Source organism: Streptomyces sp. NPDC020490 (genome assembly GCF_044335305.1).
Taxonomy (GTDB): Bacteria; Actinomycetota; Actinomycetes; order Streptomycetales; family Streptomycetaceae; genus Streptomyces.
This window is the reverse complement of the sequence record NZ_JBIRUY010000011.1, coordinates 1-57,671: the sequence shown is the minus strand read 5'-3', so window position 1 is coordinate 57,671 and position 57,671 is coordinate 1. Positions and strand designations below refer to the sequence as shown.

General features: G+C 73.0%; 41 protein-coding genes and 3 pseudogenes (1 of these 44 running past the window's edge). 21 read left to right on the top strand and 23 right to left on the bottom strand.

Translation table 11 applies throughout. The features are described 5' to 3' along the window. From narH to ACH4ZX_RS14015, 8 genes and pseudogenes are all read right to left on the bottom strand, one after another. Window positions 1-984 carry the 5' portion of a nitrate reductase subunit beta gene (gene narH / locus ACH4ZX_RS14050; RefSeq protein WP_398271926.1) on the bottom strand. 732 nt of this gene lie to the left of the window's left edge, so the window shows 984 of its 1,716 coding nt (coding positions 1-984); it begins with the start codon at window positions 982-984; the stop codon falls past the left edge of the window. Continuing rightward, a complete protein-coding gene (locus ACH4ZX_RS14045) occupies window positions 984-4,664 on the bottom strand; it encodes a nitrate reductase subunit alpha (RefSeq protein ID WP_398272133.1) in 3,681 nt (1,226 codons plus the stop codon). The genes narH and ACH4ZX_RS14045 overlap by 1 nt, the downstream gene beginning before the upstream one ends. A gap of 369 nt (window positions 4,665-5,033) precedes the next feature. Continuing rightward, window positions 5,034-5,510, bottom strand: coding sequence for a hemerythrin domain-containing protein (locus tag ACH4ZX_RS14040; protein WP_398271925.1), 477 nt, complete (start codon window positions 5,508-5,510; stop codon window positions 5,034-5,036). Window positions 5,511-5,532: 22 nt separating this feature from the next. Further along, complete coding sequence (locus tag ACH4ZX_RS14035; RefSeq protein ID WP_398271923.1) at window positions 5,533-6,795, bottom strand: MFS transporter; 1,263 nt, start codon at window positions 6,793-6,795, stop codon at window positions 5,533-5,535. A gap of 527 nt (window positions 6,796-7,322) precedes the next feature. Continuing rightward, a complete protein-coding gene (locus ACH4ZX_RS14030; RefSeq protein WP_398271921.1) occupies window positions 7,323-7,568 on the bottom strand; it encodes a hypothetical protein in 246 nt (81 codons plus the stop codon). Beyond that, window positions 7,565-8,200, bottom strand: a complete 636-nt coding sequence (locus ACH4ZX_RS14025; RefSeq protein WP_398271920.1) for a D-glycero-alpha-D-manno-heptose-1,7-bisphosphate 7-phosphatase — start codon at window positions 8,198-8,200, stop codon at window positions 7,565-7,567. The genes ACH4ZX_RS14030 and ACH4ZX_RS14025 overlap by 4 nt, the downstream gene beginning before the upstream one ends. Next, the gene (locus tag ACH4ZX_RS14020) at window positions 8,197-9,201 is read right to left on the bottom strand and encodes a glycosyltransferase family 2 protein (protein WP_398271918.1); all 1,005 of its coding nucleotides are present in this window, start codon (window positions 9,199-9,201) and stop codon (window positions 8,197-8,199) included. Before ACH4ZX_RS14020 ends, ACH4ZX_RS14025 begins: the two co-directional genes overlap by 4 nt. A gap of 203 nt (window positions 9,202-9,404) precedes the next feature. Beyond that, window positions 9,405-9,725: pseudogene (locus ACH4ZX_RS14015) on the bottom strand (carbamoyltransferase N-terminal domain-containing protein); the annotation flags it as partial. Between the two features lie 274 nt (window positions 9,726-9,999). On the opposite strand from ACH4ZX_RS14015, the gene ACH4ZX_RS14010 reads away from it, so the two are divergent. Next, window positions 10,000-10,440: an SRPBCC family protein gene (locus ACH4ZX_RS14010; RefSeq protein ID WP_398271916.1), complete on the top strand. Its 441-nt coding sequence runs from the start codon at window positions 10,000-10,002 to the stop codon at window positions 10,438-10,440. On the opposite strand, the gene ACH4ZX_RS14005 is transcribed toward ACH4ZX_RS14010, so the two are convergent. From ACH4ZX_RS14005 to ACH4ZX_RS13990, 4 genes are all read right to left on the bottom strand, one after another. Further along, entirely contained in the window at window positions 10,426-11,595 is a 1,170-nt protein-coding gene (locus ACH4ZX_RS14005) for an XdhC family protein (RefSeq protein WP_398271915.1), read from the bottom strand. The genes ACH4ZX_RS14010 and ACH4ZX_RS14005 overlap by 15 nt on opposite strands. A 19-nt stretch (window positions 11,596-11,614) precedes the next feature. Further along, complete coding sequence (pucD, locus tag ACH4ZX_RS14000; RefSeq protein WP_398272132.1) at window positions 11,615-13,942, bottom strand: xanthine dehydrogenase subunit D; 2,328 nt, start codon at window positions 13,940-13,942, stop codon at window positions 11,615-11,617. A 132-nt stretch (window positions 13,943-14,074) separates the two neighbouring features. Next, on the bottom strand, window positions 14,075-14,662 hold the full coding sequence (locus tag ACH4ZX_RS13995) for a (2Fe-2S)-binding protein (protein WP_398271913.1): 588 nt from the start codon (window positions 14,660-14,662) through the stop codon (window positions 14,075-14,077). Further along, on the bottom strand, window positions 14,662-15,552 hold the full coding sequence (locus ACH4ZX_RS13990; RefSeq protein WP_398271911.1) for an FAD binding domain-containing protein: 891 nt from the start codon (window positions 15,550-15,552) through the stop codon (window positions 14,662-14,664). The genes ACH4ZX_RS13995 and ACH4ZX_RS13990 overlap by 1 nt, the downstream gene beginning before the upstream one ends. Here ACH4ZX_RS13990 and ACH4ZX_RS13985 point away from each other — a divergent pair. From ACH4ZX_RS13985 to ACH4ZX_RS13955, 7 genes are all read left to right on the top strand, one after another. Beyond that, complete coding sequence (locus tag ACH4ZX_RS13985; protein WP_398271909.1) at window positions 15,458-17,656, top strand: PucR family transcriptional regulator; 2,199 nt, start codon at window positions 15,458-15,460, stop codon at window positions 17,654-17,656. The genes ACH4ZX_RS13990 and ACH4ZX_RS13985 overlap by 95 nt on opposite strands. Window positions 17,657-17,809: 153 nt before the next feature. After that, window positions 17,810-18,583, top strand: coding sequence for a hypothetical protein (locus tag ACH4ZX_RS13980; RefSeq protein WP_360742693.1), 774 nt, complete (start codon window positions 17,810-17,812; stop codon window positions 18,581-18,583). Window positions 18,584-18,677: 94 nt separating this feature from the next. Next, window positions 18,678-19,181: a DUF2231 domain-containing protein gene (locus ACH4ZX_RS13975; protein ID WP_398271907.1), complete on the top strand. Its 504-nt coding sequence runs from the start codon at window positions 18,678-18,680 to the stop codon at window positions 19,179-19,181. Window positions 19,182-19,392: 211 nt separating this feature from the next. Further along, window positions 19,393-19,803: a VOC family protein gene (locus ACH4ZX_RS13970; protein WP_398271905.1), complete on the top strand. Its 411-nt coding sequence runs from the start codon at window positions 19,393-19,395 to the stop codon at window positions 19,801-19,803. A 77-nt stretch (window positions 19,804-19,880) separates the two neighbouring features. Beyond that, window positions 19,881-20,402: a helix-turn-helix transcriptional regulator gene (locus tag ACH4ZX_RS13965; RefSeq protein ID WP_398271903.1), complete on the top strand. Its 522-nt coding sequence runs from the start codon at window positions 19,881-19,883 to the stop codon at window positions 20,400-20,402. Beyond that, window positions 20,402-21,070, top strand: coding sequence for a glyoxalase (locus ACH4ZX_RS13960; RefSeq protein ID WP_398271901.1), 669 nt, complete (start codon window positions 20,402-20,404; stop codon window positions 21,068-21,070). The genes ACH4ZX_RS13965 and ACH4ZX_RS13960 overlap by 1 nt, the downstream gene beginning before the upstream one ends. 52 nt (window positions 21,071-21,122) lie before the next feature. Continuing rightward, window positions 21,123-21,608, top strand: a complete 486-nt coding sequence (locus tag ACH4ZX_RS13955) for an iron chaperone (RefSeq protein ID WP_398271899.1) — start codon at window positions 21,123-21,125, stop codon at window positions 21,606-21,608. Window positions 21,609-21,858: 250 nt separating this feature from the next. On the opposite strand, the gene ACH4ZX_RS13950 is transcribed toward ACH4ZX_RS13955, so the two are convergent. Continuing rightward, the gene (locus tag ACH4ZX_RS13950) at window positions 21,859-22,770 is read right to left on the bottom strand and encodes a GntR family transcriptional regulator (RefSeq protein ID WP_398271897.1); all 912 of its coding nucleotides are present in this window, start codon (window positions 22,768-22,770) and stop codon (window positions 21,859-21,861) included. A gap of 157 nt (window positions 22,771-22,927) precedes the next feature. On the opposite strand from ACH4ZX_RS13950, the gene ACH4ZX_RS13945 reads away from it, so the two are divergent. Together ACH4ZX_RS13945 and ACH4ZX_RS13940 are read left to right on the top strand one after the other, a co-directional pair. Further along, complete coding sequence (locus ACH4ZX_RS13945; protein WP_398271895.1) at window positions 22,928-23,773, top strand: (2Fe-2S)-binding protein; 846 nt, start codon at window positions 22,928-22,930, stop codon at window positions 23,771-23,773. 301 nt (window positions 23,774-24,074) lie between these two features. Then, on the top strand, window positions 24,075-25,103 hold the full coding sequence (locus tag ACH4ZX_RS13940) for a DUF2637 domain-containing protein (protein WP_360742672.1): 1,029 nt from the start codon (window positions 24,075-24,077) through the stop codon (window positions 25,101-25,103). A gap of 142 nt (window positions 25,104-25,245) precedes the next feature. Here ACH4ZX_RS13940 and ACH4ZX_RS13935 read toward each other — a convergent pair whose 3' ends face one another. The 4 genes and pseudogenes from ACH4ZX_RS13935 to ACH4ZX_RS13920 all read right to left on the bottom strand — a co-directional run bounded on the left by ACH4ZX_RS13935 (window position 25,246) and on the right by ACH4ZX_RS13920 (window position 31,024). Next, on the bottom strand, window positions 25,246-25,728 hold the full coding sequence (locus ACH4ZX_RS13935; protein ID WP_398272130.1) for an ATP-binding protein: 483 nt from the start codon (window positions 25,726-25,728) through the stop codon (window positions 25,246-25,248). Window positions 25,729-26,078: 350 nt separating this feature from the next. Then, window positions 26,079-27,820 (bottom strand): annotated as a pseudogene (locus ACH4ZX_RS13930) (pyruvate dehydrogenase). 63 nt (window positions 27,821-27,883) lie between these two features. Next, entirely contained in the window at window positions 27,884-29,524 is a 1,641-nt protein-coding gene (locus ACH4ZX_RS13925; protein ID WP_398271893.1) for a protein phosphatase 2C domain-containing protein, read from the bottom strand. 102 nt (window positions 29,525-29,626) lie between these two features. Beyond that, on the bottom strand, window positions 29,627-31,024 hold the full coding sequence (locus ACH4ZX_RS13920) for an AlkA N-terminal domain-containing protein (protein WP_398272129.1): 1,398 nt from the start codon (window positions 31,022-31,024) through the stop codon (window positions 29,627-29,629). 174 nt (window positions 31,025-31,198) lie between these two features. On the opposite strand from ACH4ZX_RS13920, the pseudogene ACH4ZX_RS13915 reads away from it, so the two are divergent. Then, window positions 31,199-31,436, top strand: a pseudogene (locus tag ACH4ZX_RS13915) (hypothetical protein); the annotation flags it as partial. A gap of 47 nt (window positions 31,437-31,483) precedes the next feature. Here the strand turns inward: ACH4ZX_RS13915 and rsgA are convergent. Further along, window positions 31,484-32,584, bottom strand: a complete 1,101-nt coding sequence (rsgA, locus tag ACH4ZX_RS13910; protein WP_398271891.1) for a ribosome small subunit-dependent GTPase A — start codon at window positions 32,582-32,584, stop codon at window positions 31,484-31,486. Window positions 32,585-33,240: 656 nt separating this feature from the next. Between rsgA and ACH4ZX_RS13905 the strand changes: the two genes are divergently transcribed. Together ACH4ZX_RS13905 and ACH4ZX_RS13900 are read left to right on the top strand one after the other, a co-directional pair. Continuing rightward, the gene (locus ACH4ZX_RS13905) at window positions 33,241-38,994 is read left to right on the top strand and encodes a hypothetical protein (RefSeq protein WP_398271889.1); all 5,754 of its coding nucleotides are present in this window, start codon (window positions 33,241-33,243) and stop codon (window positions 38,992-38,994) included. A gap of 242 nt (window positions 38,995-39,236) precedes the next feature. Next, complete coding sequence (locus ACH4ZX_RS13900) at window positions 39,237-40,607, top strand: hypothetical protein (protein WP_398271888.1); 1,371 nt, start codon at window positions 39,237-39,239, stop codon at window positions 40,605-40,607. Window positions 40,608-40,676: 69 nt separating this feature from the next. Here ACH4ZX_RS13900 and ACH4ZX_RS13895 read toward each other — a convergent pair whose 3' ends face one another. From ACH4ZX_RS13895 to ACH4ZX_RS13880, 4 genes are all read right to left on the bottom strand, one after another. Further along, window positions 40,677-42,161, bottom strand: coding sequence for a cellulose binding domain-containing protein (locus ACH4ZX_RS13895; protein WP_398271886.1), 1,485 nt, complete (start codon window positions 42,159-42,161; stop codon window positions 40,677-40,679). 180 nt (window positions 42,162-42,341) lie between these two features. After that, a complete protein-coding gene (locus ACH4ZX_RS13890) occupies window positions 42,342-43,688 on the bottom strand; it encodes a radical SAM protein (protein WP_398271884.1) in 1,347 nt (448 codons plus the stop codon). A 57-nt stretch (window positions 43,689-43,745) separates the two neighbouring features. Continuing rightward, window positions 43,746-44,420 (bottom strand): pyridoxamine 5'-phosphate oxidase family protein, encoded by a 675-nt coding sequence (locus tag ACH4ZX_RS13885; RefSeq protein WP_398271882.1) that lies wholly within the window; start codon window positions 44,418-44,420, stop codon window positions 43,746-43,748. Between the two features lie 154 nt (window positions 44,421-44,574). Further along, a complete protein-coding gene (locus ACH4ZX_RS13880; RefSeq protein ID WP_398271880.1) occupies window positions 44,575-45,582 on the bottom strand; it encodes a hydroxyacid dehydrogenase in 1,008 nt (335 codons plus the stop codon). A 97-nt stretch (window positions 45,583-45,679) separates the two neighbouring features. Between ACH4ZX_RS13880 and ACH4ZX_RS13875 the strand changes: the two genes are divergently transcribed. The 6 genes from ACH4ZX_RS13875 (at window position 45,680) to ACH4ZX_RS13850 (ending at window position 54,741) form a co-directional block, all read left to right on the top strand. Beyond that, a complete protein-coding gene (locus ACH4ZX_RS13875) occupies window positions 45,680-46,924 on the top strand; it encodes an FAD-binding protein (protein WP_398271878.1) in 1,245 nt (414 codons plus the stop codon). A gap of 165 nt (window positions 46,925-47,089) precedes the next feature. Beyond that, complete coding sequence (locus ACH4ZX_RS13870; RefSeq protein ID WP_398271876.1) at window positions 47,090-48,337, top strand: ROK family transcriptional regulator; 1,248 nt, start codon at window positions 47,090-47,092, stop codon at window positions 48,335-48,337. A 348-nt stretch (window positions 48,338-48,685) separates the two neighbouring features. Further along, window positions 48,686-49,951 carry an ABC transporter substrate-binding protein gene (locus tag ACH4ZX_RS13865; RefSeq protein WP_398271874.1) on the top strand — a complete coding sequence of 422 codons (1,266 nt, stop codon included), beginning with the start codon at window positions 48,686-48,688 and terminating at the stop codon, window positions 49,949-49,951. Window positions 49,952-49,971: 20 nt separating this feature from the next. Then, on the top strand, window positions 49,972-50,937 hold the full coding sequence (locus ACH4ZX_RS13860; RefSeq protein WP_360742630.1) for a sugar ABC transporter permease: 966 nt from the start codon (window positions 49,972-49,974) through the stop codon (window positions 50,935-50,937). Continuing rightward, window positions 50,934-51,842, top strand: a complete 909-nt coding sequence (locus tag ACH4ZX_RS13855; RefSeq protein ID WP_398271872.1) for a carbohydrate ABC transporter permease — start codon at window positions 50,934-50,936, stop codon at window positions 51,840-51,842. Before ACH4ZX_RS13860 ends, ACH4ZX_RS13855 begins: the two co-directional genes overlap by 4 nt. A gap of 34 nt (window positions 51,843-51,876) precedes the next feature. Next, window positions 51,877-54,741: a glycoside hydrolase family 2 TIM barrel-domain containing protein gene (locus ACH4ZX_RS13850; protein WP_398271870.1), complete on the top strand. Its 2,865-nt coding sequence runs from the start codon at window positions 51,877-51,879 to the stop codon at window positions 54,739-54,741. Between the two features lie 225 nt (window positions 54,742-54,966). On the opposite strand, the gene ACH4ZX_RS13845 is transcribed toward ACH4ZX_RS13850, so the two are convergent. After that, complete coding sequence (locus tag ACH4ZX_RS13845; RefSeq protein WP_398271868.1) at window positions 54,967-55,953, bottom strand: alpha/beta fold hydrolase; 987 nt, start codon at window positions 55,951-55,953, stop codon at window positions 54,967-54,969. 235 nt (window positions 55,954-56,188) lie between these two features. Between ACH4ZX_RS13845 and ACH4ZX_RS13840 the strand changes: the two genes are divergently transcribed. Beyond that, window positions 56,189-56,773 (top strand): TetR/AcrR family transcriptional regulator, encoded by a 585-nt coding sequence (locus ACH4ZX_RS13840; protein WP_398271866.1) that lies wholly within the window; start codon window positions 56,189-56,191, stop codon window positions 56,771-56,773. Next, window positions 56,766-57,581 (top strand): alpha/beta fold hydrolase, encoded by an 816-nt coding sequence (locus ACH4ZX_RS13835; protein ID WP_398271864.1) that lies wholly within the window; start codon window positions 56,766-56,768, stop codon window positions 57,579-57,581. The genes ACH4ZX_RS13840 and ACH4ZX_RS13835 overlap by 8 nt, the downstream gene beginning before the upstream one ends. Window positions 57,582-57,671: the final 90 nt, after the last annotated feature.

The window sequence follows — 57,671 nt, the reverse complement described above, 5'->3', positions numbered from 1 at the left end:
GATCCAGTCCCGCGGGATGCCCGACCGCTCCGCCGCGGCGACCACCCGCGGGTCGTCCGGGTCGAGGAAGACCTGCCGCTGGGCCTCGTACAGGTCCGTCTCGTCGGGGGTGGAGGCGGCCTCGAGGACGCGGTCGGCGTCGTAGAGGACGAGGCCGATGTAGCGCAGCCGGCCCACGCAGGTCTCGGAGCACACGGTGGGCAGGCCGACCTCGACGCGGGGGAAGCAGAAGGTGCACTTCTCCGCCTTGCCGGTGCGGTGGTTGAAGTAGACCTTCTTGTACGGGCAGCCCGTGACGCACATCCGCCAGCCGCGGCAGCGGTCCTGGTCGACGAGGACGATGCCGTCCTCGGTGCGCTTGTAGATCGCGCCGGAGGGGCAGGAGGCGGCGCAGGACGGGTTGAGGCAGTGCTCGCAGATGCGCGGCAGGTAGAACATGAAGGTCTGCTCGAACTCGAGCTTGATCTTCTCCGACACCTGGCCCAGCAGCACGTCCTTCTCGCCGTGCTCGGCGCTGCCGCCCAGGTCGTCGTCCCAGTTGGCGGACCAGGAGATCTTGTGGTCCTTGCCGGTGATCAGGGATTTGGGGCGGGCGACCGGGGTGTGCTCCTGGAGCGGGGCGTTGGTGAGGGTCTCGTAGTCGTACGTCCACGGCTCGTAGTAGTCGTCGAGCGTGGGCAGTTTGGGGTTGGAGAAGATCTGGATCAGCTTCTTGAACCGGCCGCCCGCCTTCAGCGCCAGCCGGCCGCGCTTGTTGAGCTCCCAGCCGCCCTTCCAGGTGTCCTGGTCCTCGTAGCGGCGGGGGTAGCCCTGGCCGGGCCGGGTCTCGACGTTGTTGAACCAGACGTACTCGACGCCGGTGCGGTTGGTCCACGCCTGTTTGCAGGTGACCGAGCAGGTGTGGCAGCCGATGCACTTGTCGAGGTTCATGACCATCGCCATCTGGGCCATGACGCGTCCGATGGGGGCTTCGCCGCGGGACATCAGTACTCGACCTCCTGATCGGTGCGGCGGCGGATGACCGTCACCTCGTCGCGCTGGTTGCCGGTCGGGCCGAGGTAGTTGAAGGCGTACGTGAGCTGGGCGTAGCCGCCGATGAGATGGCTCGGCTTGATCAGCAGGCGGGTCAGCGAGTTGTGGATGCCGCCGCGCCGGCCGGTGGTCTCGGTGCGGGGCACGTCGATCAGCCGGTCCTGGGCGTGGTGCATGTAGACGGTGCCCTCCGGCATGCGGTGCGAGACGACCGCGCGGGCGGCGACGACGCCGTTGCGGTTGACGGCCTCCACCCAGTCGTTGTCCCGCACGCCGACCTTGGCCGCGTCCTGGGTGCTCATCCAGATGGTCGGGCCGCCGCGCGACAGCGACAGCATGAACAGGTTGTCCTGGTACTCGGAGTGGATGGACCACTTGTTGTGCGGGGTCAGGTAGCGCACGGTCACCCCGAGCTCGCCGGTGTCGCCGAGGCGCGGCTCACCGAACAGCGCGTGCATGTTCAACGGCGGGCGGTAGACCGGGAGTTGCTCGCCGAGGGCGGCCATCCAGTCGTGGTCGAGGTAGAAGTGCTGGCGGCCGGTGAGGGTGTGCCAGGGCTTGAGGCGTTCGACGTTGACGGTGAACGGGGAGTAGCGGCGCCCGCCCGTCTCCGAGCCGGACCACTCCGGTGAGGTGATCACCGGCACGGGCGCGGCCTGGGTGTCGGCGAAGGTGATCCGCTTGCCCTCGTGCTCGGCGGCCAGGTCGGCGAGCCGGGTGCCGGTGCGGGCCTCCAGGGCGTGGAAGCCCTGGGTGGCGAGGTGGCCGTTGGTGGTGCCGGACAGGGCGAGGATCGCCTCGCAGGCGTGGGTGTCGCGGGCGATCGAGGGCCTGCCGTCGGCGGCGCCGCCGCGCACCACGCCGTTCTTGTGCCGCAGGTACTGCATTTCCTTGTCGAGGTGGAAGGTGACGCCCTTGGTGGTGGCGCCGAGGCTGTCGAGCAGCGGGCCGAGGGCGCCCATCTTGTCGGCGACGGCGCCGTAGTCGCGTTCGACGGTGACCAGTTTCGGCAGGGTGCGGCCGGGGACCGGTTCGCACTCGCCGGTCTTCCAGTCGCGGACCCGGCCGTGCGGGGTGGCCAGCTCGTCGGGGGTGTCGTGCAGCAGCGGCGCGGCGACCACGTCGGTGCGCACGCCGAGATGCTCGCGGGCCTGGCGGCTGAACTCGCGGGCGAGGGTGTGGAAGGCGTCCCAGTCGGTGCGGGTCTGCCAGGGCGGGGCGATGGCCGGGTTGAAGGCGTGCACGAAGGGGTGCATGTCCGTGCTGGACAGGTCGTGCTTCTCGTACCAGGTGGCGGCGGGCAGCACCACGTCGGAGAAGACGGTGGTGCTGGTCATCCGGAAGTCGAGGGTGAGCAGCAGGTCGAGCTTGCCCTCCGGGGCCTTCTCCCGCCACACGACGTCCTTCGGGCGGGCGTCCGGCGGGGCCTCGGCGGCACGTACGGAGGAGTCGGTGCCGAGCAGGTGCTTGAGGAAGTACTCGTTGCCCTTGGCGGAGGAGCCCAGCAGGTTGGCCCGCCAGACGGTCAGCACGCGCGGGAAGTTCTCGGGCGCGTCCGGGTCCTCGCCGGCGAACCGCAGCCGCCCGGCCTTCAGTTCCTCCACCACGTGCTCGGCGACCGGGCGGCCCGCGCCGCCGGCCTCGTCGGCCAGGTCGAGCGGGTTGCGGTCGAAGGTGGGGTACGACGGCATCCAGCCGAGCCGCGCCGACTGCGCGATGACGTCCGCGGTGGCCTTCCCGGCGAACGGGCCGGCGCCCGTGCCGTCCGCCGCGAGCGCGTCGGCGGAGAAGGGGTCGTAGCGGAACTGGTCGCCGTGCAGGTACCAGTACGCGGTCTGGATCATCTGGCGGGCCGGGCGGTTCCAGTCCGCGGCGGTCGCGAGCGCCGAGTAGCCGGTGATCGGGCGGACCTTCTCCTGGCCGACGTAGTGCGCCCAGCCGCCGCCGTTGACGCCCTGGCAGCCGGTGAGCGTGGTCAGGGTCAGGAAGGCACGGTAGATGGTGTCGGAGTGGAACCAGTGGTTGGTGCCCGCCCCCATGATGATCATCGAACGGCCGCCGGACTCCTCGGCGTTGGCCGCGAACTCGCGCGCGATGCGGGCCGCCCGCCCGGCGTCCACGCCGGTGATCGCCGCCTGCCAGGCCGGGGTGCAGGGCTCCTCGGGGTCCTCGTAGGAGGCCGGCCAGCGGCCGGGCAGCCCGTCGCGGGCCACCCCGTACTGGGCGAGCAGCAGGTCGTACACGGTGGTGACCAGGCGGCCGCCGACCCGTCGTACGGGTACGCCGCGCAGCAGCTTTCCCGCGCTGCCGTCAGGCGCGTCGAACCGCGGCAGCTCCACCTCCACGGGCGTCTCGTCGCCGCCCTCGGCCGACAGCAGCGGGTCGATGTCGCCGAGGTCCAGGTTCCACTTGCCGGCGCCGGATTCGCCGTACCGGTCGCCGAGGGTGCCGGGCGGCACCGCCGGCGCCCCGGTCGCGGCGTCCAGCAGCACGGTGCGGAACTCGGCGTGCTCGGCCTCGGCGTGCTCGCCGCCCAGGTCGGCGGCGGTCAGGAACTTGCCGGGCGCGTAGCTGCCCGGCGCCCGTTCGTCGAGCGTCACCAGGAACGGCAGGTCGGTGAAGCGCTTGACGTAGCCGTCGAAGTACGGCGTGCGCCGCTCGACGAAGAACTCCCTGAGGACGACGTGCCCCATGGCCATCGCCAGGGCGCCGTCGGTGCCGGGCCGGGCGGGCAGCCACTCGTCGGCGAACTTCACGTTGTCCGCGTAGTCCGGGGAGACCGCCACCACCTTCTGGCCGCGGTAGCGGGCCTCGGCCATCCAGTGCGCGTCCGGCGTCCGCGTCACCGGCAGGTTAGACCCCCACATGATCAGGTAGCCGGCGTCCCACCAGTCCCCCGACTCCGGTACGTCGGTCTGGTCGCCGAACACCTGCGGCGAGGCGACCGGCAGGTCGGCGTACCAGTCGTAGAAGGACAGCATCACCCCGCCGAGCAGGGAGTAGAAGCGGGCGCCCACGGCGTGCGAGACCATCGACATCGCCGGGATGGGCGAGAAGCCGGCCAGCCGGTCCGGGCCGTGCGCCTTGATCGTGTGCACGTGCGCGGCGGCCACCATCTCCACCGCCTCGTCCCAGCTCGCCCGCACCAGGCCGCCCTTGCCGCGGGCGGACTTGTAGCGCCGGGCCCGCTCCGGGTCGGAGACGATGTCGGCCCAGGCCGCGACCGGGTCGCCCAGGCGCGCCTTCGCCTCGCGGTACATCTGCAGCAGCACGCCCCGCACGTACGGGTAGCGGACCCTGGTCGGCGAGTAGGTGTACCAGGAGAACGCGGCCCCGCGCGGGCAGCCGCGCGGCTCGTACTCGGGCCGGTCCGGGCCGACCGAGGGGTAGTCTGTCTGCTGGGCCTCCCAGGTGATGATGCCGTCCTTGACGTACACCTTCCACGAGCAGGAGCCGGTGCAGTTCACGCCGTGGGTGGAGCGCACCACCTTGTCGTGCGACCAGCGGTCCCGGTAGAACGCGTCCGCCTGCCGGCCGCCGGCCTTGTGCAGGGTGCGCAGGTCCGGGGAGACCTCCGCCCGGCTGAAGAAGCGGCGGCTGCGGACGAGCGCCTCGGCGAGGCCGCTGTCCATGCCCGCCGGTGTCCGCTGCGGACCGGTCTCCGTGCTCACCCTGCACCCCGCATCCCGGGCACCGGGCCCGTGCGTGTCGCGAATCGAACGGCCGGGCTCGACCTTACGGCCGTGGTACCCCCGAAGGTCAACAGGCGCACCGCGAACAATGCGCGTCCCCCACGTGGGGCGTTCCTCGCGAGCAGGCGGCTACCCGCGCCCGGCCGGGGCATGCGCGCCGGGACGAAAACCGGCCACCTCGTGGTCGTACGAGGTGGCCGGGGCGGGGTCGTGCGTCAGGCGGTCCGTTGGTCTGGTGGTCTGGCGGGTCGTGCCAGGCGGTCCGGCGGGGCGGGTCGTGCTCAGGCGGTCCGGCGGGGCAGGTCGTGCTCAGGCGGTCTGGCGGGGCAGGGCGCCGCCCGCCTTCGCGCGGGCGGCGTCGACGGCTTCCCATTCCTCGGTGCCGAGGTTGGCCAGCGCGGCCGGGAAGACGCCGTCCTGCTCCTTGAGGATGTGGTCGCGCAGCACCGCCATCGCGTCCATCAGCCGGTCCGGCCAGGTCGGGTCGGCGGGTGTCACGCCGTCGGCGGCCTCGGCGAGCACCGCCTCGACCTGGCGGTGCTCCGCCTCCAGGGCGCCGATCTGCTCGGGGAAGTCGTCGGCCAGGGCGGGGAACAGGCCGTGCTCCTCCACCTCGGTGTGCGGGCCGAGCACGGCGGCGACGTCCCGGGCGACGGCCGCCAGGGTGGCCGTGTCGCCGCTTCGGTGAGCGGTCCGCAGGTGGCTGATCAGGCGCACCACCTCGTCGTGCTCGCGGGTCAGTTCGTCGATGGCGGCCAGGGACTGGCAGCCGCAGTACTCGCACATCGCGGGCTCCTGACGGGTGTGGTCAGTGGGAGGTGGCGGGCGAGGCCGGCGCGCGGCGGGTACGGCCGCTGACCGCGTGGCGGACGCCGGTGCCGGTGAAGGCCAGCGCCGCGGCGGCGACCAGGCCCAGCAGCACCAGGCCGACGGCGTAGGAGCCGTAGGCGCCGTAGAGCGAGCCCATCACCAGCGGTGGCACGAAGCCGCCCAGGCCGCCCGCGGCGCCCACGACGCCGGTGACCGAGCCGACCATGTTCGCCGGGGCCAGCAGTGCCACCAGGGCGAAGACGGCGCCGCTGCCGGCGCCCAGCGCGGCGGCCATGGACAGGAAGGCGATGGTGCCGACCGGCGCGAGCGAGGGCGTCAGCGACTGCACGAACGCCGCGGTGAGCACCACGGCCATGCTGCCGGCGAGGACCCGGACGGGGCCGAGGCGGTCCGAGAGCCAGCCGCCGACCGGCCGCATCGCCACCGCCAGCAGCACGAAGCCGGCCATCCGGTTGGCGGCGTCGGCCTGGGAGAGCCCGTAGCCGGTCTTGAGGTAGGTGGGCAGGTAGACGGAGAAGGCGACGTAGCCGCCGAAGGCGACCGCGTACAGGGCGGACGCCTGCCAGGTGATGCCGAGGCGCAGGGTGGCGGCCAGGCGGCGGGTCAGCGGCTCGGTGGGCACGGTGCGCGCCGGGGCGTCCCGCATCACCAGGGCGGCCAGCACCGCGTAGGCCGCGAGCACGATCGCGGTGATCACGAAGGGGGCGGCCATACCGGGCCCGTCCACCAGCTTGACCGTGGTCAGCGCGCTGATCGCGGTGCCGCCCATGCCCATCCCGAAGACGCCGATGGCCAGGCCGCGCCGCTCGGGCGGGAACCAGGCGCTGACGAAGGGCACGCCGACGGCGAAGGCGGTGCCGCCGATGCCGAGGAAGAACCCGCCGATCAGGAGGGCGGCGAGCGAGGAGTGCCCGGCCAGGCCCAGGTACAGCACCGGGACGACGGTGGCGGCCGACACCAGCGGGAACATCACCCGTCCGCCGAACCGGTCGGTCAGCGCGCCCACCGGGATGCGGCCCAGCGAGCCGACCACGACCGGCACCGCCACCAGCAGCGACTGCTCGAACGACGACAGGTCGAGGCTGTCCTTGAAGCGGGGTCCGAGCGGGCTGAGCAGCGCCCACGCCCAGAAGTTCACGGCGAATCCGACAGTGGCCAGGGCCAGCATCAGCCACGCCCGGCCGGGCACCGGCGCGCCCGGGGCCGGGCTGCCGCTCTCCATCGTCGACGACTGGGCCATCGTGTCCGTCCTTGTTCTCGCGGTTCTCGCGGTTCTCGCGGTTCTCGCGGTTCTCGCGGTTCTCGCGGTTGTCACGGTTTCGCGGTCGTACCGGCGTCACCCGGCGGGGCCGGGCCACGGCGTGCGGTCCGTTCCCCTGCAACTGTCCGGGCAGGGCTGTGCGGCGGGGCAGGGGCCTATGGTCCCTGCCCCCGGGCGGACGGTCCCGGGACGCGGACCCGGTCGTCCCGTCCGGGGCGCCGGGGTGACCGGGTGGCCGGGGTGACCGGGTGGCCGGGGTGACCGGGGCACCAGGGCGACCGGGGCACCAGGGTGACCGGGGCAGGGGGCGGACCGCACGGTCGGGGCGGTCCGCACGGGGCGCCAGAGCGGTCCGCCGGCGGTCGGCTCCCCCGGACGCGCGGATCATTCCCGGTCCGGTCTCACGCGTCACGGAGTCCGTCGCGGGCGCTCGCGCGGCGTGCGGTACTGAACAGGTCCGGCGCCGGGCAGACCGGCGAACTCGGCGATCCGGGCCACCGGTTCGTCTAGCCCGGCCCCCCGGTGACGACGCCCCGGTGACCTGCCGTGCGCACCGTGCGCACCGTGCGCGCGACGGCCGCGCACCGCTCGACGGGCCGGCCGTGCGACGGCGCCCCCGCGCCCGGGTGTACGACGACGGCGCCCGGCACGGGGGACGGGGCGTGCGGGCGGGGCGGCAGCAGGCCGCCGGGGACGGCTCCGGCGAGCGGGACGTCGCCGAAGCTGTCGACTCGGGCGACCCGTGCCTTCATCGCGTCCTCCGGCTCGTGTCGAAGGCGTTCGCGATCGGGCGTTCGTCGGCGATCACGCGCCCCCGCTGCGGCCCGGCCAGCACCGCCCGCACGGCCGTGGTCAGGTCCGGCGCCACGTGGTCGGCGCGGGCCGTCTCCTCGGGGCGGGTGCGCGCGTTCGGCACGAGGATCCCGTGGGCTCCCGCCCGGCGGGCGGCCTGCACGTCGGCCTCGATGTCGCCGACGACGACGCAGCGCTCGGGCGGGGTGCACAGCCGACCGCACGCCCACAGCACCATGCCGGGCTCCGGTCTGCGGCAGTGGCAGCCGTCGTCGGGGCCGTGCGGGCACACCGCGAACACGTCGAAGGGGCCGAGGAGGTCGTCGACGCGCCGGTTGACGCGGCGGACGTCGGCGGCGGTGAGCAGGCCGCGCGCGACGCCGGACTGGTTGGTGACGACGCCGGTGCGGATGCCGTGGGCGCGCAGCAGGCGGAGCGCCTCACGGGCGCCGGCGACGGGGCGCACCCGGTCCGGGTCGGCGTTGCAGGGGACGTCCTCGACGAGGGTGCCGTCGCGGTCGAACAGGACGGTCCGCACGGCGGGCGGCCCGTCGCGGGTGACGGCGGGGCCGGGAATGGTCTCCTGGGTCACGACGCCACCTCCGGCCAGGCCGGGGCGGAGCGGTGCCGCCACAGCCCGCCGAGCCAGTACCAGGTGGCCGCGGGCGGGATGAGCGCGCTGGTCGCGAGCATGGCGACGACCTCCTCACGGGTGCGCGGCCCGGGGGTGATGCGCGCCCACGCGAACTCGCCGGTGCCGGCGGCCCAGCCGGCCGCGCAGGCCGCGGCCGGCCGCCGGTACCCGGCGGCGGCGAGGAGGCACGCGGCGGCGCCGACGGCGGTGACGGCGAGGTGGGAGCGCAGCCGGCCGCGCGGGGCGTACGCCCTCTCCCACCAGTCGGGGCCGTGCAGGTGGCGCATGAGCGCGTCGTCGGCGTTGCCGCGCTGGGCGTGCAGGGAGACCCAGCGGGAGGCGGGTCGGACCGGGTGGCGCGTCGTGCGGCGGCCCTGCCGGATGCGCCAGCCGGCGTCGAGGACGCGCAGCGCGAGGTCGGCGTCCTCGCGGAGGGCGTGCCGGAAGCGCTCGTCGAAGCCGCCGACGTACTTCAGCGCGTCGGTGCGGTAGGCCATGTCGGCGGTGGTCCACCGGGCCTGCGCGAGTGCCGCGGTGCCCCGTTCCCACTCGGTGGGGCGGCGCTCGCCGGGCAGTGGTACGGCGATGACGCCCTGCACCCCGGCGGTGTCCGGGGACGCCTCGGCGAGGTCCTCGGTGAGCTGGGCGCACCAGTGCGGGCCGGCCTGGACGTCGTCGTCGAGGAAGGCGACCCAGGGCGCGGTGACCCCGCGCAGGCCGGTGTTGCGGGCGGCGGCCGGGCCGCGGCCGCCGCTGTGCAGCACGACGGTGCGCTCCCGCAGGTCGCCCAGGACGCTGAGGGGGTGCGCCAGCGCGGCCGGGTCGGGCGCGGGTCCGGGCCGGTCGTCGACGACGAGGATCTGCTCGGGCCGGGGCCCGGTCGCGGCGGCGAGGGCCGCGAGGCAGTCGGCGAGGGTGTCCCGCACCAGGGTGGGGATCACGACGGCGTAGTCGGTCATCCGAACGCCCTCCCCCGGCGCGCCGCGTACGGTCCGACGGCGAGCAGGTCCACGGGCGCCGGGCCGAAGCACTCCGGGGCGTCACGCGGGTCGCCGGCCATGGGCCGGCCGGCGGTGTCGAGGCCGGTGCCGGCCATCGCCGGCGGTCCGGTGCGCCGCTCGAAGGCGGCGGGCATCCGCGCCGACGGCGGTTCGTCGCGCTCGTCGGGGGCGCGGCGGGCGTACTCGGGGCGCAGCGGGTCCCGGGGGTTGTCCGGGCCCACGTCGCGGGCCGGGCGGGCCGCCCCGGAGCCGAGGGGGGAGGCGACGGCGTCGAGTTCCTCCGCCCGCAGGCCCGCTCGGCGCGGGCACCAGCGCGCGGACGGCTCGGGCAGCTCCCAGGCGGAGGCGGAGAAGGGCAGGGGGCGCTTGCCGTGCTCGCGGCGGCTGAACCGCTCCTCCTCGGTGGCGGCGACGGCGCGGCCGTCCACCACCCCAGCGGCGGCCGGGTCGTGGAACAGGTCGTTGATCCCAAGCAGGTGCATGGCACGGGCTCCGTCACGGGCGGCGTGTGCGGGCTGGAGTGCGCCGGGTGCCAGGGAGAAGGCGCCTCAAACACGTGGAGACCACTCGCCATAAAGGCCGCACCAATGATGTTCACTCCGGGTGACTTCCGGGCCACCGGACCCGCGCGGGGCGATCAAAAGGCGCGGGAAGGGGCCGTCCGGGGGCGCTCGGCGGGCCCGCGCGCCCCCGGACAACCCGGTGGCCTGCCGGCGGGAACCCGGTCGAGCAGCCCGGATTCCCTACGATCGTGCCGTGGCCACCTTCCTCCTCGAACGCACGGCGCCGCTCCCTCCCCACGAGGCCTGGCGGCGCCTGACGGAATGGCCTCGCCACGGCGAGGTGGTTCCGCTGACCCGTGTCACCGTGACGACTCCGCCGCCGACCCGCGTGGGCACGGTCTTCGTGGCCCGTTCGGGCATCGGCCCGCTCGCCTTCGACGACCCCATGGAAGTCACGGTGTGGCGGCCGCCGACGCCGGACACGCCGGGCCTGTGCCGGCTGGAGAAGCGGGGCCGGGTCGTGACGGGGTGGGCCGAACTGGAGGTCGGCCCGGGACCGGGCGGCCGCAGCCGCGTGCGCTGGCACGAGGAACTGGACGTCCGTCCGCTCCCCGGCCTCCTCGACCCGGTGGTCGCCCGCACGTCGCACTACGTCTTCGGCCGCGCGGCCGACCGCCTGCTACGACGCCCGTGACCCCCGCCGCGACAACGCGACACGCCTCGCGGCCGCCGGGGACTGGTCGTGGTGGATCGGGGTGGGTGTTCCGGTGAGGGGCAGGCCGGTGCCGCCGCGCCGGGTGGCGACGATCTCCGCCGCGATCGACAGGGCCGTCTCCTCCGGGGTGCGGGCGCCCAGGTCGAGGCCGATCGGCGAGCGCAGGCGGCGCAGTTCCGCGTCGGTGAGGCCGGCTTCCCGCAGCCGCGCGTCGCGGTCCAGGTGGGTGCGGCGGGAGCCCATCGCGCCGACGTAGGCGACCGGGAGGCGCAGCGCCAGCCGGAGCAGGGGTACGTCGAACTTGGCGTCGTGGGTCAGCACGCACAGCACCGTGCGGGCGTCCACGGACGTCCGCTCCAGGTACCGGTGCGGCCAGTCGACGACGATCTCGTCGGCCTCCGGGAAGCGGGCCCGGGTCGCGAAGACCGGCCGAGCGTCGCACACGGTGACGTGGTGGCCGAGGAACTTGCCGACGCGGACCAGGGCCGACGCGAAGTCGATCGCGCCGAAGACGATCATGCGGGGCGGGGGTACGCGGGACTCGACCAGGACCGTGAGCGGCGTACCGCAGCGCGAGCCCCGCGCGCCGAGTTCCACGGTGCCGGTGCGGCCGGCGTCGAGGAACGCCGACGCCTCGGCGGCGACCGTGCGGTCCAGGTCCGGATGCCCGCCGAAGCCGCCCTGGTGCGTGCCGTCGGCGCGGACCAGCAGGGCGCGGCCGGTGAGGTCCGCCGGGCCGGACACGACCCGTGCCAGCGCCGCCGCCCGGCCGTGCGCGGCGTCGGCGAGCGCGGACGCGAGCACCGGGCGGGCCGGGTCGGCGGCCCGGACCGGCGTGACGAGGACGTCGATGACGCCGCCGCAGGTCAGGCCGACGGCGAAGGCGTCCTGGTCGCTGTAGCCGAAACGCTCGAGGACGCTCTCGCCGTCCCGCAGGGCCTGCCGGCACAGCTCGTACACCGCGCCCTCCACGCAGCCGCCGGAGACCGAGCCGACCGCCGTGCCGTCGGCGTCCACCGCGAGGGCGGCGCCCGGCATGCGCGGGGCGCTGCCGCCGACCGCCACCACGGTGGCCACGGCGAAGTCGCGTCCCTGGCCGGCCCACCGGTTCAGCTCCTCGGCGATGTCCAGCATCCGGTGGCCTCCTCGGCTCTCACGCGGTACCGGTGAGGTGCTCCGGCCGTACCGGCGTCCGGTTCAGCTCCAGTCCGGTCGCGGCCCGGATCGCCGCGAGGACGGCCGGGGTGGACGACAGGGTGGGCGCCTCGCCGACGCCACGCAGCCCGTACGGGGCGTGGTGGTCGGCGAGTTCCAGCATGTCGACGGGGATGGCCGGGGTGTCGAGGATGGTGGGGATCAGGTAGTCCGTGAAGGAGGGGTTGCGCACCTTCGCCGTCCTCGGGTCGACGACGATCTCCTCCATGACGGCGATGCCCAGCCCCTGCGCCGTGCCGCCCTGGATCTGGCCGACGACGGACAGCGGGTTGAGCGCCTTGCCGACGTCCTGGGCGCAGGCCAGCTCGATCACCTTCACCAGCCCGAGTTCGGTGTCGACCTCGACGACGGCGCGGTGCGCGGCGAAGGAGTACTGGACGTGGCCGTTGCCCTGGCCGGTGCGCCGGTCGAAGGGTTCGGTCGGCCGGTGCCGCCACTCCTCCACCACCTCCACGGCCTCCTCCTCGAGGACGTCCGCCAGGCCGGCGAGGACCTCGCCGCCGTCGGTGACGACCTTGCCGCCCTGAAGCAGCAGTTCGGCCGTCGCCCAGGCCGGGTGGTGGGAGCCGAACTTGCGCCGCCCGATCTCCAGCACCTTCTCGCGCACCAGCTCGCAGGCGTGCTTCACGGCGCCGCCGGTGACGTACGTCTGCCGCGACGCGGACGTGGACCCGGCGCTGCCCACGCCGGTGTCGGCCGGGCGGATGGTGACCTGGGCGACGCCGAGCTCGGTGCGGGCGATCTGCGCGTGGACGGTGACGCCGCCCTGGCCGACCTCCGCCATGGCCGTGTGGACGGTGGCGACGGGCTCGCCGGCGACGACCTCCATGCGGACGCGGGCGGTGGAGTAGTCGTCGAAGCCCTCGGAGAAGCCGACGTTCTTGATGCCGACGGCGTAGCCGACGCCCCGGACGACGCCTTCGCCGTGCGTGGTGTTGGACAGGCCGCCGGGCAGCTGCCGTACGTCGACGCCCTCGCTGGACTCCCACGCCCGTTCCGGCGGCATCGGCATCGCCTTGACGCGGCGCAGGAGTTCGGCGACCGGGGCCGGGGAGTCGACCGGCTGCCCGGTCGGCAGGAGGGTGCCCTGCTCCATGGCGTTCAGCCGGCGCAGCTCCACCGGGTCCATGCCGAGCCGTGCGGCCAGCTTGTCCATCTGGGCCTCGTAGGCGAAGCAGGCCTGGACCGCGCCGAAGCCGCGCATGGCGCCGCAGGGCGGGTTGTTGGTGTAGAGGGCGAGGGCCTCGATGTCGACGTCGTCGACCCGGTAGGGGCCGACGCCCAGGGAGGCGGCGTTGCCGACGACGGCCGGGGAGGCGGAGGCGTACGCGCCGCCGTCGAGCACGATCCGGCACTTCACGTGCGTCAGCCTGCCGTCCGCGGTGGCGCCGTGCTCGTAGTGCAGGCGGGCCGGGTGGCGGTGGACGTGGCCGAAGAAGGACTCGAAGCGGTTGTAGACGATCTTGACGGGCCTGCCGGTGCGCAGGGCCAGCAGGCAGGCGTGGATCTGCATCGACAGGTCCTCCCGGCCGCCGAAGGCGCCGCCGACGCCGGCCAGCGTCATGCGCACCTTCTCCTCGGGCAGGCCGAGCACCGGGGCGATCTGGCGCCGGTCGGAGTGCAGCCACTGGGTGGCGATGTAGAGGTGGACGCCGCCGTCCTCCTCGGGCACGGCGAGGCCGGACTCCGGTCCGAGGAAAGCCTGGTCCTGCATGCCGAAGTGGTAGTCGCCGGTGACGATCACATCGGCCTTCCGCGCGGCCCCGGCGGCGTCGCCGCGGACGATGGGCTGGCGGTGGAGGATGTTCGGGTGCGGGACGTGCCGGGCGTGGTCGTCGGTGCGGTGGTCGTGGACGAGGGGCGCGCCGGGGGCGGTCGCGGAGGCCTCGTCGGTGACGACGGGCAGCTCGCGGTACTCGACCTTGATCTTCGCGGCGGCGCGGCGGGCGGTCTCCGGGTGGTCGGCGGCGACGATCGCGACGGGCTCGCCGTGGTGGCGCACCTTGCCGTGGGCGAGGACGGGGGTGTCCCGGACCTCCAGGCCGTAGTGGGTCACGTCGGCCGGCAGGTCGTCGTACGTCATGACGGCGTGCACGCCGGGGGTCGCCAGGGCCTCGCTCGTGTCGATGGAGACGATCTCGGCGTGCGCGACGGTGGAGCGCAGGATCTGGCCCCACAGCATGTCCTCGTGCCACAGGTCGGACGAGTACGCGAACTCGCCGGTGACCTTCAGGGTGCCGTCGGGCCGGAGCGTGGACTCGCCGATGCCGCCCTCGGTGCGGGACTGCTGGGTGAGTCCGGTGGGGGCGCCGGCGGGGGTGCTGTCGCGGGCGCCGGTGGGGGCGCCGGCGGTGGTGTCTCCCGTTCGGGCGGTGCCGGACGTGGGGGTGGGCACGGTTCAGGCCCCCTCACTCTGCCGGGCGGCCGCGAGGCGGACCGCGTCCATGATCTTCTCGTAGCCGGTGCACCGGCACAGGTTGCCCGAGAGGGCCTCGCGGATGTCCGCGTCGGTGGGGTCCGGGTTGCGCTCCAGCATCTCGTCGGCGGCGACCAGCAGACCGGGCGTGCAGAAGCCGCACTGGACGGCGCCCGCGTCGAGGAACGCCTGCTGCACGGGCGCGAGACCGGTGCCGCCTCCGGGCTGGGCGACGGTGTCCTCTCCGGCCCTGGACACGCTGTCCCCCGGCTCCCCGGGGCCGGGGGAGGTGCCGTCCGCGCCCGTCTCCCGGGCACGCCGCGCGGCGTACTCCGCCAGGCCCTCCACGGTGACGACCTCGCGGCCCTCGGCCTGGCCGGCGGCGACCAGGCAGGCGCACACCGGCACGCCGTCCAGGCGGATGGTGCACGAGCCGCACTCGCCCTGCTCGCAGGCGTTCTTCGAGCCGGGCAGGCCGAGCCGCTCACGCAGCACGTACAGCAGGGACTCGCCCTCCCACACGTCGTCGGCCTCCTGCGGGCGTCCGTTGACGGTGAAGGTGACGCGCATCAGGCTGCTCCCTCCGTGCCGGCGGCGGTGCAGCGGTACGACTCCCAGGCCCAGGTCAGGGTGCGGCGGGCCATGACGCCGACCGCGTGCCGCCGGTAGTCCGCGGTGCCCCGGACGTCGTCGATCGGGTTGCAGGCGGCGGCGCACAGGTCGGCGAACCGCTTGGCGACCGACGGGGTGATGATCCGGCCGTTGTCCCAGAAGCCGCCCTCCTCCAGGGCGGCGGCCAGGAACTCCTCGGCGGCCTTCGCCCGGACGGGGGTCGGGGCGGCCGAGCCGATGCCGGTGCGGACGGTCCGGGTGCGCGGGTGCAGCGCGAGGCCGAAGGCGCACACGGCGATGACCATCGCGTTGCGGGTGCCGACCTTGGAGTACTGCTGCGGGCCGTCGGCCTTCTTCACGCGCACGCTTCTGATCAGCTCGTCGGGGGCGAGCGCGTTGCGTTTGACCCCGGTGTAGAACTCGTCGACGGGGATCAGCCGGGTGCCGCGCACCGACTCCGCCTCGATCTCCGCGCCGGCCGCCAGCAGGGCGGGGTGGGCGTCGCCGGCCGGGGAGGCCGTGCCCAGGTTGCCGCCGACGCCGCCGCGGTTGCGGATCTGCGGGGAGGCGACCGTGTGCGCGGCGAGGGCGAGTCCCGGCAGCTCGGCGCGCAGATTCTCGATGATCTTGGTGTAGGGGACGGAGGCGCCGAGCCGGACCGTCTCCTCGCCGGTCTCCCACTCGTAGAGGTCGCCGACGCGGCTGAGGTCGAGGAGGTGGTCGGGCCGGCGGTGGTCGAAGTTGATCTCGACCATGACGTCGGTGCCGCCCGCGATCGGCACGGCGGTGGGGTGCTCCGCCTTCGCGGCGAGCGCCTCCTCCCAGCTGGCGGGGCGAAGGAAGTCCATGACGGCCTCTTGTTCGTCTCGGGGGCGTGCGGATCGAGCCGGATCCGGTGCGGCGGGCTGGGCTCGTCATGTGCTGTTGACGCGGAGTGCGGTCAGTACACAGCGCCGTACTCCACCGGGGTCAGTCACGGAAGACATGAAGGAGTTGGCTGGCCACGGGGGTCATCTTGTAGATTCATATGAACAGAGGACCTCAGTAACCTCATCGTCTTCCCACGGAAACGCGGGAAACAACCCGGCCATCGGCCACGCGGCTCGCGCACCGGCTCGCGCCGCGCCCTCCCTGTCCCCTCACGGACCCTCGCAGGTTTCGAGACGAAGATCGGCGGCGACGAGAATGCGGCTGCGCGCACTGCTGGACACCGACGCGCTGGGCCTCAGGCTGCTCGGCGGCGAGGACGAGCTGGACCGCACCGTGCGCGGCGTGATGACCACCGACCTGCGTGACCCCAGCCGCTACCTCTCGGGCGGGGAGCTGGTGCTCACCGGCCTGGCGTGGCGCCGGGACGCGGCCGACTCCGAGCCGTTCGTGCGGATCCTGGTGCAGGCCGGGGTGGCCGCGCTGGCGGCCGGCGAGGCCGAACTGGGGAACGTGCCCGAGGACCTCGTCGTGGCGTGCGCACGGCACCGGCTGCCGCTGTTCGCCGTGCACGAGTCGGTGGCGTTCGCGACGATCACCGAGCACGTCGTGCGGCAGGTGTCCGGCGAGCGTGCCGGGGACCTCGCGGCCGTGGTCGACCGCCACCGCCGGATGATGACCTCGGGACCGGCGGGCGGCGGCCCGGACGTGGTGCTCGACCTGCTCGGCTCCGACCTGGACCTGCGGGCCTGGGTGCTGTCCCCCACCGGCCGGATCGTCGCGGGTCCGAAGACGGCGGCCCCCGCGCTGCCCGCGGACGTCTGCGCCCGGCTGGCGGCCGAGCACCTCGCCGCGTCCCGCACCGGCCGGCGCGGGCCGCACCGGGTGACGCTCGGCCCGGCGACGTACTCGCTGTTCCCCGTGCGCAGCGGCGGCCGCGCCTCGCGCGACGTGCGCGAGACGGTGCTGTCGGACTGGCTGCTGGCCGTCGAGGCGGACGCCGCGGACTGGCCCCCGGAGCGGCTGGACCTGCTCCAGGGCGTCACCCAGCTGATCGCGGTCGAGCGCGACCGGCGGGACGCGGCGCGCACGGTACGGCGCCGACTCGCGCAGGAGGTGCTGGAACTGGTGCAGACGGGCGCGGTGCCCACCGAGATCGCCGCCCGTCTGCGGGTGGCGGCGCCGGTGCTGCTGCCCGGCCTCGGCGCCGCCCCGCACTGGCAGGTCGTGGTGGCGCGGGTGGAGTGGGAGCGGCAGGGCGCCGGGGCTGGAACCGAGCCGGAAGGGGCGGCGGGTTCGGGTTCGGCCTCCTCGGCCTCGGCCGAGGGCGGTGGCGGTGGCGGTGGGCGGCCGGCCGGCGAGATCGAGACCGGTCCGGTCGCCCAGGCGCTGCTGGAGGAGATCCTCGTCGACCCGCTGTCCACGGGCATCGAGCCGTCCGACCGCATCGCCGTGGCCCACGCGGGCGACGAGGCGGTCGCCCTCGTTCCGCTGCCCGCCGTCTCCGCCGAGCACGACGGCTCCGAGACCGGGATCCTCGCCGAGGCGCTCCTGGAGTCCGTACGCGAGCCGCTGTCGGCCGGTCTGGACGACGACGGGCGGGTCACGCTCGGCGTCAGCGCGGCCGTGCACTCGGCGGAGGGCCTGCGCGGCGCGCTGGAGGAGGCGCGGCACGCCCGCCGGGTGGCGGCGGCCCGGCCGGGCCGGGTGTGCGCGGCCGGGCACCAGGAGCTGGCCTCCCACGTCCTGCTGCTCCCCTTCGTCCCCGACGACGTCCGCCGCGCCTTCACCGCCCGCCTGCTGGAACCGCTGCGCGAGTACGACCGCCGCCACCGCGCGGAGCTGATCCCCACCCTGGAGGCGTTCCTCGACTGCGACGGCTCCTGGACGCGTTGCGCGACCCGGCTCCACCTGCACGTCAACACGCTGCGCTACCGGGTGGGGCGGATCGAGCAGTTGACGGGCCGCGACCTGTCGCGACTGGAGGACAAACTCGACTTCTTCCTGGCGCTGCGGATGAGCTGAGGCCGGCGCGGGAAGGAACGTGGTGGCACCAAGTGCCGTCCGCGTCCCACGACTTTGTGAAATCCTTCACCCAGCCCCTTGGCCCGACGTGGTGATTGGTGCTGGAATGCGGCCACCACTCAACAGCTCGATGGCGTGCTCGGGGAGGGCAATGTGGCGTATACCGCCATGTCTGGTAACGGAACGACCGCTGGTGACGATCCCCTCCAGACCGCGGTATGGCGGTTGCGCTCACGCGCCTGCTGGGCCGACGCGGCGGCACTGCTGAGACCGGACACCCCGGCGACCGCGCTGCAGCGGGCGGCACTCATGGTGGAGAAGTGCCTGTACACCGAGCAGGGGTGGGAGGAGGCCGAGGACGCGCTGCGCACGGCCGAGGCGCTCGCGCAGGGCGACGAGGAGCGGGGCGCCGCCGCTTGTGAACGCGGGCAACTTGCGTACGCGGCGACGCTGCACGGAGTGCGCGACCGGGCCGACGAGGCGCGGGCCGCGCTCGGGCGGGCGGCGGCGCTGATCCCGCCGGGGGCGGCGGGGCGGGCGGTGCTGGACTTCCGGCGCGGGCTGCTCGCCGAGAACCTCGCCCGCTCACCGCAGGCCGCCCGTGCGGCGTACCGGCGGGCGCACGCGGGGGCCACCGCGCACGCCGACCCGCTGCTGCTGTCGTTCACCTGGCGGCACCTCGCCGGACTCGCGCTGCGCGACGGGGAGCTGGCGGAGGCGCGGCACGGTTTCGCCGAGTCGCTGCGCATCCGGGAGGAACTGGGCTACCTGGTCGGGACGGCTCCGGCGCTGGCGTCCCTGGCCGACGCGGAGGTGGAACCGGAGGCCTCGCGGCTGCGCGAGGAGGCGCGGCGGCTGTACCGGCTGCTGGGCGGTGTACCGACGTGGCTGGCCCGGCAGCTGGCGCCGCCGGCGGCGACGGCATGACGCACATGCCGGGGCGAAGATGGGACTGAGAGGAACCTGAGAGGTTTCTGTGCCAGTCTGGCGCCGCCCCGAACCCCCCTTGGAGGAACGCCTGATGAGCACCATCAACGGCCTGCCCGCACATGTTCTCCTGGTCCATCTCGTCGTCGTGCTCGTGCCGCTGACGGCCTTGGCGCTCGTGGTGGGCGCCATATGGCCGCAGGCCGCTCGCCGCATGGGCCTGGTGCTGCCGTTGCTGGCCCTGGTGACGCTGGGGAGCGTGCCGCTGGCCACGGAGGCCGGCGAGTGGCTGGAGGAGCGCGTGACCAGCAGCGCCCTCATCCGGCGCCACACCGAGCTGGGCGACGGGCTGCTGCCGTGGGTGGTGGGCCTGTTCGTGCTGGCGGCGGTGATCTGGTGGACGACCCGCCGGACGCCCGCCGAGGGGACCGCGCCCCGCTCCGCGACGATCGTGCGCGTCGCGGCCCTGGTGCTGTCGGTCGTGGTGGCGGCGGGCGCCGTCGTCGACGTCTACCGCATCGGCGACTCCGGCGCGAAGGCCGCCTGGACGGGCGGCTTCTCGAAGTCCGCGACCGATTCGGGCGACGGCGACGACTGACCGCCCCCTCTCCGACGCCGGTCCGCACCTCCCGGTCGGACCGGCGTCGGCATGCCCGCTCCCCCGCACCACCCGGACCCACAGGCCGGGCGAGACCGGGCCCACCCCGGACAGAACCGCGCCCGGCCGGCCGTGCCCGTGAACGTCCGGCGTGTCGGACCGATCAGGAATCGAGAAGCCCGGTTCTCGAAGTCGCTCTAGCCTGATCGCCATGGACATCACCATCCACACCACCTTTCTTCCGCACGACGACCCGGACGCGTCGCTCGCCTTCTACCGCGACGTCCTCGGCTTCGAGGTCCGCAGCGATGTCGGGCAGGGCAGGATGCGCTGGATCACGGTCGGCCCGGCCGGTCAGCCGGGCACGTCGATCCTTCTGGCACCGCCCGCGGCCGATCCCGGCATCACCGAGGACGAGCGCCGCACGATCACCGAGATGATGGCCAAGGGCACCTACGGCTGGATCCTGCTGGCCACCCCGGACCTCGACGCCACGTTCGAGAAGGTGCAGGCCGGTGACACCGAGGTCGTCCAGGAGCCGACCGAGCAGCCGTACGGCGTCCGCGACTGCGCGTTCCGCGACCCCGCGGGCAACCTGGTCCGCATCCAGGAGCTGCGCTGAGCCGTGCGGGCGCCGATACGGCCGTGCGGGCCGGCACCGGGACCGGGACCGGACGGCAGACGAAGGGGAGGGTTCTCATGTGTCGGCCCGAGTGGCGGCATGCACGCGTCCAGGCGCAGCGCCTGGCTGATCTCGCGCGGCTGCGCCGCGTCCGCGACCGGATCGACCGGGAATACGCGCAGCCGCTGAACGTGGAGGAGCTCGCCCGTGATGTGAACATGTCCGCCGGGCACCTGAGCCGGCAGTTCCGGGCCGCCTACGGCGAGTCGCCGTATTCGTACCTGATGACACGTCGCATCGAGCGGGCGACGGCGCTGCTGCGGCGGGGCGACCTCAGCGTGACCGAGGTCTGCTTCGCGGTCGGCTGCGCGTCGCTGGGCACGTTCACCACCCGCTTCACCGAGCTGGTCGGCATGCCGCCCGGGGCCTTCCGGCGCCAGGCGGCGGATGCGGCGGCCGACCATGCCGATGCCGCGGGCACGGCCCGCGACGCGGGACCGGCGATCACGGTGGAGGGGATGCCGGCGTGCGTGGCGAAGCAGGTCTCGAGACCGGTCAGGAATCGAGAAGCCCCGGCGGCCGCGCGGCCCCTAGCGTGATGGTCATGGCAACCACCACTTCCACCGCCGCCGGCACGTTGTCCCTCGCGTCCGTCACCCTCGAGGTGGCCGACCCCGAGGCGGCCCGCCGCTTCTACCGCGCGTTCGGCGTGGACACGTACGTACGCCTGCGGGCGTCCGAGGCGCACTCCACCGGATTCCGCGGCTTCACCCTGGCGCTCACGGTGTCCCGGCCGGCCACCGTCGACAGCTTCGTCGGCGCCGCCGTGGACGCCGGCGCCACGGTGCTGAGGCCCGCCGCGAAGTCGCTGTGGGGCTACGGCGGCCTCGTCCAGGCCCCGGACGGGACGATCTGGAAGATCGCGACCTCGGCGAAGAAGGACACCGGCCCCGCCGCCCGCGAGATCGACGAGGTCGTCCTGCTGCTCGGCGTCGAGGACGTGAAAGCCACCAAGCAGTTCTACGTCGGCCGGGGCCTGACCGTGGCCAAGAGCTTCGGCGGCAAGTACGCCGAGTTCGCCCCCGGCCGGTACAGCCCCGTCAAGCTGGCGCTGTACAAGCGCCGCGGCCTGGCCAAGGACCTCGGCGTCCCCGCCGACGGCACCGGCTCGCACCGCATCGTCCTCGGCAGCACCGACGGCGCCTTCACCGACCCGGACGGATTCGTCTGGGAGGCCGCCGCGCCGCTCACCCCCACGCCGTCCTGACCCCCGGCCCCGCACTCCCGCCCCGCCCGGCCCCGTACGAGAGGAACGCGCCATGCCGTCCACGAAGTCGTCCGCCGAGGACTCCGGCACGCCCACCGAGAAGTACAGCGGATTCACCGCCGAGGAGCGGGCCGCGATGAAGGAGCACGCACGCGAGGAGAGGAAGGCCGCGGCGCGGCGCGGTTCGTCCCGGGCGGAGAAGGAGGCGGCGGCGGAGCGGGACGTGCTCGCGAAGATCGCCGAGATGCCGGAGGCGGACCGCGTCCTCGCCGAGCGGATCCACGAGATCGTCAGGACCGCCGCTCCGGACCTCGCGCCCAAGCTCTGGTACGGGATGCCCGCGTACGCCAGGGACGGCAAGGTCGTCTGCCACTTCCAGAGCGCGGAGAAGTTCAAGTCGAGGTACGCCACGCTCGGCTTCAGCGACCAGGCGGCACTCGACGACGGCTCCATGTGGCCGACCGCCTACGCCGTGCGGGAGCTGACCGCGGCCGACGAAGAGCGCATCAGCGCGCTTGTCAGGAGGGCGGTGGCCTGAGGCCGGCCGGGGCAGGACGCCGGAGCGGGACTGCCGCCCGGGCAGCGCGGGCGCGGGACTGCCGCCCGGGCAGCGCGGGCGCGGGACTGCCGCCCGGGCAGCGCGGGCGCGGGTCCTGCTCGGCGTCGCGGCGGACGGTGCCCCGGTCCGGCGGACGGTGCCCCGGTCCGGCGGACGGTGCCCCGGTCCGGCGGACGGGGGGAAGGTCCGCCCCCGGGCACGCCCGGTGGCGGGCGTGGGCGCGACGCGTTCAGGGGTGGCGTGGCCGGGTGGGTGACGGGGCGGCGAAGTGGTCGCTCACCACGGTTGCCACCACGTCCGGATCGCCGGCGATCAACGCGTCGAGCAGCGCCGTGTGCTGCGCCGCGTCGGCGAGCAGTTCGGCGCGGACGCGGGGCGTCGGAGGGCCGCCGAGCGGCCACTGGACGCGGCGGTGCAGGTCGTCGGCGATCCGGAGGAGCTGCTCGTTGCCGGACAGGGCCAGCACCGCCCGGTGGAACGCCCGGTCCGACTCGGCGTACGCGGCACGGCAGCCGGAGGAGGCCGCGCGGACGGTCGCCTCGGCGAGCGGCCGCAGCTCGGCCCACCGCTCGACGAGCACCGTACGGGCCAGCCGCGTTATCACCGGCACCTCGATCAGCGCCCGTATCTCGGCCAGTTCGGCCAGTTCCCTGGCCCCCCGCTCGACCACCCGGAAGCCGCGGTTGGGCACCACCTCGACGGCGCCCTCGGTCGCGAGCTGCTGCATGGCCTCCCGCACGGGCGTCGCGGAGACCCCGAACCGTTCGCCGAGCGCGGGTGCCGAGTACACCTCGCCGGGCGTCAGCTCGCCCGTGACCAGCGCGGTGCGCAGCGCGTCGAGGATCTGCCCGCGCACGGAGGCCCGCTGGACGACCGGGCGGGAGCGCGGCGGCGGCGTCTCACCGTGCGTGTGCTCGCCCCGGGCGGCCGCGCATCCGGCCCCGGCCGCGCCCCCCTGGGACCGGTCCCGACTCCGGTCCCGACCCCGACCCCGACCCCGGTCCCGGTCCCGGTCCCGGTCCCGGTCCCGGTCCCGGTCCACGTCCGCGGCCGCCGGCTGCGGCGGCACCCGGACCCCGCCGACGCCGGAGCCGGTTCCCGGAACACCCGTCTCCGCGGAGCCCCGCGCTCTTCGGCTCACCGGGTCCTCCTCCGGACGTTTCGGTACTTGGGGTCATTACGGCGAGTTGTCACTCGCCCGTCAAGCACCATAGGCGCACAGGCCGTCAGTTCAAATTGCGATTCCGACAGGTAAGGTAAGGCTTACCTTCTAACCGTTTCCCGATCGGTGGTCCCGCATGCCCGTGCAGCAGTCGCCCCTCACGGACGCGTACACCCGTCTGACCGAGGCCTTCCCCGGATTCGCCGTCCGGGAGCTGGGCCCGGGCGAAGAAGCCCCCCGCGGCGGCGGATGGGTCGCCGCCGCCGCGCTGGCGGCGGGCGGCGCCGAACTCGACGCGTTCCTGGCCTGGGACGACGCCCAGGTGCGGCGCGACTACGGCCGCCCGGCACGCCCCGACGTCCTGGCGAGCTTCGGCCTGCACCGGTACGCCTGGCCCGCCTGCCTGCTGATCACCGTCCCCTGGTTCCTGCACCGCAGGGTGCCCCGCTTCCCCGTGACGCACGTCTCGTACGACCGCACCGCGCCCGGCCTCTCCGTGGGCCGCATGGCGGTGCGCCCGGCCGGCTTCGCCTGCCTGCCGGACGACCCGGCGGCCGCCCTGCCCGGCGCGCGGGTGGTGACCGGCGAGGAGGAGCTGCGGGACCAGGTGCGGGCCGCGGTGGCCGAACACCTGGAACCCGTCCTCGCCGGGTTCGGTCCGCGCATGCGGCGGCGCGGCCGGGCCCTGTGGGGCGCGGCGACCGACGAGGTCGTCGAGGGCCTCTGGTACGTCGCCCACCTGCTCGGCGAACAGGAGCGGGCACGGCGGGAGCTGGAGGCGCTGCTGCCGGGCGCGACCCGCCCGTACGTCGGCTCGGCGGCGTTCCGGGAACTGACCGGACCGGACGGCGAGTCGCTGCCGACCCGGGACCGGGCGAGCTGCTGCATGTTCTACACCGTGCGCCCCGAGGACACCTGCGCCACCTGCCCGCGCACCTGCGACGCCGACCGGGTCACCAGGCTGCTCGCCGCGACGAGTTGAGGGACCCTCGGGTACAAACGCGCCGGGCGTCCCGTAAGATCAGCCGCGAACGGGACCGCCCCACGGTTACAGGTGATTCACAACTTCCTCACTCGCCGCAGGAACTTTCCGTGGAACCACTCGTACGGGTAGTCTTATTCGAACTCAACTCCCGCCCCTCAAGCGGCAGTTCGAGCAGAACGCCGCCCTGGGCACTCCCTTGCGCTTCCTTGGCGGCCTCTTGCCCCGAAACCCCATGAGGGCCGGCGGGAGTGGGCCACTATGGCGGGCGTTACGCCCTATCCCAATGCAAGGGACCCTGATGAGACTGACCGACATATCGCTGAACTGGCTGCTTCCGGGCGCCGTACTGCTCCTGGGCATGCTGGTGGCGGTGGCGGTGCTCACGCGCAGCAAGCGGTCCGGGGAGCACGCGAAAGCAGAGGACTCGTGGGAGCGCAGCGAGGAGCGCCGCCGGCGCAAGGAGGCCATATACGGCACCGCCTCCTACGTCCTGCTGTTCTGCTGTGCGGCGGTGGCCGCCGCGCTCTCCTTCCACGGACTGGTCGGCTTCGGCGAGCAGAACCTCGGCCTCTCCGGAGGCTGGGAGTACCTGGTGCCGTTCGGCCTGGACGGTGCGGCCATGTTCTGCTCCGTCCTCGCGGTGCGTGAGGCCAGCCACGGTGACGCGGCCCTCGGCTCCCGGATACTCGTATGGACGTTCGCGGGCGCCGCTGCCTGGTTCAACTGGGTGCACGCGCCCAGGGGCATCGGCCACGACGGCGCCCCGCAGTTCTTCTCCGGCATGTCCCTCTCGGCGGCCGTCCTCTTCGACCGCGCGCTGAAGCAGACGCGCCGGGCCGCGCTGCGCGAGCAGGGCCTGGTGCCGCGTCCGCTGCCGCAGATCCGCATCGTCCGCTGGCTGCGCGCCCCCCGCGAGACCTACAAGGCCTGGTCGCTCATGCTCCTGGAGGGCGTGCGCAGCCTCGACGAGGCCGTCGAGGAGGTCCGCGAGGACAAGCGGCAGAAGGAGGAGAACCGGCTGCGGCGGCGTGAGGCCGACCGCCTGGAGCGCGCCCAGCTCAAGGCCATCAGCCGGGGCCACCGCGGCTTCGTGGGCCGAGGCGGACGACAGGTCGAGGCGCTGGAGCCCGCCTCGGCCTCTACGGAGCCTGCCCTATCGGCGCCGGAGCCCTTGCCCGTACGCGCCAGGCCCTCGCTGCAGCCCGTCCGCAAGGGCGGTACTGAACCGGTCACCGTCGACCTCACCGCGGAGGACGACACAATGGCCCTGCCTCGCCTCGACTCCCTTGAGCGCAAGCTGAAGGACCTCGAGCAGCAGTTCGGCTAGCAGCGGTTCGGCCGAGCACGGCCGCATGGGAAGGGGGCGTGACCTTCGGGTCACGCCCCCTTCCCTTTGTCGCGTCCCTTTCCCTTGGTCACGTCCGCTTCCCGTTGTTCACGTCCACTGCCCGTTCAGGCCGCCCTCCCGTTCAGGCCGCCTCCGCCGCCAGTTCGAACCACACCGACTTGCCCACGCCGTGCGCCCGTACGCCCCACGCGTCGGCGAGGGACTGCACCAGGACCAGGCCCCGGCCGTTCGTGCCCTCGTTTCGGTCCGGCAGCCGCATCCGGGGCCTGCGGGCGGCGAAGTCCCGTACCTCCACCCGCAGTCCGCAGGGTCCGACGGTGGCCGTCAGGACCGCGTCGCGGTCGGTGTGGACCAGTGCGTTGGTGACGAGTTCGCTGGTGAGCAGCTCCGCTATGTCGGACCGCCCGGGTCTGCCCCACTGCCGCAGCAGTTCCCGCAGGGCTCTGCGCGTCTCGGGGACCGCCTTCAGGTCCGCGTGCCCGAGTCTGCGCCGGAGCCGGGACGGCTCCGCGTCTTCCGCGCGGCCGTCGGCCGCCTCCTGAGCCGTCCTGATCGAGGATGCCCCGACCGTCGTGGAACCGCCCCCTCGCGCCTGCCTCTTCATGTCCCCCGCCCGCGTGCCGAGTCCGGTCCCCTCCTGGTCGAACACGTTCACGGAATCCATGCCCGATCGGGCAGACGGCAGTCATGCCGGCCGCCTGACGGTGGGGTATCCGGCCGCGGAGGCGGGGATTTCGGACACGGGGACGACGCCGGGGGCGGCGACGTCCGGGCCGCCGCGGAGACCGCCGCCGGCCCGGGGCGGCGGCCGCCCCGGGGACTGAGCAGACGGAGCGGGCGCCGCAGGAGGCCGGAACGTCTCCCGGCCGGATCCCGGCGCCCGCGTCACCGTCCTCCTGCGGCCGGCGAAACTGGCCGGAATTCATCGCCGGGAACGGCGTCCGCCGGACGGCGTCAGGGGCGCGGGATATTGCGGAGGTTGGAGCGGGCCATCTGGACCATGCGGCCCACACCCCCGTCCAGCACCATCTTCGACGCCGACAGGGCGAAGCCGGTCACCATCTCGGCGCTGACCTTGGGCGGGATGGACAGCGCGTTGGGGTCGGTGACGACGTCGACGAGGGCGGGTCCCTTGTGCCGGAAAGCGTCCTTCAGCGCGCCCGCGAGTTCCCTGGGCTTCTCCACGCGCACACCGTGGGCGCCGCAGGCGCGGGCGACGGCCGCGAAGTCGGGGTTCTTGGCGGTGGTGCCGTAGGAGGGCAGCCCGGCGACCAGCATCTCCAGCTCCACCATTCCCAGCGAGGAGTTGTTGAACAGGACCACCTTCACCGGCAGGTCGTACTGCACCAGGGTCAGGAAGTCTCCCATCAGCATGGAGAATCCGCCGTCCCCCGACATCGACACCACCTGCCGGCCGCGGTCGGTGAACTGGGCCCCGATCGCCATCGGCAGCGCGTTCGCCATCGATCCGTGGGTGAAGGAACCGATGATGCGGCGGCGGCCGTTGGGCGAGACGTAGCGGGCGGCCCAGACATTGCACATGCCGGTGTCCACGGTGAACACCGCGTCCTGGTCGGCCACTTCGTCGAGGACGGCGGCCACGTACTCGGGGTGGACGGGCACGTGCCGTTCGACCTTGCGGGTGTAGGCCTTCACCACGCCTTCCAGCGCGTCCGCGTGCTTCTTCAGCATCCGGTCCAGGAAGCGCCGGTCGGTCTTCTCCCGCACCCGCGGGAGAAGACAGCGCAGCGTCTCCCGGACGTCGCCCCACACCGCGAGGTCCAGCTTCGAGCGCCGGCCGAGGTGTTCGGGCCGGACGTCGATCTGGGCGATCTGCACGTCGTCGGGCAGGAAGGCGTTGTACGGGAAGTCGGTGCCGAGCAGGATCAGCAGATCGCACTCGTGGGTGGCCTCGTAGGCGGCGCCGTAGCCGAGCAGGCCGCTCATGCCGACGTCGTACAGGTTGTCGTACTGGATCCACTCCTTGCCGCGCAGCGCGTGCCCGACCGGGGACTTGATCTTCCCGGCGAACTCCATGACCTCGGCGTGCGCGCCCGCCGTGCCGCTGCCGCAGAAGAGCGTGACCTTCCGGGCCCGGTCGATCATGTCGACGAGCCGGTCGATCTCGGCGTCGCCGGGGCGGACCGAGGGCCGGGCGGTCACCAGGGCGGTCTCGGCGGGCTTGTCCGGGGCGGGTTCCGCGGCGACGTCGCCGGGCAGGGTGACGACGCTGACGCCGGACCGGCCGACCGCGTTCTGGATGGCGGTCTGCAGCAGGCGCGGCATCTGCTTGGGGCTGGAGACCATCTCGCTGTAGTGGCTGCACTCGCGGAACAACTGCTCGGGGTGGGTCTCCTGGAAGTAGCCCAGTCCGATCTCGCTGGAGGGGATGTGCGAGGCGAGGGCGGGCACCGGGGCCATGGAACGGTGGGCGTCGTAGAGGCCGTTGATGAGGTGGAGGTTCCCGGGGCCGCAGGAGCCGGCGCGGGCGGTCAGCCTTCCGGTGATCTGGGCCTCCGCCCCGGCGGCGAAGGCGGCGGTCTCCTCGTGGCGGACGTGCACCCAGTCGATGGCGGCGTTGCGGCGCACCGCGTCGACGACCGGGGTGAGGCTGTCGCAGACGACTCCGTAGAGGCGTTGCACACCGGCGCGAGCGAGGATGTCGACGAACTGTTCGGCATGTTCTGCTTGGCCATGGTGCTCTCATGCCCCTTCGGTCTCCGAGGATCCCCGCGTCCATGAATTCACCGCCGGGGCGCTCACGCCTCCCAGACGGCCGCCGCCGTGCGGTCGTCGGCGTAGCCCTTGACCCTGACCTGGGTGTCGGCGAGGAAGGCGGCGAGACCGGGCGGGTTGGACCCGGACCACCGGCCCGTGAGATAGCGGCACAGGTCGGGTTCGCCGCGCAGCGGCTCCGCGAGTCCGTCGGTGCACAACAGGAGCGTGTCACCGGGGCGGGCGAGGGAGGCGCGGAAGCGGAAGGGTTCGCGGGGCGGCTGCGGGGCGGGCTCGTACGGGCTCGGCGGGGTGGGGATGCCGAGGTCCATGGTGAGCCGGTCGCCCTCGGGCGTCTCGGCGGGCAACGAGCCGAAGCCGACGACCGGTTCGCCGCTGACCTCCGTGACACGCGGCTCGATGTCCTGCCACTCGCCGTCCCGGAGCCGGAACAGGCCGCCCGCGCCGACTCCGAAGAACACGCGGATACGGCAGTCGGGGTCGGCGGGGAGCAGCAGACAGCGCAGGGTGGCCGAGTACTCGTCCGGTTCGACGCCCTGTTCGGCGGCGCCGGCGCGGAGCTTGCCGAGGCTGCGGTCGGTGAGACGGTGCAGGCCGGACTTCAGGTCACCGCGCCGGGCGGCCCGGATGTCCTCGGCGAGCCGGGCGTGACTGCGGCCGACGGCGCGGGCGATCCAGCGGCAGGCGTCGGCGGCCGCCCGGTGCGCCTCCGGGGCGGCGCGGGCGCCGGTCGCCATCGCGACCAGGATCAGGGCCTCGGCTCCGGTGCCGAAACGGGCGGTGAGGAGGGCGTCCCGGCGCGGCTCGCCCCGGTAGCGCGCGGAGTCGCCGCGCAGCGAGACCGCGCGCAGGGTGCAGGCGCCGTACCGCGCGCCGTCCAGCACGGTGTCCGGTACCAGGGCGTCCAGTTCGTCGGGGTCGGCGGTCGGCAGGGCGGTCGGCTCGGGGTCGTAGGTGGGCGGGCCGGAACCGACGTGGTCGACGGGGTGCGGGGGGACGGCGGGGACGACCGGGGCGTGCGGCGGGGTCCCCGGGGCCGGCGGGGCCACTGAGGGTGGCGTCGGGGCGAGGGGGGCGCCCGGACGGGTGCCGTGCGGGGCACCGGCCCTGCCGGAGGAAAAGAAACCGGCTTCGGGGGCGGGAGGGGCGGTCCCGGGAGCGCGGGGATCCGCCTCGGGAGCGTGGGGTCCCGCCTCGGGAGCGCGGGGATCCGTCTCGGGGGCAGGGGGGCCGAACGTGCCCGCGCCGTGCGAAGTGGCGCGCTGCGGCGGGAACGCCGTCGGCCCGGGCGGCGCGGCGGGCGAGGGCTCCCACCCGGCGCGCTGGTCCCCGGCCCCGGCCCCGGCGCCCGGTGGAGTACCCGGCCTCGGGGGCACCCCCGGCCGCGGCGGAGTCCCCGGCTGCGGGGGCATCCCGGACTGCGGGGGCGTACCCGGCCGTGGAGGCGTATCGGGCGCCCCGGACCGCTGCAGGGGAACCCTCTCCCCATCCCCCTCCGCGTCGTGCACGCCGGCGCCGCCCCCCACCGTGCCCGCCGCGGAGGCGAACCGGTCGTCCAGGGAGTCGGGCGCGGCCGTGGGGCCCGTGTCCTGGGTCGATTCCTCGTACAACTGCCGCCACCAGTCGTCCTCGTGACCGGTGGGCCTTCCCCCCTGCTGGCTCATGCCCTCAATTGTCCACCGCACGGGCCCCGTGAAAACGGGGCATCGGGAAAATCCGCATCCCCCGCGCCGGCCCGCCGCGCTGCCGCGGTACCGGGAGCCCTGTCAGGGCGCCAGACCGGCGGCTCGCAGGTGCTGCGCGGCGTAGGAGCGCCAGGGGCGCCAGCTGTCGGGGACGTCCAGGCCGGGCGGGGCTACGTCCGGGTCGCCCAGGGCACGGGTGCGGATCACGGCGACCGTACGGGCGTCCATGGCGGGCAGGGCGAGCAGCGCCGCCTGCGCGTCGTCGCGGTCGGCGCCCGCGTCCAGGTGTACGGCGCCGTCGGCGAGGGCGGCGGCGAGCGCGCCCAGGATGCCGTCCGGCTCGGCCTCCGCGAGGACGGCCGGTTCGGGGAAGAGGTGGGTGAGGCTGCCGCTGGGCGCGTCCAGTGCCTTGCCGTACCGCCGCACCAGGTGCGCGGCCGCTGTCCGCCCCACCAGGGCCCGTACCGCGAGCTCCTCCGGGTCGGCGGCGCCGGGCGACCTGAGCCCCGGGCGGGCGGCTACCAGCGGGGCGAGCCGCTCGTCGGCGCCGAGCCGCTCGTCGACGGCGTACGGGTCGGCGTCCAGGTCGAACAGCCGCCGCAGCCGCTGCACGGCGGTGGTCAGGTCGCGGGGGTCGGTGAGGTGCAGGCGGGCGTCCAGCCAACCGCCCGGGTGGGCGGCCGAGCCGGACACCGGGCCGCCGGCGCGTTCGTCGACGGCGGCGATGCCGGTGCCGTGCGGGAGGCGGAGGGTACGGCGGTACGTGCGCCGCCCCGGTGTCCCGCTCACCTCCTCGACGCCGGGCACGGCCTCGCGCTCCAGCAGGTCGAAGACGGCGCCGGACCGGTACGGGCCCCGGTGGGCGAGCCGCAGCGGTATCGCGCCCGCCGGGACGGCAGCGCGCCGCGCGGTCCGGCCGCCGTGCGGCGCGGCCTCCCGCAGCCCGCTGGGCGTCGAGGCGTAGACGGCGCGCATCGTGTCGTTGAACTGCCGCACGCTGGCGAACCCGGACGCGAACGCTATCTCGGTGACCGGCAGGCCGGTGGTCTGCAGCAGCACGCGCGCGGTGTGCGCCCGCTGGGCGCGGGCGAGGGCGACGGGCCCGGCGCCGAGTTCGGCGGTGAGCTGCCGCTGCACCTGCCGGGCGCTGTAGCCGAGCCGGGCGGCGAGACCGGCGACGCCCTCCCGGTCGACGACGCCGTCGCCGATCAAGCGCATGGCGCGCCCCACCACGTCGGCGCGTGCGTTCCAGTCGGCCGAGCCGGGCACGGCGTCCGGCCGGCACCGGCGGCAGGCCCGGAACCCCGAGCGCTGCGCGGCGGCGGCCGTCGCGAAGAACCGGACGTTGCGCCGCTTCGGCGTCACCGCCGGGCAGCTGGGCCGGCAGTAGATGCCGGTGGTCTCGACGGCGAAGAAGAACTCCCCGTCGAACCGGGCGTCCCGGCTGCGCACCGCCTCGTACCTGGCGTCCTCGTCCATCATGGTGTCCAGTCTCGGCGCCTTCGGTACCGCACGGCCAGCGGAAATCGGACGTCACGTTCTCAGCGCTCCCGTCGCGGATCCGCCGTGGCGGCGGGCAGTTCCACGGTGACGCGGATCCCGCCGGCGGCGCGCGTGCTACCGCTGTCGGACACCCGGCCGGTCGGCGTCAGCTTTGCGACGGCCCAGCGGGACAGAGGCGTGCGTGCACTCGGCGAGGCGGTCGCCGCCGAGCGGAACGCGCGGGTGGTGCTGCCCGGCGACCTGAACGGCACCACCGACGACCGCGCGTTCGCCGGCCTCACCACACGGGTCCGCTCGGCCCAGGTCGTGGCCGGGGAAGGCCTCGGCTTCGATTCGCGCTCTGCCCGCCACCGGCAGCGATCATCTGCCGGTGGCGGCCGGAATCAGCCGGTGGCGGCCGGAATCAGCCGGTGAGGGCCGAGGGCGGGCGCGGCCTCACCGCCGGTGTCCCCGCTTCGCCTCCATCGCCGCCCTCCCCTCGGCGCCCCGGCGCTTCCACTCGCGGCGCAGTTCGGCGCGGACGCGGGCGTCGGTCTTGGCCACGATCCACTGGTTCTCCCGCATCAGCTTGCGGTAGCTGTCCAGCCGCCGGGCGGGAAGCTCACCGCTGTCCACGGCGGAGCGCACCGCGCAGCCCGGTTCGGCCTCGTGCGCGCAGTCGTGGAAGCGGCACCGTTCGGCGAGTGCCTCGATCTCGGTGAAGACCTGCCCGACCCCGCCGCCGGCGTCCCAGAGCCCGACGCCCCGAAGCCCCGGGGTGTCGATGAGGACGCCGCCGCCGGGCAGCGCGAGCAGGTTGCGGGTGGTGGTGGTGTGCCGTCCCTTGCCGTCGACGTCCCGGGTCGCCTGGACCTCCATCACGTCGGCGCCGAGGAGCGCGTTGGCGAGGGTGGACTTGCCGGCGCCGGACTGGCCGAGCAGCACGGAGGTGCCGCCGGAGACGGTGGCGACGAGGATGTCGAGGCCGTCCCCGTCCAGGGCGCTGACCGCCAGCACGGGCACGCCGGGCGCCGACAGTTCCACGTCCTGCACGAGGTGGGCGCGGGTGACCGGGTCGGGCACCAGGTCGGCCTTGGTCAGCACGACGAGCGGCTGCGCCCCGGACTCCCAGGCCAGGGCGAGGAACCGCTCGATGCGGCCGAGGTCGAGTTCGGCGGCGAGCGACACGGCGACGATCGCGTGGTCGACGTTGGCGGCGAGGATCTGTCCCTCGGACCGCTTGGAGGAGGTGGAGCGCACGAACGCGGTACGGCGCGGCAGGTACGTCCGCACGTAGCGCGGGTCGCCCGCGGGTTCCACGGCGACCCAGTCGCCGGTGCATACGACCTTCATCGGATCGCGCGGAACGACGAATTCGGTGTCCGCCCGGATCACACCGTCCGGAGTGGCCACATCGCACAGCCCCCGGTCAACCCGGAGCACCCGGCCTGGCACCAGACCCTGCGCGACGTACGAGGAGAACTCGGCCTCCCAGCCGTCGTCCCAGCCGAAGCGGGCAAGCGGGTGCGAGGAAGCCGAACGAGGAGAGAGGTTCAAGGGAAACCCTTCAAAGGGCAGCCCCCGGCACCACGCATCACAGGCGCGGAAGAAGAGAGATGTGTCAGCCGGAGGCCACGGAGGTGAACTGAACGAACGACTGAATGCGGGCAAGGCCCATCACGGAAACAGCCATCGGTCACCTCCCAGTTCCTCGGCTCAGGGGCAGTGGACATAATCACTGCCTGATCACTCCCACACCATACGGCGACACCGATCCGACCGCCACCGGTTTTCCCGCCCGAGGGCCGACGCCGGTTCGTCCATCAGCCGAGGCGCCTGCCCGGGGTCGATCACCGAGGGCGCATCGGCACAGGATGCACCATCGGCCCACGGCTATACACCATCTGGAACGCCGCCGCTTCTCCCCTGCCACCACACGGCGCATTGTCGTGGCCTTCTGATATGACTGATGGTCAGCTGCGCGACGTATAGGCCCGCACGCGCGGTCCACGGGGGGTGGGGCTCGGGCCGACAGCCTGATGATCCGGGCTGTGGTTGTAGGGGAGCAAGGGGGTTGTCCGATGCATTCCGTCTCGGCCTTGAGGCAGTGGCTGCATGAGAGGCCGCAACTCGTGTTGCGGCTGTTCCGCCACGTCGAGAGAGCACATGGTGCGAACGTCCTGTACTACCGGAGCGGGCCGGCCCCGGCAGCGATGCGCAAAACGAACGGGGCGCGTCTGTGGGTCAAGCGGGCCCCGGAGGAGCTGCTGCGCAGCCTCAGCCACTGCGGGTTGAGCATCGCCTGCATGCGTCTGGACGAACTGGGCCGCGGTGACGATCTCGTCGACCCGGACGTCGGTCAACTCTCGGAGTTGCTGGGTCTGCTGCCCACCGAGGTGGCCCAGCTCATGCTGCACGGGCTGTCGTTGGAATCCGGTCTTCCGGCTCATCGGCTGACGCACAGCCATGCCGATGAGTTGTGGAAGGCCACGCAGGTCGGGGGGGAGCCGGTATCGAACGAGCTCTGGGAGCGCCCGTCCTGTGCCGTTCTCGGGGAGGCCGCACCCGATCACAGCCAGGTGCCGGTTCCGGAGCCGAGCCGAACGGCTGGCCCCGGGGAACATGAGGGCGGTGCGCCGGTGACGGAAAGGACAGCGGTGGACGCTGACACGCTGTCCCAGCGCACGGCCCTGCTCCGCGCCGACGCCCACGAACTGGCCGAGCGGCTGGACGCGTTCGCCGCGGCAGTGCGGGACGGTCGGCTGAGGAGCGACGAGGACCTCCAGCAAGTGATGCTCTCGTGGGTATGCGAGCGCGAGGAGCTGGCCAGCGCCCTGGTGGAGGCCGGGGCAGGAGTCTGGACCGCAGAACAGGGCTGGGGCGAGGCCGAGGCGCTGATCTCGAGACTGGGAGAGGAAGAGGAGCGACGCCACCAGGTCGAGCGGGAGATCGCTGAGGTGGCCAAGGCCCGTGACGAGGCCGAGGCCCTGCTCGAAAACCTCTCCAGCGATCTGATGCGGGCGAGTGTCGTCGACCAGATCGCGGACTTCAACGCCCGCCTCGCCCGGCTTCGTGGGGACGCGGACTCCCAGGCGGCGGCCACCGGCAGGGAGAAGGTCCACCACCAGCCGGAAGTCTTCTGCGACGGTGAGGTCCCGGACGAAGACGGTGACGTTCTGCGGGACGGCCCCGCCCCTCCACGGGAAGGGCCCGCTCCCGTACCCCCCGCGTCGCCGGGCAACAGCCGGGAGGTGGCGTCCGACACGGCTGCGGAGCACGGCCTGACGGATGCCCCGAACGTTCCGGCGGAGGCACCGCCCGCGCGTCACCCCCAGGCAGCGGACAAGAGCGCCGAAGCCGACCTCGGCCAGCACAGCGGCGGCTCGGAGAAGGGCGGGGCAGAACGGGCGGGCGACCCCCTGGTCGACACCCCGGCTCCCAGTGCTCCGTTCGCAGCACCCCCGGACACGGACGTCTCCGTGCCCGCCCAGCACGCTTGCGACGCGTCCCTCCCGAAGGAGCCGGCGGAGGGAGGCGTCAGGCCCTCCACCGGACCTGCTCCGGCGTCGGTCGATATGTGGGCCGGCGACCACGCCCCGGTGGCAACCCTGGTGGCCCAGGGCAGGCTGGCCGAGGCGTACTGGCTCACCCGTGCAGCCGGAGCGCCCGGGCACCGCGCGCTCGCCCTGGGGTTCGCGGACGCAGCGTTCCACGTTTCGGCTTCCTCGGCATCCGACCTGCAGGTGCAGACCGAGGAGCGTCTGGAGACCTTCAAAGAGCAACGCCCCTGGGACGACGACCATGACGCCCATCTGGTCCTGCTCACCGCTGCCGTCCGCAGTGGCATCTCGGCCCGCTGGGCGAGCAACGTCCTGACCGAGCACATGTCGGTCCCCGGTCTCCCCACGCCGTGGGCCGATGTGCTCGACGGACTCGTCCAGGCGGTCCGTATGGGTGTGGAGATCGAGCCGGGCAGCCTGCAGTCCGCCGCCGCGGAGACGGTCGCCGACCGTTACGAGTGGATCGCCGATCAGGCCCGGCAGCTCGCCGTCGACTTACCGAAGCGCAAGATCCGTTACCAGCGCGCGACCGTCGTTCTGCAGACGCTGGCGGCGTCCGACGGTGTGCTCGGCCGCTCACTCCAGGCCATCGAACGCTGGGCGACGAGTGAGGGCAGAACGGGGCAACAGGAGCTGATCGCTCTTTCCGATGCGTACTTCAAGCGGGACGACGCCGTGGACCGGCTCATCGATGAGACCGACCGGGCCAAGCGCAGCCCCAAGCAGTCCAAGGGCGACATCTACGCGGGCGCTCGTCAACAGCTGTACGCGCACATCAAGAGCGTGCATGACCTCCTGAAGGCGGCGGTGCGGATGGCCGAGGCGCCGCGCTCGTCCGGCAACCGTGAGGTCAGCCGCGAACTCAAGGCGGCTGTCGAGGCCGCCAGGGGCGCGGCGCCGGCGCCGGGGGTGGGCGGCGCGCTTCTCGGTCTGTTGCTGCGGTGGCTGGACCGCTCGTACGCGCCCGAAGCCCGGGACACCTGGTTCCCACCGCCGTCCGACGAACTGCTGATGGTGCCGGGCCTCCCCTGGCGTACCGAAGACGGCCGGAACGTCCCTGATCTCTCCCACCAAAGCACATTGGACGCCCTCTCGGCGATGCTCGGCCCCGTTGATCCCGTCAAGGCCTTCACGTGGCACCGCGAGCAGGGCGACCTGCACCTCGCCGCATGCGTCCTGCGACAGATCTCTGAGGGCGGGGTCGACGGGGTCAACCTGACGGCTTCCCAGATCGCCGAGTTGCGGCAGGCATCCACCGAAGCGGCCGACACTTGGAAGGCTCGCTGTGCGGGGGAGCACCGCAGGGCCCAGTTGGGGCTGGCCCGTGTCCGGGCACACAACCTGCTGACCCGCGAGACCGAGCGTGAGTTCACCGGCCGCCTCCTGGACCTTGAGGGCGAGGACCACGGCGGCCGCTACCGGGAACGCCTGCATGCCATCACGGCGGTCACCGAGCGTCTGAGTGCCCTGGAGCAGAACAAGACGGACGACCTGCGTCGGCAACTCGACCAGGTCCACATGCCCGAACAGGACAAGACCCGCATCCGCGAGCTGCTGAGCCGCGGCGAGACCGTGGCAGCCGAGGAGCTCCTCTCCTTCGCCCGCCGGGGACAGGCTCTGCCCGAACCCGCCAAGCCCGCCAGTCAGGTTCTCTCCCGCTTCCTGGAGGGGGTGGCCGACCCCGACGCACCCAAACCGGACCAGAGCGGCGGGAGTGCCCGCTGGTGGGCGAATCACTACGCCGACGGCGACACGCTGGTGCCGAACGCTGAGGCCGGCCTCCAGGCATGGGACCGGCTGGCCCAGGGGCGGGACGAGCGGAAGATCGGCCGGGCAGTCGTCAGCGTCCTCAGGCTCCTGGGGCTGTCCGCGGACCCGCCCAATGTGGAAGAGGCATCGTGGGGGGTCACGAAGCTGAGCGTGCGGGCGGACATCACGGAGAGCACGCCCGGATACGTGGCAGCGCTCGGTTCGCAGGCCCGCCGCATGTACAAGGTGGTCGTGATCACCGACGAGCTGCGGGGCGAGGGCCCCTTGCGGCATCTGCCCGCGTCAGCGATCGGCGCCAACATCATTCTTTACACACAGCCACTGGGTGTATCGGGCCGTTGCCGTCTGGCTGTGGAGTCACGGGGGCGGACCCAGCAGGCGCTGGTCGTCGACCCGGCCGTCGTCGGATGGGTGGCCGCGAAGGCGCCGCGCTCCTTCCGCGCGGTGCAGCGGGTCACCCTGCCATGGACCGGATACACCCCTTATACCCCGCACGTCGCCGGACTGGTACCTCCGGAAGTGTTCAAGGGCCGCACGGACGAGATGCGTGCAGTGATCGACCCGCAAGGCCCGATCTTCCTGTTCGGCGGGCGCCAGCTCGGCAAGTCGTCCCTGCTCAGGCAGGCCGCGGAAGTGTTCCAGAAGGACGACCGGGACAACCGCGTCGCCGTGTACGTAGACCTGATGAAGGCCGACATCGGGCACGCCGAGCCGCCGGAGGGAATCTGGCGGATGCTGCTGGCCGAGCTCAAGCGGCAGAAGGTGCTCAGCGATACCATCGCCGACCGGGCGCCGGCCAGCGTGATCGCCGCCGCGGTCCAGCAGTGGATCGAGGCGGCACCCGAACGACGCATCCTGCTTCTCGCCGACGAGGCCGACGCGTTCCTCACCGCGGACGCCCAGGCCGTCTACACGGGCGGCGGCCAGTCTACGTTCCCCACCGTGAAGCGGCTGCAGCGGCTGATGGAGGACACCGGACGGGACTTCAAGGTGGTGTTCGCGGGACTTCACCAGGTGCAGCGGTTCAACCGTCTGATCAACGTGGTCACCGCGCACGGCGGCCGGGACGTACCGGTCGGGCCACTGGACCCGCGGGACGCCGTCGAACTTGTGGAGAAGCCCATGGCCGCAGTGGGACTCGCTTTCGAGACCCGCGACCTCGTTTGGCACATCCTCGGCCTGACCAACTATCAGGCCAATCTGCTGCAGATCTTCTGTGACCATCTGGTCGCCTACATGCAGCAGCGGCCCATGCCCGCCGAAGGCCGTCACGCGCCCATCACCTGGGAGGACGTCCAGCAGGTGGCCGGTATGGAGGAGGTCCGCGGGCTCATCGCGGAACGCCTGCGCTACACCATCAACCTGGAGGACCGCTACCGCGTCCTCGCCCTGCTCATCGCACTGCGCAGCCTCGATGAAGGACACGAGTACGGATACCGGTCTGCCGAACTCCTCGAGCATGCCCGCGAGCGCTGGCCCGACGGATTCCAGCTCGTCACCGAGCGGCAGTTGATCATCTACCTCGACGAGATGGTCAACCTCGGACTGCTGATCAAACTCGACGGTGAACGCGTCTACGCGATGCGCAGCCCCAACGTGGTCAGCATGCTCGGGACCAAGCCCGAACTTGAGAACGAGCTCCGTGAGACCCAGTTCGACCAGCCGTACGACTACGACCCGAAGGTCGCCCGACGTGCCCTCGGCTCGGACCGGCGTACCCGTGTCCAGCGGATGAGCCCGCTGACCGACGGTCAGCTGAGCGAGATCCTCGACCACACGACCCGCACCACTCTGGTGCCCTGCACGCCAGCTCTCGGCGCGGACCTGGTGAAGCGCGGGCTGGAACTGCACGTCGACGGTCACGACCTGGCGATCGTGCCGGTCGGTCCCGACGACGACCTCACGGAAGTCATCACCGCCAACTCGCGCCGCAGGGTCGGTTCCCGTCTCCTCTTCGTCGACCTCAGGGGTCAGGACACCGGCCAGCTGCAGAAGGCCGTCGAACGGCTTCTGGTGTACACGGACAGCACCCGAGGCGAGGGCGCGTCCACCGCTCCTCCCCGCCGCTATGCCGTGGTCCTGTGCGACCCGGACGCCGCGGCGGGAGTGGAGCAGACCGCAGGGGTGGTTCGCCCCGAACGATGGAACCTCAACAGCCTGCGCGCCTGGCCGGAGTCTCCGTTCACCTCTCCGGACGACCGGCGGAACCTGATCCAGGTGACCGGCGGCTGGCCCGTGCTGGTGGAACTCGCCATGGCCAAGGTGCGCCTCGGCAAGCGACAGCAGGACGTGTTCGACGAGCTTCTGGCCGAGATGGCCGGCCCGCAGAAGGCGGGTGCGCACTTGCAGCTGGCCGGCCTCGATTCTTCCGACGTGACCCGGCTGACCGCCTGGGCTCAGTTCTACGAGGAGAACGACCACCACGCAGGCGACGCGGTCACCGGCCCGAGCGACCTGCAGGCGGCCTTCATCGCTGCCGGGCTCTTCGACGAGAGCGACGCCGAGCGCGCTCTGGAGGCGGCGGAGCAGTTCCTGGCCCACCTCGACCGCATCGGCGTCCTCGACGTCATCGAGAAGGGAAGTACGCTGGATCCGGTCACTTTCCGCGCTCTCAAGGCGGTCGGTGACAGCCGGTGAGGCACATCGTCCAGAACGGGGCAGCGGCGACCGGAGGAAGTGAGGCCGGCCCTCCCGACCTGCCGTTCACCCAACGGGACCTCGCACGCCTCCCTGGGCCGCGCAGGCACCTCGACCGACTCGAGCGGGACCTGCGGGCGGGCCTCGACTGTGTCTGGTACTTTCCGGACACCGTAGTGGAATCCGGCCGGGCGGACTTCTTCCTGCGAGAGCTTATGAGCCGGCTCGAGGAGTCCGTACCGGTGCCGGGATCGATCACGTCGGCGGGGAGCAGCACCCGTGCGGCCGGCACCGGCACCATCGGTTTCCCGGCCCAGCGCTCGGCCAGCGTGAAGCCGGACGGCACTTCGGTGCGAGGTGTCTTCGGTCTCTGGCATGAAGAGGACGACGGCTTCGACGCCGACGATCCTTACGGCGCCCTCCTCAACCCCTTGGCCGCGGCCACGGCCAACACCCCGGCCGCCCGCGGGCAGGGAACGTCCGTCCCGCAGGACACGGCCACACCAGTGTCCCTCGTCGATCGCCTGGCCAAGGAGTTGGGCGTCGGCGGCTCCCCGTTGGGCGAGTTGCTCAGGAGAGCCCGCCGGTATCGCGGTGGGTCCCATGCCGACGACCTGGACGACGTGGACGACGGCTCCGCACCGGACTCCCCACCGACCGTCGTGGTACGGGGCTGGGAGGAGCACTCGGCCGAGGAGATGGGCCAACTGCTCCGCACCGCCCATGCCACCTTCCGGGAGTCGGGTCTGTCGGCGGAACGGCGTCCCCGTTTCCTCTTCGCTGCACGGGTGCGGGACCTGCCCAGCACGGCCCTCGGCGTCGGGCTGAGCCATAACCACGTCACCATGCACTGGTGGTGGCGGGTCTGGACCCGTCTCGACAGTGAGGTCCTGCTCGCTTGGCGACCGCGTCCGTCGGTGACTGCCGCCCAGGCACTGCTCGACCGGGTGACGGACGCGGTCGTCGCCGAGGTCTGCGGTCCCGATGTCGACCGGGCTCTCGTGCTGCGCGAGGTGTGGCAGGGGGGTGATGTGGCATCCCTCCGCCGCGCGCTGGCCGCCACGCTGCCCGATCAGGAGGACGACGTGGACCGGAACTGGCTCCGCCGCATGTCCACCGCACACGCTTCCAGCCCGTCCGCGGAGATACTTGACGCCTGGGCGACTGGGACCGTCGACAGCTGGGACGGACACATCCGTCCCGTGTTCGCCCACCGTCTCCTCGACCAGCGATCCAACGAACTGCGCATCCTCGTGTGCCACGCTCAGAACCGCGTCCTGCTCCCGCTGTTGGAGGAGGCCCGCACCTCTTTGATCGAGCTGGTGCCCGCCCTGCTGCGCAGAGAGATCGAGTTGGACTACTTCCGGGAGCAGGCCAGGTCCGCCTACCGCGTGAGGAACGGGCATCCTGCCGCTCCGCTTGCCGAGCTGGAGATCGGCGACCTGGCCCGGGCGGCGCGCCTGTTGGTCCTATCCACGGACCAACAGGCGCGTCTGAGGACCCTGAGCAAGGCCAGGAACCACCTGTCCCACCTTCAGCCGCTGCCCCAGGACCTCCTCGTCGCTGTCACGGAGGCCCTGACTACTGACTGGGTCGCCGATCACCGGAGCTGACCGCACATCGTGAGTCTGGTGGCGGGCATCGGACCGGAAGCGGGCTTACCGGAATGTGGCGGCGGTACGTCAGCCGGCTTTCGCGCAGGCGTGTCCGTTGAGCTCGAAGTGGTACGGCGGTGAGTTCTTGCTCTGCCAGGAGGCGAGGAAGCCGAAGGTGAGGGTTCCCCCGGCGGGGACGGACTTGTTGTAGTCGGCGGCGGTGGCGGTGACGCGGGAGCCGTTCTGCGCGAAGCTCGCGTCCCACATCTGGCCGACCTTCTGGCCGTCCCGGAACGACCAGGCCACCCGCCAGCCGTCGAGGGCGTCCTCGGTGGTCACCGAGACGGTGGCCTGGAAACCGTCGGGCCAGGAGTTGACGAGGTCGAAGGCGGCCGTGCAGGTCGCGCCCCCGCCGGACGGCCCGTCGCCGCCACCGGCCGTGGACGAGGAGGTGCCCTGGGGTTCCGGGTCCGGGTTGTGGTGGCCGCCCGTCGGCGTCCCGGTCGCGGTAGCGGGCGCCAGGGTGGGCGCGGTGGCCGACGCGGACGAGCCGGCGCCGGACGGCAGGGACCCCTGCGGGACCGCGACCGGCTGCCGGTCGGACGTGTCGGCGGAGGCGGCGTCGTCGTCCGCGCCGCCGAACGGCATCATCGACACGGCCAGCGCCACCAGCGACACCAGGACGGCCGCGGCGAGGAGCCCGTGGCGCACGAGGCGGGCCCGCTGCGCTCCGGGCCGCGGCTCGCGGTCCTCGCCGTCGGTCCGCTCCGGCCGCCCGGCGCCCAGCCGCACCTCGGCGGCGCGGCGCCGGCGCTCCAGGTAGGCCAGGCCGCCCCAGCCGATCACGCCGCCGGCCAGGGCGGTGGGCAGTTGCCCGCCGTGCGGGCGCAGGCAGGCGGCGGCCTCGGCGCACTCCACGCACGTGGCGAGGTGGCGCGAGAGGTCGGTGGGGATGTCGGCGGCGGGCGACCGGGTGACGGCGTCGAGGAGGCGGGCGTAGCTGCGGCAGCTCGCGTCCATCGGCGTGTCGAGGTGGTTGCGGTGGCAGCGGTCGCGGAACAGGCCGCGCACCTGGTCGAGTTCGCTGCCGACGGCGGCCGGGTCGAGGCCGAGCCGGCGGGCCACCACGGACCGGGGCAGCGCCTCCACCTCGGCCAGCCACAGCAGCGTGGCGTCCGCCTCCTGCAGGTCGCGCAGGCCGCGCAGGGCGAGCGGGCGCTGCAGCGGGGGGCCGTTGTAGCGGGCGGCCTTGTCGGAGTTGAGCCACAGCCGCAGGTCGGGGTCGAGGTCGTGGCCTCGTCCGGCGGCCTCCCAGGCCGCCGCCGTGGTGCGTACGGCGGTCAGCATCTGCGGGATGGCGGGCAGCCGGGACGGGCGGCGGCCGGTGCCTCGGGCGGCGCCGGCGTCGGCGGCGCGGGCCTCACCTATACCGAGTGCGAACGCCTCCCTGGCCAGCTGCGTCGCAGCGGCGGATCCGGAGGTGCACAGATCGGCGTAGGAAAGCACCGCGTCCCAGCACTCCGAGAAGAGCGCGGCCTCGGCGGCGCCCTTCGGGGTCGGCAGGTCGAGCATGGGTCTCCTGCATCCACAAGCGAGGTCAACTCACCATATTGGCAAGGGAGTTGGGGGGAACCTCGGGGCAGGACAAGAGCCTTTCACGTTTTCCACACAACTGACAAGCGGTTGCTTCGCATCCGGTTACCGGTTACCGGCGGTTGCCCGTCGAGGGCCCCCGCCGTCCGCCGCGCCGGCTCACACCTCCGCGGGTTGGTCCGCCGCTTCGTCCGCCGCCGCTTCCTCCGCCGGGAGGCTGTCCATGAAGGAGCTGACGGAGAAGACGGCACGGCCGGGTCCGGGCGGGCCGTATCCGGGCGGGGAGGACAGGCCGAAGTCTTCCATGGTGGCGCGGTAGGCCTCCAGCAGGCGGATGTGGTATTCCAGCGGGGCGCCCTGCGGGTTGGCCTTGCCGAGCGGGGTCGTGGGCTCCGGGCACCAGGTGGTGAAGCGGGGCGTGATGCCGTGCGACATGAAGAAGCGCAGGCCCTCGGTCGTGGACGCGATGGCCTCGTCGACCGTGGTGAAGCCGAAGGGCTCGGCCATCTCCACGCCCGCCACGAAGTTGGGGATGACGTTGCGCGCGCCGAAGACGTCGGCGGAGTCGAGGATCCTGCGGTGCCACTCGTCGCGGCCGACGTAGCGCTCCTTGCCGGGGCAGTACAGCTCGAACAGACGGCGGTCCCACACCTCGAAGTTGGGGTGGTAGATCTGCACGCCGTAGTCCTTGAACCGCTGCACGTCCGGCTTCGGCAGCGCCTGCGCGACGACCTTGCCGATCCAGCGGCCCGGGAAGCGCTCCTCGATGGCCTTGGCGTAGTGGCCGTAGAAGTCGGCCTCGTCGCGCCCGGCGACGGTCTTGGTGATCGCGCCGCCGGTGAGCGTGTAGGCGGTGGAGGCCTTCTGGGTGTCGTAGCGGTCGATGATCTCCAGCGCCTCCAGCACCTCCTCCACGTCCTTGACGCCGGTGTACGGGCGCCCGGCCGCCTTGTGCTGGCGCCAGTTGTGGTTGATGTCGCAGTACTGGCACTCCTCCTTGGCGCCGAAGTACTGGCAGACGCGGAAGACGGTCAGGTAGATCAGGTAGCCCCACTGGATGGTGGGGGCGACCTCCATCACCGACTTCCCGTTCGCGAGGGTGTGCCGGTAGTACTCGGGCATCGGCGGCACGCCCACGTCGGCGATCCGGCTGCCGTCGAGGTAGAGCCCGAGCATGCCCTCCTCGTCGGCGGCGACGCGGTACGGCGAGGACGGGTTGACGCGCACGGAGACGACGGTGCGGCGCAGTCCGTACGGGCCGCCGGTGAGGATGATCTCCTCCGGCGGGCGGCGCAGCGCGGCCTCGCCGAGTTCGGGCAGGGTGCCGTGGTCGAAGGAGAAGATGAAGTACGACTTCGGCTTGACCTCGCCGCTTTCGTTGTCGCTGAGCGCGGACGGGTCGAAGGCGACGCCGCCGCGCAGCAGGTCCTCCTTGAAGACGGCTTCCCGCGGTACGTGCGGGAACCGCTCCATCAGATCCTCGACCAGCGCGGTACGGCTGCCCATCCCGACTCTCCTCAACGCTCGGACGTACGACTCCTCACGGTAGCTCCCGCCCCGCAGTCAGCCGTGCCGGGTCCCCCCGCGGCGTGCGACGTGCGCGGGCGGGGCGATGTCCGGGGGCAGCAGCGGGTCGGCCACGGGGGCGCCCCACGTGGAGGTCAGCGGCAGGGTGCCGGCCCACAGGCCGAGCTCCGCGTCGGGTCCGTCGCCGTCGTCGGGGGCGCCGGCGCGGATCTTGACGGAGGCCTGTTCGAGGCTGAGGGCGAGCAGGACGGTCGCGGCGAGTTCCCGGCGGCTGGGCTGTCTGGCGTACGTCCACTGCCCCGGCGCCGCGTGCTCGGTGAGCCGGCGCAGGCCCGCGAGCTTCTCGTCGGGGTCGGTGACCTTGCGGGGGATGCCGTGGATCATCGCGCTGCGGTAGTTGACGCCGTGCTCGAAGACGGAACGGGCGAGGACCAGCCCGTCGACGTGCGTGACGGTGACGCAGACCGGGGTGTCGCTGGCGAGGCTGCGGCTGGCCACGGACCCGTGGACGTAGAGCTCCCGTTCGCTGCGCCCGTACACGGTCGGCACGACCATCGGCCGACCGTCCACCACCACTCCGAGATGACAGACGAACCCGGCGTCCAGGATCGCCTCCAGGTCGGCCCGCTCCCGGCTCCCCTGCTCGCGCAGGCGGCGATGCCGGGTCACGTCGGTCTCGGGAAGGACGGCGGGCAGCTGCGTGGACGTCATGCGCCGCAGACTACCGATTCCGCATGAGACTGACCATGATCAAGTCGATTACATCGCCTGGACTCGCTCGACACGACGAAATCCGCATCGGAATCACGACCGTCGACCTGTGCCGCCCCGCCTCGGGATCCCGCCGTGGACCGGACGCCGCCCCTCACGCCTCCCGCTCCAGCATCCTCGGGTCCACCGCGTGCGCCAGGCCCTCGCCGGTCACCAGGCGCTCGGCCTCCGCGGCCACCGACGCGCCGAGGCGGGCCAGCTCGTTGCCCTGGGAGCCCGCGAGGTGGGGGGTGACGAAGGCGCCCGGCAGGTCGAGCAGGGGGGAGTCGGCGGGCAGCGGCTCGGGGTCGGTGACGTCGAGGACCGCGGTGAGGCGGCCGGTGCGCAGTTCGCCGGCGAGGGCGTCGTGGTCGACGAGGGCGCCGCGCGCGGTGTTGATCAGCACCGCCCCGTCCGGCATCAGGGCCAGCTCGCGGCGGCCGATCATCCGGTGCGTCTCGGGTGTGGCGGGGGCGTGCAGCGTGACGGTCTGCGAGGTGCGCAGCAGCTCGTCGAGCGGCAGCAGCGGGACGCCGAGCGCGGCGGCGCCGGCCTCGTCGACGTAGGGGTCGGTGAGGGTCACGCGCAGGTCGAAGGGGCGCAGCAGTTCGATGACGCGACGGCCGGTCCGGGAGGCGCCGACGACGCCGACGCGGCGGCCGTTGTTGCCGATGCCGGGGACGAGGTCCCAGCCGGGCGAGACGCGCTCGGCGCGCAGGCGCTCGCGCCGGGCGAAGACGTCCTTACCGGCCAGCAGGATCATGGCGAGGGTGTACTCGGCGACCGGTGCGGCGTTGGCGACGGCCGCCGAGGAGACCGCGATGCCGCGCCGCCAGACCTCGGGGGTCAGGAAGCCCTTGACCGAGCCGGCCGCGTGCAGCACCGCGCGCAGTCTCGGGGCGGCGTCGAGGACGGCCGCGTCCAGCCGGGGGCAGCCCCACCCGGTGACGAGGATCTCGGCGCGGGCGAGCGTCTCGCGGACGCCCGGCGCGGTGAAGTCCTCGGCCACCACGCCGGGGTCGATGTCGAGGCTCGCCCGCAGCCGCGCCAGCACCTCGGCCGGGAAGATCTGGGGAACGTTGACGGCGGTCATGGCGAACAGGGCCTGCGGACGCTCGGGCAAGGAGAGTGACCTTCCGGAGGGGAAACCGCTTCCTACGGTAGGCGGCGGCGGATGAGAGGGTCAACGCACACGCACTTCCGCGGGAGGGACGGCAGGGATGTCGGAGACGGTCACCAACTGGGCGGGCAACATCACCTACACGGTCGGGGAGTTGCACCGGCCACGCTCGCTCGACGCGCTCAGGGCCCTGGTGGCCGGCAGCCGGAAGGTGCGGGTGCTCGGCAGCGGGCACTCCTTCAACCTGATCGCCGAGCCGGGCGCCGGGGGCGTCCTGCTCTCGGTCGCCGGGCTGCCGCCCGAGATCGACGTGGACCGGGCGGCCCGTACGGTGCGGGTCTCGGGCGGCGTCCGGTACGCCGAACTGGCGCGCACGGTGCACGCCCACGGGCTGGCGCTGCCCAACATGGCGTCGCTGCCGCACATCTCGGTGGCCGGGTCGGTCGCCACCGGCACGCACGGCTCGGGGATCACCAACGGCTCGCTGGCGGCGCCGGTGCGCGAGGTGGAGCTGGTCACGGCGGACGGTACGACCGTGCGGATCGCCCGCGGCGACGCCCGCTTCGGCGGCGCCGTGACCTCCCTCGGCGCCCTCGGCGTCGTCACCGCGCTCACCCTCGACCTGGAACCGGCGTACCGGGTCGAGCAGTACGTCTTCACCGAACTGCCGCTGGCGGGGCTGGACTTCGAGGCGGTCGCGGCCTCGGCGTACAGCGTGAGCCTGTTCACCGACTGGCGGGAGCCCGGCTTCCGTCAGGTGTGGCTGAAGCGGCGCACCGACCGGCCGGCGCCCGCCTTCCCCTGGGCCGCGCCCGCCACCGAGCCGATGCACCCGGTGCCGGGCATGCCCGCGGCCAACTGCACCGAGCAGTTCGGGGTGCCGGGGCCGTGGCACGAGCGACTGCCGCACTTCCGGGCCGAGTTCACCCCGAGCAGCGGGGACGAGCTGCAGTCCGAGTACCTGCTGCCGCTGCCGCACGCCCTCGACGCGCTGCACGCGCTCGACGCCGTCCGGGCGCATGTCGCCCCCGTCCTGCAGACGTGCGAGGTGCGCACGGTGGCCGCCGACGCGCAGTGGCTCAGCCCGGCGCACGGCCGTGACTCGGTCGCGCTGCACTTCACCTGGGTGGCGGACACGGCGGCGGTGCTGCCGGCCGTGCGGCGGGTGGAGGAGGCGCTGGACGCCTTCGGCGCGCGGCCGCACTGGGGCAAGGTGTTCACCGTCCCGGCGCCCGGCCTGCGGGCGAGGTACCCGCGGCTGCCCGACTTCCGGGACCTGGCGACCGCCCTCGACCCCGGCGGCAAGTTCGCCAACGCCTTCGTGCAGGATGTGCTGAGCCTGTGAGACTCCCCGGCCCGGGTCGCGCCGGCCACGGCTCCGTCCGTCGGCCTCCCGACTTTCTTCAGCCCCTTTCCTAACCCCTTGTCGAAAGTCTCCGCAGCCCATAGATTTGCGGGCGCCGGTGCCGATGTGCCCGGCGGCACGGACGAAGGGACGGGGGCCGATCCGGTGAAGCGCACATCACGTGACATCCGCACCGCGAACCGCTACGAGGTGTTGCGCCAGATCATCGCCGAGTCCCCGACCTCCCGGCAGGAGCTGGCGGCGGCCACCGGGCTCAGCCTCGCCACCGTCGCCACCCTGGTCGGCGAGCTGCTGGACCTCCGCATGATCACGGAGGTCGGGTTCGAGGACTCGGCCGGCGGCCGGCCCCGCGGCCTGGTGGCCGTCAACGCGTCCGGCGGCGCGCTGATCGGCGTCGACATCGCGGAGACGTACGTCCGGGTCGAGCTGTTCGACCTGGCGCTGAACGTCCTGTCCCGCGCCGACGAGGACGTGCGCCCCGGCGAGCGCCGCCCCGAGCAGGTCGTCGCCCATGTCGCGGCGGCCGTCGGCGCGGTGGTCGCGCAGGCCGGCGTGGAGGGCGCACGGGTGCTCGGCGTCGGCGTGAGCGTGCCGGGGCAGGTGGACCGGGACACCGGCGTCGCCGAGTACGCGGCCAACTGGGACTGGCACGACGTGCCCCTGCTCGACCTGCTCGCCGAGCACGTCGCCTATCCCCTGTACCTGGACAACCCGCTGCGCGCCTGCGCGGTCGCCGAGCTGTGGTTCGGCGCCGCGCGAGGGCGCGAGGACGCCGTGGTGGTCAACCTCGGCACCGGCGTCGGCGCCGGTCTGGTGCTGGGCGGCGGACTGCACCGGGGGGTGAGCAACAGCGCCGGCGAGTGGGGGCACACCACGCTCGTGCTGGACGGGCGGCTGTGCCACTGCGGCAACCACGGCTGCGTGGAGACGTACGTCGGCGCCCCCGGCATCATGCAGAACCTGCGCGAGCTGAGCCCGCGGAGCCCGCTGCTGCACCCGGAGGACCAGACGGCCACCGTCGACGCGCTGGCCCGCGGGGTCGCCGCGGACGACCCGGTGGCGGTCAAGGTCGTCCGGGACACCGCCCGTTACCTGGGCGCCGCCATCGCCGACCTGGTCAACCTGCTCAACCCCGAGGTGGTCGTGCTCAGCAGCTGGGTCGCCGCCCGGCTCGGCGAGCCGCTGCTGGACGAGGTGCGCGAGGCCGTCGCCCGGCACGCGCTCAGGCGTCCGCTGGCCGCCACCGGGATCGTCCTGTCCCCCATCCCGACCGATCCGGTGTGCCTGGGCGCGGCGACGTTCGCGCTGGAGGGCGCGCTCCAGTCGGTCGGGCAGCGGACCGCCGCCAAGCGCGCCGGCTCCGCGCGCAGCCGTACCGCACCGCCTTCCTGACGGCGGGTCCGGCACCCCCGGGGTGGCCGCCCGCACGCTCTCCCGGTCGCCGTTCGCACGCCCCCTGGGGGCCGCCCGCACGCTCGCGGGTCGCCGCCCGCACACCTCCCTGGTCGCCGCGCGCACGCCGCCCGGGCCGCCCCCGCACGCCCCCTCGGTCGCCGTCCCGTTCGTCATCCCGAACCGGGCGCAACGTTTGGCGCAGACTTCGTCCAACCCCTTGCCGAAGCATTATCCGAAGGTTAACGTCCGGCACCGCACGGCAATTTCGGGCCAGCACCGACCCTGTCGGCCGGCGTCGCACCGAAGCCGTGGAGCCGCAGCCGTACTCGAGACAAGGACGTCAGCATGTCGGCAACGAGCAACAGCAACTGGTCCCGCCGATCGCTCTTCCGGGCCGCCGCGGGCATGGCCGCCGCCGGCACGCTGGCCGCGTGCGGCAGCAACAACGGGCGGGGCGGCGGATCCGGTTCGGGCAAGCAGCTCGTCCAGTACTTCCACGCCTACGGCGAGGCCGGGACGGAGCAGGCGATCAAGCGGTACGCGAAGGCGTACGACGGGGCGAACGTGACCACGCAGTGGATCACCGGCTCGAACTTCGAGAGCAAGCTGTTCGCCTCGCTGCTGACCAAGCAGGCACCGGACCTGTTCGAGTTCCACCCGCAGATCCAGCTCGTCAGGAGCGGGCAGGTGGCGGACCTGACCGACATCATCGAGCCGGTGAAGGACGACTTCAACCAGGCCGACATCCGGTCCCACACGGTGGACGGCAAGATATACGGCGTCCGGATGATCGACGACCCGCAGTTCTTCTTCTACCGCAAGTCGCTGCTGGAGAAGGCGGGCATCGAGCCGCCGACCACGCTGGACGAACTGCTGGAGGCCGCCGCCAAGCTGACCACCAGCAAGGTCAAGGGCGTCTTCCTGGGCAACGACCTGCACGCGGTGATCAACCCGCTGATCTGGTCGGCCGGCGCGGACACGCTCGACGACAAGAACCAGATCGCCTACCACACGGACGGCGTCGTCGAGGGCCTGAAGAAGATGCGCAAGCTGTTCACCAGCGGCCACCTGCTGCTGGACGCCCCGGCCGACTTCTGGGACCCCTCCGCGCTCAACCAGGGCCTGTGCGCGATCCAGTTCTGCGGCATGTGGGCCATGCCGCAGTTCCAGCAGACCCTCGGCGACGACCTCGGCATCATGCCGTTCCCGAAGGTCACCGACGCGGGCAAGCCGTCGGTCTACAACGGCGGCTGGTCGATGTTCGTCAACGCCAAGGGCAAGAACGTCGACGCGGCCAAGGAGTACGTGAAGTGGCTGTGGATCGACCAGAAGAAGTACCAGGAGGACTGGGCGCTGTCGTACGGCTTCCACATCCCGCCACGCGCCTCCCTCGCCCGGTCCGCCGCCAAGCTGAAGTCGGGACTGCCGGCCGAGGGCGTGAAGCTCTTCAACGACTACGGCCACTTCGACAACATCGGCTGGACCCAGGCCATGATCACCGCCACCGAGGACCTCTTCGCCGACTGCGTCCGCAAGGGCGGTGACCCGGAGGCCGCGCTCGACAGGTGCGACAAGACGGTCGGCGCCGAGCTGAAGAAGCTGTTCGGATAGGCCGCCGGGCGGACCACGACATGTCGACGACCACGACGCGCGACCTCGCGAGCACCTCCCCGGCCGGGGCCGAGCAGGCCCGGCCGCGGGGGGCCTGGCGGGGCAACCGCACGTTCAACTTCTGGCTGTTCACGAGCCCGTTCCTGATCGGGCTGATCGTCTTCGTCTACGTCCCCATCGGCTGGAGCGTCTACCTCAGCTTCTTCGAGGCCCGCTTCACCGTCACGCCCAGCGACTTCGTGGGCCTGGGCAACTACCGGGAGATCCTGACGAACGGGGGGTTCACCGGCTCCCTGGTCACCTTCACCGTCTTCGCCGCCTTCATCGTGCCCACCACCTGGGCGCTGTCGCTGGGTCTGGCGCTGCTGGTGAACCGGCTGCGGTTCATGCGGGCGTTCTACCGGTCGGTGTTCTTCCTGCCGACGGCGTGCTCCTACGTCGCCGCCTCGCTGATCTGGAAGATGTCCCTGTTCAGCGGGGTGCGCTTCGGTCTGGCGAACACCGTCCTCGGCTGGTTCGGCGTGGAGAACATCGCCTGGCTCGCCAACCCCGACCCGCCGTGGTATTGGCTGGTCATCGTCACCGCGCGGCTGTGGCTGCAGTCCGGCTTCTACATGATCCTGTTCCTGGCGGCGCTGCAGAACATCCCGCAGGAGCTGTACGAGGCCGCCGCCATCGACGGCGCCAAGCGGGGCTGGCAGACCTTCCGGCACATCACGCTGCCGCAGCTGCGCGCCACCTCCACGGCGGTGATCCTGCTGCTGCTGGTGGCCGCCTACCAGGCGTTCGACGAGTTCTTCAACCTGCTGGCCAAGACGACTTGGGGCCGTCCCCCGCTCGTCGAGCTGTACTACACCGCGCTCGGCCAGGACCAGAACTACGGCAAGGGCAGCGCCGGCGCGGTGATCCTCACGGCGCTGATCTGCGTCGTGACCCTGTTCCAGGGCAAGTTCATGGGCTTCGGAAGGGGGGACGAGTCCAAGTGACCACCACCGCACCCGAGATCGGGAACACCCGCGCGTCCGGGACCGCGAAGACCGGGAAGACCCGGCGGCCCGGGCGCGGCGGCTCGGTGATGAGCTCCACCGGCCTCTACGTCGCCACCAGCGTCGCCGCCCTGCTCTTCCTCGTCCCCTTCTACCTGCTGATCCGCAACGCCCTGTCCACCGACCCGGAGATCACCGGCGAGAACTGGAAGTTCTTCCCCACCGACATCCAGTGGGGCAACATCACCGAGCCGTTCCACGACGCGACGGTCGACTTCGGCCAGTCGATGGTGAACTCGATGATCGTGGGCGTCCTGCACACCGTCGGCACCCTGTTCGTGTGCTCGCTGGCCGGCTACGGCCTGGCCCGCATCCCCTACCGGCACGCGAACAAGGTCTTCTACGGCGTCCTGTTCACCCTGATGGTGCCGACGGCCGTCACCTTCGTCCCCAGTTTCGTGCTGGTGTCGTCCCTCGGCTGGGTGGACAGCTACCGCGGTCTGATCGTGCCGGGCCTGTTCAGCGGTTTCACCTGCTTCCTCTTCCGGCAGTACTTCCTGGGGTTCCCGAAGGAGCTGGAGGAGGCGGCGCGCGTGGACGGGCTGGGCTACTGGGGCGCGTACTGGCGCGTCGTGGTGCCCAACTCGCTGAACTTCTTCGCGGCGATCGCGACGATCACCTTCATCAACGGCTGGAACTCGTTCCTGTGGCCGCTGGTCATCGGCCAGGACCCCAGCGCCTGGACGGTGCAGGTCGCGCTGTCGTCGTACATGACCAACCAGACCGTCAACTACCACCTGATCTTCATGGCGACCGCCCTGTCCATCCTGCCCCTGCTGCTCGTCTTCCTCTTCCTCCAGCGCTGGCTGGTGCAGGGGATCGCCCAGACCGGCATCAAGGGCTGACGCCGCTCCCTCTCATCTCACGACCTGGAGACCGATGTCTTTCCGCACCACCGCCGCCGTCGACCACGTCGAGGACGTCTCCCCGGGCCGCGGGGCCCTGCCGCCCCGCGCCTGGTACGCCTCCTCGGACGCGGCGTCCCTCTCCCTGAACGGCCGTTGGCGATTCCGTCTGTCGCCGACCGCCGACGCCGAGGACGACTCCTTCGCCGTACCCGGACACGACACCGGGGACTGGGCGGAGGTGTCCGTCCCCGGTCACTGGGTGCTCCAGGGCCACGGTTCCCCGATCTACACCAACCACCTCTACCCCTTCCCGGTCGACCCGCCGCGGGTGCCGACCGAGAACCCGACCGGGGACCACCTGCGCGTCTTCGACCTGCCGGCGGACTGGCCGGCGGACGGCGACGCGGTGCTGCGCTTCGACGGCGTGGAGTCCTGTGCCCGCGTCTGGCTCAACGGCACGGACATCGGCGACTTCAAGGGATCCCGGCTGCCGCACGAGTTCGCGGTCGGCCGGCTGCTGAAGCCGTCCGGCAACGTGCTCGCGGTGCGCGTGCACCAGTGGTCGGCGGGCTCGTACCTGGAGGACCAGGACCAGTGGTGGCTGCCCGGCATCTTCCGTGACGTGACGCTGCTGCACCGCCCGGCCGGCGCCGCCGGGGACTTCTTCGTGCACGCCTCCTACGACCACGTCACCGGCGAGGGCACGCTGCGCGTCGACTCCGACGTCGCCGGCCGGGTGACCGTCCCGGAGCTGGACGTCGACGTCGCCACCGGCGAGACGGTGACGGTCCCCGTCGAGCCGTGGTCGGCGGAGGTCCCGCGGCTGTACGACGGTGTGCTGGCGACCGGGGGCGAGCGGGTGCCGCTGCGCGTCGGCTTCCGCACGGTCGCCCTCCAGGACGGCCTGATCAAGGTCAACGGGAAGGCGGTCCTGTTCAAGGGCGTCAACCGGCACGAGTGGCATCCGGAGCGGGGCCGCGCGCTCGACCTGGAGACGATGCGCGAGGACGTGCTGCTGATGAAGCGGCACAACGTCAACGCCGTGCGCACCTCGCACTACCCGCCGCACCCCGCGTTCCTGGCCCTGTGCGACGAGCTGGGCCTGTGGGTGATCGACGAGTGCGACCTGGAGACGCACGGCTTCGTCGAGCAGGACTGGCGCGACAACCCCGTCGACGACGACCGCTGGACCCCGGCCCTGCTGGACCGCGCCGCCCGCATGGTCGAGCGCGACAAGAACCACCCGTCGGTCGTCGTCTGGTCCCTGGGCAACGAGGCCGGCACCGGGCGCGGGCTGACCGCGATGGCGGAGTGGATCCGCGGCCGCGACGCCTCGCGCCTGGTGCACTACGAGGGCGACGTCACCTGCCGCGACACGGACGTGTACTCGCGGATGTACGCCTCCCACGAAGAGGTCGAGCGCATCGGCCGCGGCCTGGACGGCGGCCCCCACAAGCGGCGTGAACTCCCCTTCATCCTGTGCGAGTACGCCCACGCCATGGGCAACGGCCCCGGCGGACTGGCCGACTACCAGAAGCTGTTCGAGTCCCACGACCGGCTGCAGGGCGCGTTCGTCTGGGAGTGGATCGACCACGGCATCGCCCACCCGGAACTGGGCTTCGCCTACGGCGGCGACTTCGGCGAGGAGCTGCACGACGGGAACTTCGTCTGCGACGGCCTGCTGTTCCCCGACCGGCGGCCCTCCCCCGGCCTGCTGGAGTACAAGAAGGTCATCGAGCCCGTCCGCATCGAGGGCGACGGCACCGGCGGGACCGTACGGGTGACCAACCGGTACGACTTCGCCGATCTGTCGGCGCTGGCGTTCGAGTGGTCGTACCAGGTGGACGGCGAGACGGTGCAGTCCGGCCCGCTGTCGGTGCCCGCCCTCGCGCCCGGCGAGACGGCCGAGGTCAAGCTGCCCGAGCCGCCCGCGGAGGCGGCAGGCGGCGCGGAGACGCGGTGGACGGTACGGGCGCTGCTGGCCGCCGGCACCACGTGGGCGCCCCGGGGCCACGAGGTGGCCTGGGGCCAGGTACCGGTGGCGGCGCGTTCGCTGCCGTCCGTCGCGGCCACCGCCCGCCCCGTCCTCGCCGAGCGGCTGATCACGCTCGGTCCGGCCTCCTTCGACGCCCGCACCGGCGCGCTGAAGGCCGTGGGCGGCGTGGAGGTCACCGGCCTGCGGCTCGACGTGTGGCGGGCGCCCACCGACAACGACGACGGCGCCCCCTGGCAGAGCGACGTCCGGTTCGGTCTGCTCTGGCGCAAGTTCGGCCTGCACCGCATGCGGCACCGGCTGGACGCCGTGGAGGCGGGCGACGACGCGCTCACCGTGCGGACCCGGGTGGCACCGGCCGCCTGGGAGGTGGGCCTGGACACCGTGTACCGCTGGACGTCCGACGGCGGCCGGCTGCGGCTGACGGTGTCCGTGACCCCGGAGGGCGACTGGACGGTGCCGCTGCCGCGGCTGGGCATCCGCTTCGGCCTGGCCCACGCGGACTCGGTGACGTGGCACGGCGGCGGCCCCGGCGAGGCGTACCCCGACACCAGGTCGGCCTCGCGGCTGGGCCGTTGGACGTCCACGATCGACGACCTGCAGACGCCGTACGTCCGCCCGCAGGAGAACGGCGCCCGCGCCGACGTCCGCTGGGCCCAGCTCGGCGGCCTGCGCGTCGAGGGCGACCCGGAGTTCTCCTTCAGCGCCCGGCGCTGGACGAACGAGCAACTGGACGCGGCCCAGCACCTGAGCGATCTCACACCCGGCGACACGGTGTGGGTCAACCTCGACCACCGCCGGCACGGCATCGGCTCCCAGTCCTGCGGCCCCGGCCCCCTGCCCCACTACTTCCTGTGGCCCGAGCCGACGGAGTTCTCCTTCGTCTTCACGGAAACCAGCTGACGGGACGGCCCTGCGCAACCCCGCGGCCGGCGGCACCCAGCCGCCCGGCCGCGGCGGCGTCCTGCGCGGGTTCGCCCGGATCGGCACGGCACAGGCCCCGCACGGCTCCCGCCGTCCCGGACCCGCGCGCCACCGTCCCCCAGGGCACCGACAAGCAGGACCGGCGTCGCCGCGGCCCGGCCGACGCCTCCCCCGGTTGTGCACCCGGCGAGCAAGCCCAGGGGCTCAGGCGGGCAGGGCCGTCAGCCAGTCGGTCAGGAGGGTGTTGACCTGGTCGGGGCGTTCCTGTTGGAGCCAGTGGCCGCAGTCGTCGAGGATGTGGGAGGAGAGCAGGCCGGGCAGGGTGGTGGGGTAGGCCTCGATCGCCTCGGCCAGCCAGGTGGTGGAGGCGTCCAGTGCTCCGCCGACGAAGAGGGACGGCTGGGTGAGGGGCTTGCCGTGGAAGTCGGTGAGGTCCTCCCAGTCCCGGTCCATGTTCCGGTAGCGGTTGAGCGCGCCGCGCATGCCGGTCCGCTCGAACTCCCCTGCGTAGAAGTCGAGTTCGTGCTCGCCGAGCCAGGCGGGCAGCCGGCCGGCGGGGAACCGGTCGCGCAGCGTCCCCCCGCGGCTGACGAAGTGCGGGTCCGGGGTGCCGGGTGCGGGCATGGTGCCGGCGGAGAAGGCGGCGTAGAAGCCGGCGAGCCAGCCGCGGACGTCGGGTTCGATCTCGGCCTCCGCCCGGCCGGGCTGCTGGAAATAGGAGACGTAGAACTCCTCGTCGCCGCCCATCCGCGCGAAGACCTCGCTGGGCCGCGGACCGCCGGGTGGCGTGTACGGGACGCTGAGCAGTCCGACTGCGCGGAAGACGTCCGGCCTGACGAGGGCGGAGTGCGCGGCGATGCCCGCTCCCCAGTCGTGCCCGACGATCACCGCGGTCTCCTCGCCGAGCGCCCGCACCACGGCGACGCTGTCCTCGACCAGGTCGAGCATCCGGTACGCGGCGACCTCCTCCGGCCTGGAGGAACGCCCGTAGCCGCGGACGTCGACGGCGACCGCGCGGTATCCGGCCGCGGCCAGCACCGGCAGCTGGTGGCGCCAGGAGTACCAGGACTCCGGGAACCCGTGCACCAGCAGCACCAGCGGCCCGGTGCCCTGCTCCACCAGGTGGATCCGGCCGGCGGGCGAGGGGACCAGGCGATGGGTGAGACCCGTGGCCCGGGCGGACTGCGGCATGACTCCTCCGTGCTGTCGATCCGGCTGCGCGCGTCGGGTGCGCACACGGCGATCCTTCGGCAGGAACACGGGCCGCCGCGAGGGCTGTTGCCGGTTCGGCAAAATCCCGAGGGCCGAATCCCGGGGGCCGAACCCCGGAGGCCGAACCCCGGAGGCCAAATCCCGCAGGCAGGGCACTGCCTGTGTGCACTAGGCTTTCACCTAGTGGCCCTAGGTTGGCTTCCGGAGGTCGCCCATGGTCCGCGCTGGACTCACCGCCGAGCGTCTCGTCGCCGCGGCCGCCGACCTCGCGGACGAGGCCGGGTTCGAGAACGTGACCCTGTCCGCGCTGGCCCGGCACTTCGGGGTCAAGGACGCGAGCCTGTACTCGCACGTCCGGAACCTCCAGGACCTGCGCACCCGCCTGGCGTTCTTCGCCGGGGCCGAGATGGTCGACCGGATCGCCGCGGCCGTCGCGGGCCGGGCCGGCAAGGACGCGCTGGCGGCCTTCGCGGGCGCCTACCGCGCGTACGCCCTGGAACGGCCGGGCCGTTACGCCGCCACCCAGATACGGATCGACGAGGCCCTCGTCGCCGCCTCTCCCGTCCTCGCCCGCACCGCCGAGATCACCTACGGCATGCTCCGCGCCTACGGGCTGGAGGAACCCGACCTCACCGACGCGGTCCGCCTGCTGCGCAGCACCTTCCACGGCTACTGCGCCCTGGAGGCCTCCGGGGGCTTCGGCGCCCCGCGCGACGTGCACAGCTCGTGGGACAGGGCCGTCGACGCACTGCACGTACTGCTGGAGAACTGGCCACGAGAGGGCGCGGACCATGACTGAACTCCACTACGACGTACGCGGCCACGGCCCCGTCCTGCTGATCGTGCCCGGCGGCTCCGGGCACCCCATGGGCCTCGGCCCCCTGGTCGACGCGCTCGCCGGCCGTTTCACCGTCGTCACCTACGACCCCCTCGGCCTCGCGCACGGCCGGCTCGGGCAGCCGGTCGCCGACCAGCGGGTCGAGGAGTGGAGCGAGGGAGCGCACCGGGTCCTCGAGGAGACGCTCACCGAGGGCGAGCCGGGATACGTCCTCGGCATGAGCTCGGGCGCCATCGCGGCGCTCGACCTGCTGGCCCGGCATCCGCACCGGCTGCGGCACGTGATCGCGCACGAGCCGCCGTGCGTGGGCGTACTGCCGGACGGGGACCGGCAACTGTCCGTGTTCCGGGAGGTGTACGACACCTATCGTGCCGCCGGGCTCGCGGCCGCCGCCGCCCGGCTGACCGCCGGACTGACCGGCGCGGCGCCTCCCGAGGTCGAGCCGGGGCAACCCCGCACGCGGGAGCAGGAGTTGACCGATCCCATGGCCCTCTTCGTCGTCCACGTCCTGCGCCGGTTCACCTCCCACCAGCCGGACCTGGACGCCCTCGCCGCCGCGGCCGGGCGTCTCACCCTGGCCGCCGGCTCCGACTCCCGCGGCCAACTGCTGCACCGCACCGCCGGGTTCGTCGCCGAGCGGACCGGCGGCGGGTTCGCGGAGTTCCCCGGCGGCCATCTCGGCGCCCTCCAGCATCCCGTCGCGTTCGCCGAACGGATCGCCGCGACGCTGCCTCCGCTCGACGTCCCAGGCGTCCCGCAGGCCTCCTAGACGAGTAAGTCCGATCTCCGGTCAGTGGTCATAGGCGATCAGTGACCGGGTGATCGGTGCGTTGGTTGCGTTGTTGTGCCAGATCGCGGC

Excerpts from the sequence above, each read along its gene's own strand:
- ACH4ZX_RS13925 (WP_398271893.1), bottom strand. The coding sequence starts at position 29,524 with ATGAGCCAGCAGGGGGGAAGGCCCACCGGTCACGAGGACGACTGGTGG.
- ACH4ZX_RS13955 (WP_398271899.1), top strand. The coding sequence starts at position 21,123 with ATGCCGTCCACGAAGTCGTCCGCCGAGGACTCCGGCACGCCCACCGAG.
- ACH4ZX_RS13890 (WP_398271884.1), bottom strand. The coding sequence starts at position 43,688 with ATGGGCAGCCGTACCGCGCTGGTCGAGGATCTGATGGAGCGGTTCCCG.
- ACH4ZX_RS14005 (WP_398271915.1), bottom strand. The coding sequence starts at position 11,595 with ATGCTGGACATCGCCGAGGAGCTGAACCGGTGGGCCGGCCAGGGACGC.
- ACH4ZX_RS13875 (WP_398271878.1), top strand. The coding sequence starts at position 45,680 with ATGTCGGAGACGGTCACCAACTGGGCGGGCAACATCACCTACACGGTC.
- ACH4ZX_RS14040 (WP_398271925.1), bottom strand. The coding sequence starts at position 5,510 with ATGTGCGAGTACTGCGGCTGCCAGTCCCTGGCCGCCATCGACGAACTG.
- ACH4ZX_RS13835 (WP_398271864.1), top strand. The coding sequence starts at position 56,766 with ATGACTGAACTCCACTACGACGTACGCGGCCACGGCCCCGTCCTGCTG.
- ACH4ZX_RS13975 (WP_398271907.1), top strand. The coding sequence starts at position 18,678 with ATGAGCACCATCAACGGCCTGCCCGCACATGTTCTCCTGGTCCATCTC.
- ACH4ZX_RS13885 (WP_398271882.1), bottom strand. The coding sequence starts at position 44,420 with ATGACGTCCACGCAGCTGCCCGCCGTCCTTCCCGAGACCGACGTGACC.
- ACH4ZX_RS13840 (WP_398271866.1), top strand. The coding sequence starts at position 56,189 with ATGGTCCGCGCTGGACTCACCGCCGAGCGTCTCGTCGCCGCGGCCGCC.
- ACH4ZX_RS13845 (WP_398271868.1), bottom strand. The coding sequence starts at position 55,953 with ATGCCGCAGTCCGCCCGGGCCACGGGTCTCACCCATCGCCTGGTCCCC.
- ACH4ZX_RS14020 (WP_398271918.1), bottom strand. The coding sequence starts at position 9,201 with ATGACCGACTACGCCGTCGTGATCCCCACCCTGGTGCGGGACACCCTC.
- ACH4ZX_RS13940 (WP_360742672.1), top strand. The coding sequence starts at position 24,075 with ATGAGACTGACCGACATATCGCTGAACTGGCTGCTTCCGGGCGCCGTA.
- ACH4ZX_RS13895 (WP_398271886.1), bottom strand. The coding sequence starts at position 42,161 with ATGCTCGACCTGCCGACCCCGAAGGGCGCCGCCGAGGCCGCGCTCTTC.
- ACH4ZX_RS13990 (WP_398271911.1), bottom strand. The coding sequence starts at position 15,552 with ATGGACTTCCTTCGCCCCGCCAGCTGGGAGGAGGCGCTCGCCGCGAAG.
- ACH4ZX_RS14035 (WP_398271923.1), bottom strand. The coding sequence starts at position 6,795 with ATGGCCCAGTCGTCGACGATGGAGAGCGGCAGCCCGGCCCCGGGCGCG.
- ACH4ZX_RS13985 (WP_398271909.1), top strand. The coding sequence starts at position 15,458 with ATGACGTCGGTGCCGCCCGCGATCGGCACGGCGGTGGGGTGCTCCGCC.
- ACH4ZX_RS13970 (WP_398271905.1), top strand. The coding sequence starts at position 19,393 with ATGGACATCACCATCCACACCACCTTTCTTCCGCACGACGACCCGGAC.
- ACH4ZX_RS13935 (WP_398272130.1), bottom strand. The coding sequence starts at position 25,728 with ATGAAGAGGCAGGCGCGAGGGGGCGGTTCCACGACGGTCGGGGCATCC.
- ACH4ZX_RS14030 (WP_398271921.1), bottom strand. The coding sequence starts at position 7,568 with ATGAAGGCACGGGTCGCCCGAGTCGACAGCTTCGGCGACGTCCCGCTC.
- ACH4ZX_RS13850 (WP_398271870.1), top strand. The coding sequence starts at position 51,877 with ATGTCTTTCCGCACCACCGCCGCCGTCGACCACGTCGAGGACGTCTCC.
- ACH4ZX_RS13960 (WP_398271901.1), top strand. The coding sequence starts at position 20,402 with ATGGTCATGGCAACCACCACTTCCACCGCCGCCGGCACGTTGTCCCTC.
- ACH4ZX_RS13920 (WP_398272129.1), bottom strand. The coding sequence starts at position 31,024 with ATGGACGAGGACGCCAGGTACGAGGCGGTGCGCAGCCGGGACGCCCGG.
- ACH4ZX_RS13945 (WP_398271895.1), top strand. The coding sequence starts at position 22,928 with ATGCCCGTGCAGCAGTCGCCCCTCACGGACGCGTACACCCGTCTGACC.
- ACH4ZX_RS13965 (WP_398271903.1), top strand. The coding sequence starts at position 19,881 with ATGTGTCGGCCCGAGTGGCGGCATGCACGCGTCCAGGCGCAGCGCCTG.
- ACH4ZX_RS13995 (WP_398271913.1), bottom strand. The coding sequence starts at position 14,662 with ATGCGCGTCACCTTCACCGTCAACGGACGCCCGCAGGAGGCCGACGAC.
- ACH4ZX_RS13905 (WP_398271889.1), top strand. The coding sequence starts at position 33,241 with ATGCGCAAAACGAACGGGGCGCGTCTGTGGGTCAAGCGGGCCCCGGAG.
- ACH4ZX_RS14045 (WP_398272133.1), bottom strand. The coding sequence starts at position 4,664 with ATGGACAGCGGCCTCGCCGAGGCGCTCGTCCGCAGCCGCCGCTTCTTC.
- ACH4ZX_RS13865 (WP_398271874.1), top strand. The coding sequence starts at position 48,686 with ATGTCGGCAACGAGCAACAGCAACTGGTCCCGCCGATCGCTCTTCCGG.
- ACH4ZX_RS13860 (WP_360742630.1), top strand. The coding sequence starts at position 49,972 with ATGTCGACGACCACGACGCGCGACCTCGCGAGCACCTCCCCGGCCGGG.